The sequence below is a fragment of the Psychromarinibacter sediminicola genome, from assembly GCF_029168335.1.
GTDB lineage: Bacteria > Pseudomonadota > Alphaproteobacteria > Rhodobacterales > Rhodobacteraceae > Psychromarinibacter > Psychromarinibacter sediminicola.
Genome location: NZ_JARGYC010000029.1, coordinates 1 through 51,918 on the forward strand (window position 1 = coordinate 1; position 51,918 = coordinate 51,918).

Below are 51,918 nucleotides of genomic sequence, written 5' to 3' on the forward strand. Positions count from 1 at the left end.
TGCTGGATGTCGCCGCGGAGGAGGACGCGGCGGCGGAGGTGCAGATCCAGGCGCTGGGCCAGCAGCTGAACGCGGCGCTGGCGCGGGCGGCGCAGCAGGAGCGGCTGCGCGCCGAGGCGGAGAAGGCGCGGGCGGATGCCGAGGCGGCTTTGCGCGAGGAGCTGGAGGAGCGGCAGCAGGAGCTGGAGCGCTACCGGTCGGAATTCTTCGGGCAGCTCGTGCAGCTTCTGGAGGGGCGCGAGGGCGTGCGGATCGAGGGCGACCGCTTCGTGTTCTCCTCCGAGGTCTTGTTCGAGGTGGGCGAGGCGGAGCTGTCCGATCCCGGCCGCGACCAGATCGCGCGGGTGGTGTCGATCCTGCGCGACGTGTCGGACCAGATTCCGGAGAATATCGACTGGGTGCTGCGGGTGGACGGGCATACCGACAGCGCGCCGATCCGGGGCGGGCGCTGGGAGGACAACTGGGAGCTCAGCCAGGCGCGGGCGCTGTCGGTGGTGCGGTTCATGATCGACGAGCTAGGCTTCCCGCCCGAGCGGCTGGCGGCGACGGGGTTCGGGCAGTGGCAGCCGATCGCGGAGGGCGACACGCCGGAGGCGCGGGCCCAGAACCGGCGGATCGAGTTGAAGCTGACGGAGAAGTAGGCCGGCGGGCGGGCGCTCGCTGCCCGGTGGGCAGCGTCGCCCCGCCCGCCGTCCCGTGGGGGCGCGGGATGGGCATGCGTTTGCGCGTGGCCGCGAAAGGAAAAGGCCCCGCTGGGGCGGGGCCTTTCGTTAGAGCATCTGTGCCGGGTCAGTCGGCCGTCAGGAGCGGCGGCTTCTTGGACTGCAGCCGCGGCGGCTTGGTCTCTTCGATGCGCAGGTCGATCTCGCCGTCCTTGACACCGACCTTGACCACGCCGCCCTTGGCCAGCTTGCCGAACAGAAGTTCCTCGGCCAGCGGCTTCTTGATGTTCTCCTGGATCACGCGGCCCAGCGGGCGGGCGCCCATCTTGTCGTCGTAGCCCTTCTCGGCCAGCCATTCGGCCGCGGGCTTGGTGAGTTCGATGGTCACGCCGCGATCCATGAGCTGGGCTTCCAGCTGCAGGACGAACTTCTCGACCACCTGCAGGATGACCTCTTTCGGCAGCGCGCCGAAGGAGATGACCGCGTCCAGGCGGTTGCGGAATTCCGGCGTGAACATCCGCTCGATCGCGGCGGTATCCTCGCCCTCGCGCCGGTCGCGGCCGAAGCCGATGGCTTCCTTGGCCTGCTCGGCGGCGCCCGCGTTGGTGGTCATGATCAGCACGACGTTGCGGAAATCCACCGTCCGGCCGTTATGGTCGGTCAGCTTGCCGTGGTCCATCACCTGCAACAGGATGTTGTAGACATCCGGATGCGCCTTCTCGATCTCGTCGAGCAGGAGCACGCAATGCGGGTGCTGGTCGACGCCGTCGGTCAGAAGACCGCCCTGGTCGAAGCCCACGTAGCCCGGGGGCGCGCCGATCAGGCGCGAGACGGCGTGCTTCTCCATGTATTCCGACATGTCGAAGCGCAGAAGCTCGACGCCCAGCGAATCCGCCAGCTGGCGCGCGACCTCGGTCTTGCCGACGCCGGTGGGGCCGGCGAACAGGTAGTTGCCGATCGGCTTTTCCGGCTCGCGCAGGCCGGCGCGGGACAGCTTGATCGCCGAGGACAGCGCCTCGATCGCCGGATCCTGGCCGAAGACCACGCGCTTCAGCGTGCCTTCGAGATCCTTCAGCACCTCGGCATCGTCCTTGGAGACGTTCTTCGGCGGGATGCGGGCGATCTTGGCGACCACGGCCTCGATCTCCTTGGCGCCGATGGTCTTGCGGCGTTTCGAATCCGCGACCAGGTGCTGCGCCGCGCCGGCCTCGTCGATGACGTCGATGGCCTTGTCGGGCAGCTTGCGGTCGTGGATGTAGCGCGCCGAAAGCTCGACCGCCGTCTTGATCGCGTCCGAGGTATACTTGATCTCGTGGTGCTTCTCGAAATAGGGCTTCAGGCCCTTGAGGATCTTCACCGCGTCGTCGACCGTCGGCTCGGTCACGTCGATCTTCTGGAACCGGCGCGACAGCGCGCGGTCCTTCTCGAAGTGCTGGCGGAACTCCTTGTAGGTCGTCGAGCCCATGCAGCGCAGCTTGCCGCCCTGCAGCGCGGGCTTCAGCAGGTTCGAGGCGTCCATCGCGCCGCCCGAGGTGGCGCCGGCACCGATGACGGTGTGAATCTCGTCGATGAACAGGATCGCGTCGGGGTGATCCTCCAGCTCGGCGACGACGGCCTTCAGCCGTTCCTCGAAATCGCCGCGATAGCGGGTGCCCGCGAGCAGCGCGCCCATGTCGAGCGAGTAGATCGTGGCGCCCTTAAGCACGTCGGGCGTGTCGCCCCCGACGATCTTGTGCGCGAGGCCCTCGGCGATGGCGGTCTTGCCGACGCCGGGATCGCCCACCAGGAGCGGGTTGTTCTTGCGCCGGCGGCAGAGCACCTGGATGCAGCGCTCGACCTCCTGGGCGCGGCCGATCAGCGGGTCGACATCGCCCTTCTTCGACTTGGCGTTCAGATCCACGCAGTATTTCGCCAGGGCGCTTTCGCCTTTCTGGTCGTCGTCCTGCGTCTGGGCCTCTTCCTCGACCTCCTGGGCGCCCTGGACGGGGCGCGATTCGCCAAAGGACGGATCCTTCGCCACGCCGTGGGCGATGAAGTTGACCGCGTCGTAGCGGGTCATGTCCTGCTCCTGCAGGAAATAGGCCGCGTTCGATTCGCGCTCGGCGAAGATGGCGACGAGGACGTTGGCGCCGGTGACCTCCGTGCGGCCGGACGACTGCACGTGGATCGCCGCGCGCTGGATCACGCGCTGGAAGGCCGCGGTCGGCACGGCCTCGGACCCGTCGACATCCGTCACAAGGGTCGACAGATCGTCGTCGATGAATTCCACAAGGGTCTTGCGCAGCGCGTCGAGATCGACGCTGCAGGCCTGCATGACCTTGGCGGCGTCGGGTTCGTCGACCAAGGCCAGCAGCAGATGCTCCAGCGTCGCCAGTTCATGGCGGCGGGCATTGGCCAGCGCCAGGGCGGAGTGGATTGCCTGCTCGAGGGTGTTCGAAAATGACGGCACCTGATCGTGCTCCTTCGCTGTGGCGGAGAGGGCCGCGAAGGCCCCGACCCCACCGTGACCTCATACGCTTAAGGTTCGGTTGTCCCTGCTAGCGCTTCAAGGGTTTTCTTCTCACGGCCGGTCACATTTTTTGTTGATCGACCGCTTTCTGGGCAGATGGGCAACGGGTGTTGCCGCTTGGGCATGCGCTGTCCGGCGCCAGTCGCTCGGAGCCGGTGGCTCAGAAGCTGTCCTTGCGTCGGCGGATCTCGGCAAAGACGTCGGCGTCGGAAGCATGCCCCATATTTAGGCCGTCCTTGACCGTCTGCAAGTGGGCTCTGAGGAAGGGGTTCGTCGCCTTTTCCTCGCCGATGGTCGAGGGCACCGTGGGCGCGCCGCGGGCGCGCGTCTCCTCGATCTCGGCGGCGCGGGCCTTGAGGGCGTCGTTGTCGGGTTCGACGGTCAGCGCGAAGCGGGCGTTGTTGGCGGTGTATTCGTGGCCGGAATAGACCCGGGTGTCGTCGGGCAGGGCGAGGAACTTCTGCATGGTCTGCCACATCATCTCGGGCGTGCCCTCGAACACCCGGCCGCAGCCCAGCGCCATCAGGCTGTCGGCAGAGAACACGGCCTTCGCCTCGGGGAAGTGAAAGGCCATGTGGCCCAGCGTGTGGCCGGGGACGTGGAGCGGCACGGTATAGCCGTCGCCCGCGCCGCCGTTCATGCCCTCTTCCAGCGCCATGTCGAGCGGCGGGAGCTTGGCCTCTTCGGCTTTCGGCCCCATCACCTTGCAGCCGTATTTCGCCTTGAGCGCGTCGACGCCGCCGACATGGTCGTGGTGGTGGTGGGTGATCATGATCACGCCGGGGGTCCAGCCGCGCTCGTCCAGCGCGGCGATGATCGGGCCGGCCTCGGGCGCGTCGATGACGCAGACGCCGTCTGGACCTTTGACGAGATACGCATAATTGTCGCTCAGGCAGGGGACGGTGACGATGTCGAGGGGCATGGCGTTTCCTCCGGACGTAGGTCATGCTTTGCCCCGACCCTTGCCGATGATGGACCGGGCCGCAATGCATCTGGACGTTCTGGACCTTCGGAATTTCTACTACCGCACCGGGCTGGGGCGCGCGGCGCAGCGGGCGATCCGCGAGCAGGTGGCGTATCTGTGGCCCGCCGCGAAGAACGAGACGGTGGTGGGGTTCGGCTTTGCCGTGCCGCTGCTCAGGCCGTTCCTGCCGGAGGCCGAGCGGGTGATCGCGCTGATGCCCGGCCAGCAGGGGGTGATGCCCTGGCCCAACGCGCAGCCGAACCTGTCGGTGCTGTGCGAAGAGACGCTGTGGCCGCTGCAGACCGGGCTGGCGGACAAGCTGATCCTGCTGCACGGGCTGGAGACGAGCGAGAACCCGTCGCGGCTCATGGACGAATCCCAGAGGGTGCTGGTGCCGGGGGGCCGGGCGCTGTTCATCGTGCCGAACCGGGCGGGGCTGTGGGCGCGGCGCGACATCACGCCGTTCGGCTTCGGGCGGCCCTATTCGCAGACGCAGCTGGAGACGCAGCTGGAGCGGCACGGCTTCGAGGTGACGCGCCACGCGGCGGCGCTGTTCCAGCCGCCCTCGGACAAGCGGTTCTGGCTGAAGACCGGCGGGTTCTGGGAGCGGACCGGGCGGCGGCTGTCGATGCGGTTCGCCGGCGGAGTGCTGATCGTGGAGGCGACGAAGCGGGTGAAGGCGCCGACCAACGGGCTGAAGGAGCGGGTGCGCAAGCCCCTGCGGGTGCTGGAGGGGCTGACCCAGCCGGAGCCGAAACCGGTGTGAGCGGCGCGGCCGGACGCCGGCCGGGGACCGGGGCGCGCGGCCGGGATCGGCGGGTTTCCGGCTGTTTGCGCAAACATCGCTGCACCGCGGCGACGGATTCGATTGCCCCGGCTTTCACTATTCCTGCAGTTTGTGTTGCGGAAATGCGGCGCATTCGGTCGCACCTTTTTCGGGCCCTTATTTTGAAGGGCCTGATGCCGCCGCGAAACGATCCCAAGAATGTTGCGGGTCGGTAAAGGCTCTGCTAGACCGACGCCGATTTTGGGGGCAGGACCGTCGGTCCTGCTGACAGGGCTGCCTTGGCTCGCGAGACCTCGCGGGGGGGAACCGGGGCCAACAACATCGGAAGGATCGACGTGTCCGAAACAGCTTCGATTTCGACCGGCATCGCGGCGCGATACGCCACGGCCGTCTTTGAACTGGCCAAGGAAGACAACTCCCTTTCCACCCTCGAAAGCGACGTGGACGCGCTGGAGGCCGCGCTGGCCGACAGCGCCGACCTGCGCGACCTGATCCATTCGCCGGTCTACAGCCGCGACGCGCAGGGCCGGGCGATCACCGCGGTCGCCAAGAAGATGGAACTGTCTTCCACGATGACCAACACGCTGGCGCTGATGGCCGGCAAGCGCCGCCTGTTCGTGGTGCCGCAGATGCTGCGCGCCCTGCGCGAGCGCATCGCCGCCGAGAAGGGCGAGGTGACGGCCGACGTCGTCTCGGCCAAGGCGCTGACCAAGACCCAGTCGGAGAAACTGGCCAAGACGCTGGCCGGCTCCGTGGGCAAGGACGTGAAGATCAATGCGACCGTCGACGAAAGCCTCATCGGCGGTCTTGTCGTCAAGGTGGGCTCGAAGATGATCGATACCTCGATCCGGTCGAAGCTTGCGAACCTACAGAATGCAATGAAAGAGGTCGGATAAGATGGCGATCCAAGCTGCGGAAATTTCCGCAATCCTGAAGGACCAGATCAAGAACTTCGGCCAGGAGGCCGAAGTGGCCGAGGTCGGCCGCGTGCTGTCCGTCGGTGACGGGATCGCCCGCGTCTTCGGCCTGGACAACGTGCAGGCCGGCGAGATGGTCGAGTTTCCGGGCGGCATCATGGGGATGGCGCTGAACCTCGAACAGGACAATGTCGGCGTCGTGATCTTCGGCTCGGACCGCGACATCAAGGAAGGCGACACCGTCAAGCGCACCAACGACATCGTGTCGGTCGGCGCGGGCGACGCGCTGCTGGGCCGCGTGGTGGACGCGCTGGGCAACCCGATCGACGGCAAGGGGCCGATCGAGACGAAGGAAACCCGCGTCGCCGACGTGAAGGCCCCGGGCATCATCCCGCGCAAGTCGGTGCACGAGCCGATGGCGACCGGCCTGAAGGCGATCGACGCGATGATCCCGATCGGCCGCGGCCAGCGCGAGCTGATCATCGGCGACCGTCAGACCGGCAAGACCGCCGTGGCGCTCGACACGATCCTGAACCAGAAGACCTATAACGACGCCGCCGGCGACGACGAGTCGAAGAAGCTCTACTGCGTCTATGTCGCCGTGGGCCAGAAGCGCTCGACCGTCGCGCAGCTGGTGAAGCGCCTGGAAGAGACCGGGGCCATCGAATACTCGATCGTTGTGGCCGCCACCGCGTCGGACCCGGCGCCGATGCAGTACCTGGCGCCCTACACCGCCACCGCGATGGCCGAGTTCTACCGCGACAACGGCCGTCACGCGCTGGTGGTCTACGACGACCTGTCGAAACAGGCCGTGGCCTATCGCCAGATGTCGCTGCTGTTGCGCCGCCCGCCGGGGCGCGAAGCCTATCCGGGCGACGTGTTCTACCTGCACTCCCGCCTGCTGGAGCGCTCGGCGAAGCTGAACGAGGACAACGGCGCCGGCTCGCTGACCGCGCTGCCGATCATCGAGACCCAGGGCGGCGACGTGTCGGCCTTCATCCCGACCAACGTGATCTCGATCACCGACGGCCAGATCTTCCTGGAGACCGAGCTGTTCTTCCAGGGCATCCGCCCGGCGGTGAACACCGGCCTGTCGGTGTCGCGGGTGGGCTCGTCGGCGCAGACGAGCGCCATGTCGTCGGTGGCCGGCCCGGTGAAGCTGAGCCTCGCGCAGTACCGCGAGATGGCGGCGTTTGCGCAGTTCGGCTCGGACCTCGACGCCTCGACCCAGCAGCTTCTGAACCGGGGCGCGCGGCTGACCGAGATCATGAAGCAGCCGCAGTATTCGCCGCTGACCAACGCGGAGATCGTCTGTGTCATCTTCGCCGGCACCAACGGCTTTCTCGACAAGCTGCCGCTGGACCGGGTGAAGGCGTTCGAGGACGGGCTGCTGAACCACATGCGGAACAACCGCAAGGACATCCTCGACTGGATCGCGGACGAGGATCCGAAGATCAAGGGCGAGCCGGCGGACAAGCTGAAGGCCGCAATCGAGGAATTCGCCAAAGACTTCGCGTAAGGGGGAAGGCGCATGCCGTCTCTGAAGGACCTGAAGAACCGGATCGACTCCGTCAAGTCGACCCGGAAGATCACCAAGGCCATGCAGATGGTGGCCGCGGCCAAGCTGCGCCGGGCGCAGGATGCCGCGGAAGCCGCGCGTCCCTATGCCGAGCGGTTCAACGCGGTGATGTCGGGGCTGGCGGCCTCGGCCAGGGAAATGGGGCAGGGGCCGAAGCTCCTGCTGGGCACCGGATCGGACCAGGTGCAGCTTCTGGTCGTGATGACGGCCGAGCGGGGGCTGTGCGGCGGCTTCAACTCGTCCATCGTGCGGCTGGTGCGCGGCAAGATCGCCGAGCTGGAAGCAGCCGGGAAGACGGTGAAGATCCTCACCGTCGGCAAGAAGGGCCGCGAACAGCTGAAGCGGGACCACGAGGCCAAGTTCGTCGGGCACGTGGATCTGAGCGAGGTCAAGCGCATCGGCTATGCCGACGCGCAGGGCGTCGCCAAGGACGTGCTGGCCCGCTTCGACGCCGAGGAGTTCGACGTCTGCAAGATCTACTACTCGAAGTTCCATTCGGTGATCAGCCAGGAGCCGACCGAGCTTCAGGTGATCCCGGCGACCTTCGACGAGGACGACGCGCCGCAAAACGCGAGCTTCTACGAGTACGAGCCGAGCGAGGAGGGCATCCTGGCCGAGCTTCTGCCGAAGAGCGTGGCGACGCAGATCTTCGCGGGCCTGCTGGAGAACGGCGCGTCGGAACAGGGCGCGCGGATGACCGCGATGGACAACGCGACGCGCAACGCGGGCGACATGATCGACCGTCTGACGATCCAGTACAACCGCTCGCGCCAGGCCGTGATCACCAACGAGCTGATCGAAATTATCTCTGGGGCGGAGGCGCTGTGATGAATCTGTTCGTCAGTGCAAATGTCAATCTGATCCAAAGCGGTGGTGCAGTTCGTCCGACAAGTACGTCTTCGGTAAGTTTCGACATAGCAAGAGATCGAACCTATGAGAAAACCGATGATCTGGTAGCGGTTTTGCGGAAGTTGGCAGATGCTGTGGAGGCGAAGAAGGGCGAAATTTCCTCTGCCTTTAGCGAACTTGATGAGGGAAAGGGCGACCTCCGTGATAAGCTTCGCGAGCTGGGCATTAGTCCGGACGCATTGGGTCAAAAGGGTGACAATGCGGCGAAGTTGATCGGGTATGCTTTGGCTCTCGTGGCAATGCCAAATGACCCGCTGAGGTAAAATGGCTGACGAAGAACATCCGATTGAGGACATGACGGTCCCGTTGCTGCGCCAAATTCAGGGTCAGCTTGCCCGGATCGAGAGTGACTTGTCCGATGTTAAGGAACGTCTTACTGCGATTGAGCTCCTGAATGCCAATACAAATCAGCGGCTTGATCGTTTCGAAACCCGACTAATGAGAATAGAACGGCGGCTTGAAATCCTCGACGAATGAGCATCTTGGGCCGCATTGGGAACTGGAGATAACCAAATGGCAAACGCGAAAGGCAAAGTGACCCAGGTCATCGGCGCCGTCGTCGACGTGCAGTTCGACGATCACCTGCCCGAAATCCTGAACGCGCTGGAAACCGACAACCACGGCAACCGGCTGGTTCTGGAGGTCGCGCAGCATCTGGGCGAGAACACGGTCCGCTGCATCGCGATGGACGCGACCGAGGGGCTGGTGCGCGGCCAGGAGGTGACCGACATGGACGGGCCGATCACCGTTCCGGTCGGCAACGCCACGCTGGGCCGTATCCTGAACGTCATCGGCGCGCCGGTGGACGAGGGCGCCGAGGTCAAGGCCGAGGAGCGCCGCCCGATCCACCAGCCCGCCCCGCAATTCGAGGAGCAGGCGACCGAGTCGGAGATCCTGGTCACCGGCATCAAGGTGGTGGACCTGCTGGCGCCCTATTCCAAGGGCGGCAAGATCGGCCTGTTCGGCGGCGCCGGGGTGGGCAAGACCGTGCTCATCATGGAGCTGATCAACAACATCGCCAAGGTGCACTCGGGCTTCTCGGTCTTCGCCGGCGTCGGCGAACGGACCCGCGAGGGCAACGACCTGTATCACGAGATGATCGAGTCGGGCGTCATCAAGCCGGACAACCTGCCCGAAAGCCAGGTGGCCCTGGTCTACGGCCAGATGAACGAGCCGCCGGGGGCGCGCGCCCGCGTCGCGCTGACCGGCCTGACGCTGGCCGAGCAGTTCCGCGACCAGTCCGGCACCGACGTTCTGTTCTTCGTCGACAACATCTTCCGCTTCACGCAGGCGGGCTCCGAGGTGTCGGCGCTGCTGGGCCGGATTCCCTCGGCGGTGGGCTATCAGCCGACGCTGGCCACCGACATGGGCCAGATGCAGGAGCGGATTACCTCCACGAAGGCGGGCTCGATCACCTCGATCCAGGCCGTCTACGTGCCCGCGGACGACCTGACCGACCCGGCGCCGGCCACGACCTTCGCCCACCTCGATGCCACCACGGTGCTGAGCCGGGCGATCTCGGAGCTGGGCATCTACCCGGCGGTGGACCCGCTCGACTCCAACTCGCGGATCCTCGACCCGGCGGTCGTGGGCGAGGAGCACTACCAGGTGGCGCGCGACGTGCAGGGGATCCTGCAGCGCTACAAGTCGCTGCAGGACATCATCGCCATTCTCGGGATGGACGAGCTGTCGGAAGAGGACAAGCTGACCGTGGCCCGCGCCCGGAAAATCCAGCGCTTCCTGTCGCAGCCGTTCGATGTGGCCAAGGTGTTCACCGGCTCGGACGGCATCCAGGTGCCGCTGGAGGACACGATCAAGTCGTTCAAGGCGGTGGTCGCCGGCGAATACGACCACCTGCCCGAGGGCGCCTTCTACATGGTCGGCGGCATCGACGACGTGGTCGCCAAGGCCGAGCGCATGGCCGCGGACGCGGCGTAAGGTAGGGCGAGATGGCCGATACGATGCAATTCGACCTTGTCTCGCCGGAGCGGATGCTGGCCTCTTACGAGGCCAGCGCCATCCGCATCCCGGCGATGGAAGGCGACATGACGGCGATGCCCGGCCACATGCCGGTCATCACCACGCTGCGGCCCGGCGTGCTGCATGTCGAGGGCGCCGAAGGCACGCAGGAATTCGTCGTGTCGGGCGGCTTCGCCGAGGTCAACGCCGCCTCGACCTCGGTCCTGGCCGAGCGGGCGATCCCGCGCAGCGAGGTGACGCAGGACTTCATCGAGGAACTGCGCCGCGAGGCGGAGAAGGCGCATGAAGCGGCCGAACCGCACGAGAAGGACGCCACGGCGAAGGCGCTGTCCGACCTGGCGCATCTGGCCGAGGACATGGTCTGAGGCGACTGCGCGCCGCGCGGCAGGAATAGTGAACGGTCCCGGTGGTTTACCGCCGGGGCTTTTTCATGTCCTGTCCGTATTTCCGCCTTAAACAGCGCCTAGCCAGTCCCTGGGGAGTGGACAATGAAACGGCTTCGCAATCACCATATCGGCGTCGATCAGGGCAGCGTCCTGATGTTCTCGGATTTCGAGAACGGCGGGCGCATGTGGTCCGGCGACGGCGCGCGCCAGCGGCGCAAGAAGGTGAAGTTCGCCGAAAGCTACCGTGCGCCGCCGGCGGTCCACGTGTCGATCGCCATGTGGGACACGGACGGCAACACCAACCAGCGCGCGGACATCGCGGCCGAGAAGATCACCGAGACCGGGTTCGAGCTAGTGTTCCGGACCTGGGGCGACAGCCGGGTGGCGCGGGTCCGGGCGGACTGGATGGCGGTGGGCGAGCTGCGGCACGCGGACGATTGGGAGTTGTATTGAGGGGCGCGATGACCCGGCGCGATGGGTGAACCCGCCCGTTGGGCGGAACCACCCATCCTACGGCGAATGGGTGCCGCGCGGGACGCGCCGTTCGGCGGGCCGTCCGGACCAACGCACCGCAAACGGCTTGCCAAGCGCGTCGTGGCGGGGAAGAAGACGCCATGGCGCGCCCGACCGGACCCTATCTGTTCATCCTCGCGACCCTGATGATCGACGCCATCGGGATCGGCATCGTGTTTCCGATCATGCCCGACCTGATGGAGCGCGTCGGCGCGCATGACAGCGCCGAGGGCTCGGTCTGGGCCGGCGTGCTGATGGCGGCCTATGCCGGGGCGCAGTTCGTCTTCGGCCCCATCGTCGGCTCGATCTCGGACGCCTGGGGCCGCAAGCCGGTGTTGCTGGCGGCGCTGGTGTTCCTGGCGCTGGATTACGTGCTGATGGCGCTGGCGGGGACGTTCTGGCTGTTGCTCCTGGGCCGGACGCTGGCGGGGCTGGCGGGCGCCACCTACATCACCGCGACGGCCTATATCTCGGACATCACGCCGCGGGAGCAGCGCGCGGCGCGGTTCGGGATGATCGGGGCGGCGTTCGGCATCGGCTTCGTGCTGGGGCCGGCGCTGGGCGGGATCGTCGCGGCGTGGCACGTGACGGCGCCGTTCTGGCTGGCCGCGGCGATGGCGGCGGTGAACGTGGCCTTCGGCCTGTTCGTGCTGCCCGAGTCGCTGAAGCCCGAGCATCGGCGGCCGTTCGGCGCGCGCGACCTGAACCCCTTCGCCAGCTTTCTGCGCGCCTGGGCGATGCCGGGTATGGCGATCCCGCTGGTCTGCATCGGGCTGTTCGAGTTCGCGAACATGGTCTACCCGACGCTCTGGGCCTTCTGGGGGCGCGAGACCTTCGGCTGGTCGGCGCTGGTGATCGGCCTGTCGCTGTCGGCCTACGGAGTGCTGGTGGCGCTGGTGCAGGCGGTGGCGATGCCGGTGGCTGTGGAACGGCTGCGCGAGCGGCGGCTGGTGCTATGGGGCCTGGCGGTGGCGGTGGTGTCGCTGGTGGGCTTCGGCTTTACCACGGCGGTCTGGGCCGTGGTGCTGTTCCTGCCGCTGGCCTCGCTGTCGGACCTGGTGCCGCCGACGCTGACCGCGCTGGCCGCGAACGCCGCCGACGAGGACCGGCAGGGCATGGTGCAGGGGGTCATCGCCTCGCTCAGCTCGCTGGCCGCGGTGGCGGGGCCGCTGGTCTTCACGCCGGTCTTCTCCGTCTTCGTGGCGCCGGACGCGGCGGTGCGGATGCCCGGCGCGCCGTTCCTCTTGTCGGCGGTGCTGGTGGCCGCGATCCTGCCGCTGGCGTGGCGGCTGGCGCGCGCGGCGCCTCAGAGCGTGGCGTAGGTGCCTTCGTAGATCGGATGCAGCGTCTCGGTCTCGAAGAGCGACGAGACCGAGGTGCCGTTCCAGATGTTCAGGATCGCCTGCGCGAAGATCGGCGCGGTGGGCACGATGCGGATGTTCTGGGCGTTGCGGACGGATTCGGTCGCCTCGATCGTGTCGGTGATCACCAGCGACTTCATCGAGGAATTGGTCACCCGCTCGACCGCGGGGCCGGACAGGACGCCGTGGGTGATATAGGAATGCACCTCGGTCGCGCCTTCGCGGATCAGCAGGTCGGCGGCCTTGCAGAGCGTGCCGGCGGTGTCGCAGATGTCGTCGACGATGATGCAGGTCTTGCCCTCGACATTGCCGATCACCGTCATCTCGGCCACTTCGCCGGGCTTCTCGCGGCGCTTGTCGACGATGGCCAGCGCGCAGCCGATCCGCTTGGCCAGCTCGCGCGCGCGGGCCACGCCGCCCACGTCGGGCGAGACGACGACCACGTCCTGCAGCTTGCCCTGGAACTGGTGCTCGATGTCCAGCGCGAAGATCGGCGAGGCATAGAGGTTGTCGACGGGGATGTCGAAGAAACCCTGGATCTGCGCGGCGTGCAGATCCATGGTCAGCACCCGCTCGATCCCGGCGCCGACGATCATGTTGGCCACCAGCTTGGCCGAGATCGGCGTGCGCGCCTTGGTGCGGCGGTCCTGGCGGGCATAGCCGAAATAGGGGATCACCGCGGTGATGCGCCGCGCCGAGGACCGGCGCAGCGCGTCGGCCATGATCAGCAGTTCCATCAGGTTGTCGTTGGCGGGGTTCGAGGTCGACTGCAGGATGAACATGTCCTCGCCGCGGACGTTCTCGAACACCTCGACGAAGATCTCGCCGTCGTTGAAGCGCTCGACCCTGGCGTCGACGAGTCCGACATTGACCCCCCGGTGCATCGACATCCGTCGCGAGACGGCGGCGGCGAGGGACTTGTTGGCGTTGCCGGACATGAGTTTGGGTTCGTGAAGAGCGGGCATGGCAGGCGGATCTCTGGCTGATGCGGCGGAGTGACGGATTCGTGACGAGGGATTACCACCCTGATAGGGTCTTGCAAACACGATGGACAGGCGGAGGGACCGGATGCCCCAGATCGACTACTTCTTTTCGACGACCTCGCCCTTCGCCTATCTGGCCGGGACGCGGCTGGAGGCGGTGGCGGCGAAACACGGCGCGGCGGTGACCTACAAGCCGTTCGACCTGCGCGCGGCCTTCCCGCGAACCGGGGGCACGCCGCCGGACCAGCGGTTCGAGGGGCGGCAGGTCTACCGACTGCAGGAGATGCAGCGGCAGGCGAAGAAGGCCGGGCTGCCGATCAACCTGAAGCCGGCGCACTGGCCGACCAACGGGGCGCCGTCCTCCTATGCGATCATCGCGGCGCAGGCGGCGGGCGGCGGCGATCTGGGGGCGCTGACGCACGGGCTGCTCCGGGCCTGCTGGGCCGAGGAGACGGACATCGCGGAGGACGGCGTGATCCGCGCCTGCCTGGAGGCGGCGGGGTTCGACCCTGGGCTGGCCGATAGCGGGCTGCTGGCCGGGGCGGAGGCCTATGCGCAGAACCTGGAGGAGGCCGTGACCCGAGGGGTCTTCGGCTCTCCGTTCTACATCACCGAGACGGACGAGCGGTTCTGGGGGCAGGACAGGATCGACGACCTGGACCTGCACCTGTCGGGGGAGCTGTAGGGCTTCGGGCCCCGGTCGGGGATCCTGGATTCCGACGGTCATGACAGGCTGCACGCGGTCGCGTGCGGTCTTTGCGGGCTGCAGTCGGGTGGTGTCCGCAGTATTGACAATATATTTGTCATTATGACATCTACATTGTCATGAGCAAGGCAAAGCAGCTTCACGGGTTTCTCTGGCTGACCCGTCCGCTGATGCAGCGGGTGGAGGACATGGTGCGGCGGGGACTGGAGGGGACCGGGCTGACCGTGCGGATGCGCGCGGTGCTGGAAATCCTCGACGCCCGCGGCGCGCTGTCGGTGCCCGATATCGCGCGGGCGCTGGAAGTGAAGCGGCAATATGTACAGCTCATGGTCAACGACGTGATCGAGGCGGGGCTGGCCGAGAAACGGGACAATCCCCGGCACCGCGCGTCGCCGCTCATCGCGCTGACGGAGGCGGGGGCGGCGCTGATCTCGGAGGTGCTGGCGGCCGAGAGGACGCGGGCCGGCGACCTGGCCGACGATTTCACTGAGGAAGAGCTGGAAACCGCGCTGCGGGTGGCCGAGCGGCTGACCGGCGCGCTCTCGGACGGCGACCGGACCTGACGCGCCGTTCCTATCCCCTCAAATCGAGCGAGGAACCATGCCCCTGCCCCTGCTGATCGTCGTCATCCTTGTCGCTCTGGCAACGGCCGGGGTGCTCGTCGTGCTCGGCATGGTCCTGTGGCCGCGGCGGCGCGCAATGGCCGGACAGCGGACCAACGAGATGGCAGGGCAGACAAGCGAGGCGGCGCGGGCGGCGGACGAGACCGCGAGCTATCGCCGGCGGGATTTCGCGATGTCCGACGGCGGGCGCATCGCGGCGCGGGTCTTCGGCGATGCGGCGGCCGAAACCGTGATCGTGCTGGTGCACGGGATCGGCGTGGCCGGCGACAGGTGGATCGGCGCCGCCGGGAAGCTGGCCGGTGCAGCAGGCGCGCGCGTGGTGCTGATCGACCTGCGGGGGCACGGCGAGTCGAGCGGGCGGCGCTATGACCTCGACCGGATCGGGCAGTACGAAGACGACCTCGCGGAGATCGTCGGCGCGCTGCGGGACGAGCGGCCGGAGGCCCGCATGGTGCTGGCCGGGCATTCCATGGGCGGCGGCATTGCGCTTCGTTTCGCGCTGAAGCGGGACCGGCCGCCTGTCGACGGCTATCTCCTGTTCGCGCCGGTGTTCGGGCCGGGGCCGACCGCGCCGCCGCGCGACGCGCAGGAGGCCGGCGCGCTTCGGATCGACCGGGCGCGGATGACCGGGCTGGTGCTCTTGAACATGGCAGGAATCCGCGCGTTCAACCGCCTGCCCGTGGCCTTTCTGGACCTGCCGCCGGACGACCCCGCCTACAGCTTCACGGCGATGGCTTCCGGGCTGCCGCTGCCGCCGACGACCGCGGTCGACGCGCTGCGCGCGATGGAGGCCCCGCTTCTAGTATTGGTCGGGGCGGAGGATACGGCGGTCGTGCCGGGCGGCTATGCCGAGGTGTTGACGGCGGCGGGGACGGGCCAGGTCGAGGTCGTCCCCGCGCTGGGGCACGACTCGCTACTGGAGAGCGCGGAGGTCCATGCGCGGTCCGCCCGGTGGCTCTCGGCCCTGCCCGTCAGCCCTTGAAGGTGGAGAGGACGGCGTCGACGTCGTCCTCGGTCGTGCACCAGGAACAGACGAGGCGGGCGGAGACGGGTTCGTCGTCGGGACCGTCGAGCGACTGGTCGCCGGGCCAGATGTTGTATTGTGCGCCGGCCGCCTTGGCCTTGCGGTGCAGGGCGCGGGGCAGCGATGGGAACGCCATGTTGGCATCGGCCGGATGCACGAGCGCGGCGCCGTCCAGATACATCAGCTCGTCCGACAGAAGCTGGCCGGCATGGTTGGCGTCGCGCGCCATCTGCAGCCAGAGGTCGTCTTCGAGATAGGCCAGCATCTGCGCCGACAGGTAGCGATGCTTGGAGAACAGGTGGCCGCCGCGCTTGCGCCGAAGCTCGAACTCCCACGCCTTGTCCGGGTCGAAGATCACCACCGCCTCGACCCCCATCAGGCCGTTCTTGGTGCCGCCGAAGGACAGCACGTCGACCCCGGCCCGCCAGGTCATCTCGGCCGGCGTGGCGTTGGTGGCGACGATGGCATTGGCGAAGCGGGCGCCGTCCATGTGGACCGGCAGGCCGAATTCCCGGGCGGTGCGCGCGATCTCCTCGACCTGGGCGACGGTATAGACCGTGCCGGCCTCGGTCACGTTGGTCAGCGTGACCATGCCGCGCTGGACGTTGTGGACGCCGCCGCGCCCGGTGAAGCGGATGGCGTGGCGCAGCGCGTCCGGATCCATCCGGCCATGGGCGCCGTCGACCAGGGTCAGCTTGGCGCCGCCGGTGTAGAATTCGGGCGCGCCGCATTCGTCCTCTTCCACATGCGAGATGCGGTGGCAGAAGATCGCGGTCCACGGATCGGTGAAGGTGGCCAGCGACAGGGCGTTCGCGGTGGACCCGGTGGCGACGAGGTAGACCGCGGCCTCGGGCGCCTCGAACCGGTCGCGGATGCGGTCGCGCACCTCGTCCATGATCGGGTCGGCGCCGTAGGAGGGCATGTAGCCCTCGTTGGCCTTCGCGAGGGCGTCGAGGACCTTGGGGTGCGCGGGCGAGGTGTTGTCGGAGGCGAAGTACATCGGGCGTCCGTCCTGTTCGTGGCCGTGCCAGCGTCAGAGCATATCGCGCGCGGGATGGCAAATGCCGGGCCGCGCCTTTCGGAGAGCGCCCGCCCGCCCGCCCCGCTCTCCGAAAGGCGCGGGGGGCATTTCCGGCGCGCCGGCGCGGATCGGTCGGTGGGGGTCAGACGGGTTCGTCGACGATGTGGTCTTCCCACTCTTCCTCGGGCACCTCGAATTCCGGCACGGTCCAGCCGCGCACCGAGACGCCGGCGGCGTGGACCGTCTCGGGCGTGCCGGAGATCAGCGGGTGCCAGTCGTAAAGCGCCTTGCCCTCGTAGAGCAGGCGGTAGGCGCAGGTCGCCGGCATCCAGTAGGCGTGCTCGGCGATGTTCTTCGGCGTCAGCACCACGCAGTCGGGGACGAAATGCTTGCGAATCTCGTATTGCGCGCAGCGGCAGGTCGAGTCGTCCAGCAGCCGGCAGGCGACGCGGGTGAGGGCGACCTCGTTGGTGTCGGGGTCTTCCAGCTTGTTCAGGCAGCACTTGCCGCAGCCGTCGCAGAGCGCCTCCCATTCGCGGGCGGTCATGTTCTTCAACGGCACGCGCTCCCAGTAGCGGTCGCGCAGGCCCGCGCGGTCGATCGGGTCGCGGTCGGACGAGTCGGTCATGGGATGTCAGCTAGGATCGCGCGGGCCTCCCGGCAATCCCGGGCCATCTGCTCGGTGAGCGCGTCGAGGCCGTCGAACCTGACCTCGGGGCGCAGGAAGTCGACGAGCGCGATGGACAGGTGTTCGCCGTAGAGATCGCCGTCGAAATCGAACAGGAAGGTTTCGAGGTTGGGCACGTTCGTTCCGAACATCGGCCGGACGCCGATGCTGGCGGCGCCGTCATGCGTGCCCTGATGCGGCCCCGTGAGGATATCGGCCTTGACGGCGTAGACCCCGAATTTCGGCGGGTGCAGGCCGGCGATGGACATGTTGGCGGTGGGATAGCCCAGCTCCTTTCCGCGCTTGTCGCCGTGGATCACCTCGCCGTCGACGCGGTGCCAGTGGCCCAGCATGGCGGCGGCGTCGCGGGGGCGGCCCTCGGCCAGCGCGGTGCGGATGTTGGTCGAGGAGACCTCCTTGCCGTCGGTGGCCACGATGTCGGCGACGGTGACGTCGAAGCCGTGCGCGGCGCCGCAGCGTTGCAGGTCCTGCACGGTGCCCTTGCGGCCCTTGCCGAAGCAGAAGTCCCGGCCGACGACGACATGGGACAAGCCGAGCCCGCCGGCGATCACGTCGCGGGCGAAGGCCTCCGGCGTCAGGCCGGCGAGCGTGGCGTCGAAGGGCAGCTGGTAGAGATGGTCGATGCCGAGCTTCTCCAACCGGTGGGACTTGGTCTCGGCGCTCATCAGGCGGAAGGGCGGGGCCGTGGGGGCGAAGTATTCGCGCGGGTGCGGCTCGAAGGTGACGATGCCGAGGGGGGCGTCCGTGCGGACGGCCGCGGCGCGGGCGATGTCGATGACGGCCTGGTGGCCCAGATGGACGCCGTCGAAATTGCCGATGGCGGCGGCGGCGCCCTTGTCGGCGGCGCCCGGCACTGTCCAGTGGGTGAAGGTCTTCATGGTCCCCCGAAGGCGGGCGCGGCCCGGTCGCACTGATCGCAGCGGCCGCCGCCCGTCGTTCGGCCGCCGCGACGCGAGCTATCGCCCAGTGTGGCCGGACAATCAAGCGGGTGGGCGGCTTCGGCGCGGGTGGAGGATGTATAACACGTCGATGACGGCGCCGTCGGTTCGGTAGTAGATAAGGTATTGGTATCTGGGTTCGAGGCAGTAGCGCAGGTTGCCATGGCGGCTTTTCGGTCCGAGATGAGGAAAATCCGACAGCAGATCGAGCGTGTGACGGATCGACCCGATCACACGTCGCGCCGCTTCCGGATTTCGTTCCGCCAGGTAGGCGTCGATGCTGCGGAGGTCGTCCAGCGCACGGACGGACAGGCGGAGGTCAGCCAAGAACCCTCTTGAAGAAGGCGTCGACCTCGGCCTGCGGCGCGGCTGCGAAGGAGTCCTGCATCCGGCGGCGCAGTTCCGTCGCCTGCTCGACAGACAGGTCCGGCTCGGCGCTGTGCCGGGCCGTGAAGGCCTCGACCAGATCGGCCAGTTCGTCCTGGGCACGGGGCGGCAGGACGGACTGCGCTTCATCGATCAGGATGGAAAGGCGCGTGCGCATAGCGTGAAGATAGGCGGCGGCGCGAATGCAGGCAAGGTCAGTCGAACTTGCGGCTGGGCGCCAGGACCAGCGCTTCGCCTTTCAGGACGACCGTATCGCCCACGGCGCAGTGACAATCAAGCGTGACACGGCGGCGGGAATGGTCGATCTCGCGCACCTGGACCTCGGCATAGACCATGTCGCCGGGGCGCACCGGCGACATGAACTTCAGCGTCTGGCCGAGATAGACGGTGCCGTGACCCGGGAGCTGTTCGCCGATCACCGCCGAGATCAGGGCGGCGGTCAGCATGCCGTGGGCGATGCGGCCCTCGAAGATGGTGTCCCGGGCGTAGGCATCGTCCAGATGGACCGGGTTGCGGTCGGTCGAGACCTCGGCGAACAGCGCGATGTCGTGGTCGGTGACCTCTTTGCGCAGGTAGCGGCGCATGCCGATCTCGATATCCTCGATGCAGATCGTGCCGCGTTCCATGTTGTCCAGCATGTCCGGTCTCCGCGCTTTCGTTGCAGTGCAGCATATAGCGCCGAAGCGGACCGATCTCAATCGGAAAAGTAATTTATGTCACGGAGGGTCGCGGAAATTGTAATTTTGTTGCTGCGCCGGTTTTCAGCGCAGGTAGCCGATGCTGTAGGTCGGCGTGAGATTTTCCTTGTCCAGGTAGGCGCTTAGACGGTCGGGATGCGGGTGCTCGCCGTGCAGGGTCTCTTCCGCGGCGAGGCCGCCGGCGACGAACAGGACATCGAGGTTCTCGCCCAGGGCGCCGGCCACGTCGGTGTGAATGCCGTCGCCGATGCAGAGGATGCGGGAGTCGGGGACGGCGGCGCCGAGATGGGCGAGTCGCTGGCGGGCGAGGTCGTAGATCGGCGGGTGCGGCTTGCCGAAATAGAGGCTCTCGCCGCCCATCTCGGTGTAGAGCTGCGCCAGCGCGCCGGCGCACCATTGCCGTTTCGTGCCGACATCCACGATCACGTCGGGGTTCAGGCAGAGAAGCTTCATCCCCCGGTCGCGGGCGAAGGCGAAATCGTCGCGGTAGACGGACGGATCGGCATAGGGGTCTTCTGGACCGGCGCAGACGATGCCCTGGGCCTGTCGCAGCGGCACGCGCTGCACGTCGACCGGGTTCTCGACGATGTGGATCGGCTCGAACACGCTCAGGTCGGATTCGTAGCCGATGAAATGCACCTTCTCGCCCACGGCGCCTTGGAACAGGGCGGCGCGGCCGGCGTCGCCCGAGGTGGCGATCACGTCCCAGCAGTCGCGCGGGGTGCCGATGCGGTCGAGCTGTTTCGCCACCTCGGCGCGGGCGCGGGGCGCGTTGGTGACGAGCACCACCCGGCCGCCGGCCTCGCGGAAGGCGCGCAGCCCGGCGACGGCCTCGGGGAACGGTTCGCGGCCGTTGTGCAGACAGCCCCAGACGTCGCAGAAGACGGCGTCGTAGGACCGGGAGATCTCGGAGAGCGCGTGGATGATGCGGGTCATTGGGGCCCCTGTCGCGACTGGTCGGCCCCGCCTATCGCACGAAGCCGCGCGGGCGGAAAGACCGGGCGGCGGCGCGGATCAGGAGACGTAGCCGACGCCTTCGCTCTCGCGCCAGAGGGCGCGCAGCGCGTCGCCCTGGCCGGCGAAGCGGTCCTCCAGCGGCTTGCAGGCCCAGATGCGGTCGGTCCGGAAATGGCGGAAGCCCGAGCGCAGCTCGCACCAGGCGGCGACCATGACGCATTCGATGTGATAGACGAGCGCGACCGGCCGGATGATTCGGCAGGTCTCGACGCCGTCGCCGTCGCGGTAGAGGATCGACAGCTTGCGCTCCTCGCGCACGGCCTGGCGGAAGACGGTGAGTTCGGTGCAGCCGTTGGCCGGGTCGTCGGGCGGCACGCCCCAGGGCGCGACCTGCAGCCACTCGGCCGGGGCGTTCAGCGCGGCGACCTTGTCGCAGACCCGCCGCGCGGCGCGCTGCAGCCCTGTATCGCCCGAGCGCGCCAGCATCGACAGGCCGACGCGCAGCGCCTCCAGTTCCTCGGCGTCGAAGTTCAGCGGCGGCAGGTCGTAGCCGCGCCGCATCACATAGCCGATCCCGGCCTCGCCCTCGATCGGGGTGCCCATCGCCTGCAGCGCGGCGATGTCGCGGTAGATCGTGCGGGGTGAGACCTCCAATTGGTCCGACAGATCCTCGGCGCGCAGCGGGCGGGGGCTGGCGCGCAGGATCTGGATCACTTCGAACAGGCGGTTGAGGCGTTGCATGGGGTGAGGGGCATGGACGGCTTTGCATGGACGGGGGGTCCGGTCTGCTGACAGCATAGCGGACCCTGCTGACAGCTGTCTGTCAGGAGGCATGCGGTCTTCTTCGGCGAAACGCAAGGAGGGCGCGGCCATGGCCTATTACGATCACGCGACGATGATGGCGTTCCGGCTGGGACGCTGGGACGACCGGGCGACGGGGCCGCGGCAGGTCCGGCGGGTGTGGTGGCCGTCCTGGGCCTGGCCGCTGTTCTGAGCGGGGCGCATCCGAACGGAGCGCTTCCGCGCGAGTCGTTTCGCGATATCGGCGCCGCGACGCGCCGCTCCGGCGTGGGCGCGGGTTGCGGGGTCCGGTCGCCTCCGGCGGGAGTATTTTCGGCCAGAAGAAGGGGTCAGCGGCGCGCGTAGGTCCGGGCGGCGTGCAGGAGGCGGGCGAGGTCGGGGTCGTCGATCTTCAGCTCGGCGAAATGGGCGGCGAGGTTTTCCAGGTAGTCGAGGCTGGAGCCGAGAAAGCCGGTGCCGGTGGCGGCGTATTCGACCTGCTTGTCGAAGGGCAGGTCGGGGACGATCATGTCGGCCCCGCGGTCGGCGGTGAAGGCCAGCACCTCGATCGGGCCCTGGTCGGTCTCGGCCGTCAGGAAGCTTTCGTGGTAGGCGGGCGCGATGCGCTCGCGGCGCCAGAGGATTTCCGTTTCCGTCTCCAGCCGGTCGGCGGCGATGCGAAAGGCAAGGCCGTGGCAGCCGGGGCCGTGCGGGTCGCGGTCGAGCGCGGCCATGACGCCGGGACGGTCGGCGGTGCCGCGGCCGCCCAGCGTGTCGAGCAGGATGAAGCGGCGGGACTGGCCCGGCAGGATGGCGCGGCGCGCCTCTTCGAACCGGATGGCCGGGTTCCACATCAGCGAGCCGTAGGCGAAGACCCAGAGATCGCGGCCCCGGCGGCCCGCGAGGGCGGTCTGGCGGAAGGCCTCGCGCTCCGCGTCGCTGTGGCGCCAGCCCGGGCCGACGCCGTGTTCCGCCACGCGGGCGTCCATCTCTTCCGTGGTGAAATTGCGGAAGAAGGAGGTGTCCGGATCCTCGATCAGGCCGCGCAGGCCGGGGTGGTGGCGGAACGGGTCGTCTGTCATCGCGGTTTGGCCTGCGGGTACGGCCCCCCCCCCCGCCCGCAGGCCATCACCAGGCCATTACAGCGTCAGCGCCGGGATGATCTGTTTCTTGCGGCTCATGATGCCGGGCAGGACGACGGTGTCGCCGGTGACGCTGGCGCCAAAGCTCTTTTCCGCCACGGTCTTCACGGTGTCGTTGGGGACCAGCAGCGTCGCCTCTTCCTTCAGGATGTCGACGATGAACAGCAGCACCTCGTCGACGCCGTCCTCCTGTGCGACCTGCGGCATGGTTTGCATCAGGCTGTCCTTGCGCTTCAGCGGCATCTCGGGGGCCGTGGTTTCCAGCACCGAGACGCGGAATTTCTTGCCGCCGACCTCGTTGATCTTGGAATCCATGCGGATCAGCTCGGCATCCGAGAAGGCGGAGACATCGGACTTGGCGGCGAACATCTCGGCGGCATAGGCGGAGAGGTCGAGGTCCAGCTCGGCGGCCAGCTTGCCGGCGAGCGCCTTGTCCTGTTCCGTCGTGGTGGGCGAGCGGAATTCCAGCGTGTCCGACAGGATGCAGGACAGCATCAGGCCCTTGATCTCGTCGGTCATCATCTTCTCGTGGTCGCCCATCAGGTTGTGCATGATGGTCGCGGTGCAGGCCAAGGGCTTGATGGTGATGTCGATCGGGCCCGAGGTCTGCAGCCCGCCGGTCAGCTTGTGATGGTCGATGATCTGGACGATGTCGGCGTCGTTGACGTTCGCGGGCAGCTCGTCGGGGTTGTTGGTGTCGACGATCACGACGGGCTCGCCGGCGGCGACGCCGTCGATGATCTCGGGCTGGTCGACGCCCCAGCGGTCGAGCACGAACTTCGCCTCGGAGTTGGGCTCGCCCAGAAGCTTGGCCTGCGCGTCCTGGCCGCGATGCTCGCGCATGTACCAGGCCCAGATGAGGGGCGATCCGGTGGAGTCGGTGTCGGGCGATTTGTGGCCGAAGACTTTGATGGTCATGTGCACTGTCCGTTCGTCGGGAGGATTTTCGCGCGCCTTATAGGGCCGCGGTCGGGCAATGTCATGGGGCGTTTGGGCGCAATCGGGGCGGGCCGGCCGTTGCCTGCGCTCTTGCCTTTACGGCCGCGGCGGCGCCAGATGGGCGGATGGGACCGATGCGCGAGACCGATCTGTACCCGCCGGTGAAGGGGTTCCTGGAAGGCCAGGGCTACGAGGTGAAGGGCGAGGTCGCCGAGGCCGATGTGGTGGCCTGCCGCGCGGGCGACCCGCCGGTGATCGTGGAGCTGAAGACCGGGTTCTCGCTGGCGCTGTTGCAGCAGGGCGTGGCGCGGCTGTCGGTGACCGATGCCGTCTATGTCTGCGTGCCGCGCAGGGCGGGCCGCGTCGCGCAGCGGGCGCTGGCGGAGAACGTGCGGCTGTGCCGGCGGCTGGGGCTGGGCGTGCTGACGGTGCGGCTCTCGGACGGGCTGGTGGAGGTTCACTGCGACCCGGGGCCGTACCGGCCGCGCAAGTCCGCCGCGCGCAAGGGGCGGCTGCTGCGCGAGTTCGCGCGGCGCGCGGGCGATCCGGCGCGGGGCGGGGCCATGCGCAGCGGGCTGGTGACGGCCTATCGGCAGGACGCGCTGCGGGTGGCGGCGTTCCTGGCGGCGGCGGGGCCGAGCAAGGGCGCCGTGGTGGCGCGCGAGACCGGGGTGGCGCGGGCGACGCGGATCATGGCCGACGATCACTATGGCTGGTTCGAGCGGGTGTCGCCGGGGATCTACCGGCTGACGCCGACAGGGGCCGACGGGCTGGCCCGCTATGGTGCTGACGACGCCGAGGGCGCAGCCTGCCCGGCCGCGCCGATGCCGGAGCGCTGAGCGCCGGACTACGCTTTTTTCGCCACGGGTGTGCGCCGATCCGCGCGGCCGGAGCGTCGCGTGCGTTGCGGTTTTCCGAAAATCGGGCATGAATGCGGCCGATACCTGAAAAAGCGCCCGGTCAGAGGCGCGGATGAGGCAGTCACGGGCCATGCCCAATCGAATTCACGGAACCTGGCGGGACGACTCGCTGTCCGGAACCGACGATGACGACATCATCGACGGCCGTTCGGGCGAGGACCGCCTGGAGGGCGGCGACGGCGACGATACGCTGCACGGCGACTCGGCGGACGACACGCTGTCCGGCGGGGACGGCAACGACCGTCTCGACGGCGGCTCGCAGGACGATGACCTGATCGGCGGCGACGGCGACGACACGCTGGAGGGGTCGAGCGGCTCGGACCTGCTGTCGGGCGGCGACGGCAACGACTCTCTCGACGGTGGCAGCCAGGACGATTCGCTTTATGGCGGGGCGGGCGACGACACGCTGTTCGGCGACCACGATTCCGATCTGATGGACGGCGGGGCGGGCAACGATCTGATCCTGGCCGGGGAATACGACGGGGGAAGCGATACCATCGTCTTCGGGCCGGAGAGCGGCCACGACACGGTGGACGGGTTCAGCCCGGTCCGCGACGAGATCCATATCGGCGGGGTGCCGCTGGAGGATGTGCTGCTCACGCCGACCGGCGACCCGCAGATCTGGGTTCTGACGCTGGATGGGGTGCCGGATGCCAGCCTGACGCTGGACTTCACCTATTACTGGGATACCGGCGTCAGCCTGTCGGAGCTGCAGGGGCAGGTGGTCAACGACGACGACTACACGCTGCCCGAGGACCCGTATGCGACGCCGGTCTGCCTGACCAGCGGGGCGGTCGTCGACACGCCGGGCGGCCCGCGGCCGGTGGAGGCCTTGCGGGCCGGGGACCTGGTGGCGACCTACGATGCCGGGCCGCAGCCGGTGCGCGTGGTGCTGCGCAACCGGATTCCGGCGGCGGCGATGGCGGCCGACCCGGCGCTGCGCCCGGTGCGGATCGCGGCCGGGGCGTTCGGCGGCGGCCTGCCGGCGCGGGACATGCTGGTGTCGCTGCAGCATGCCTTCCTCGCCTGGGACGGGCGGCCGAACGGCAAGGGCGAGGTGCTGATCCGGGCGCGGCATATCGCCGAGGAAATGGGCCGCGCGGAACTGGTGGCGCGGCCGGCGCGGGCGGTGACCTACTGGCATCTGCTGATGGACCGGCATCACCTGATCCGGGCGGACGGCGTGTGGACCGAGACGGTGTTTACCGGGCCGGAGGCGCTGGCCGCGGACCCGGTGCTGCGGCGGATAGTCGAGGGCCACGGCGTCGGCCGGATGGCGGCGCGGGTGCGGAAACTGTTGCTGCGCAAGCATCTGCGGCGCTATCGGGGGCTCGCGCTGGGCGTGGGGGCGCCCGCCGGGGCAACGTTCGGGCTGGCGCGGGGCGGCGTCGCGGCGTGAGGCGGGGTCGGGGCGCTGCGCGGTCCGGCCGGACGACGCCCGGGGATTATTGCGCGAGCGGCAGGCGGGTGACGGTGTAGCCCGCATCTTCGAGCTGCCGCAGGAGGCCGGATTCGCCGGGCAGGTGCATCGCGCCCACGGCGACGAGTGTGGGGCCGTCCACGGACAGGATGCGGTCGATCCAGGCGGCGTTGCGGGCGGTGACGAAGACCTGCTCGAACCGGTCGATCTGCGACTTCAGGTCTTCGGGCGCCGCGTCGGGATGCGCCGCCATCTGGCGCATGGAGAATTCCCAGATCAGCTGGATCTCCTCGCGGAAATAGGCCTCGGCCAGGGTCACGGCCTGGTCGGCGCTGTCCTGCGCCTGCTGCGCGAGGCCGAGGCGCAGCATGTCGAGCTGTTCCGCCTGGCTGAACGCGGCGAAGAGCGACAGCGCGGTGTCGAGCGGCTCCAGCGCCTCGGCCGCCTTGCCCATCTCGGCGGCGTCCTCGATCACCATGCCGTCCAGCCCGCGGCGGCCTGCCTTGAGATCCTGCAGGTCGCATGCGGTCACGGCGAGGTTGGCCATCGCCATCCAGGGCTTCATCTTGGCGGCGAGAAACCCCGGCACGCCACGCTCGGACAGCGCCGCGCGCAGGCGGTCCCAGTCCGCTTTGCCCAGCAGGTCGGGCAGGGTCGGCCCCTCGGTGATGAAGGCAAGCTCCGGCTGTTCGGCGACCATGCGCTGCAGCCGCGCCTCGTCGCCCTCGCCGAATTCGAGGAAGACATGCTCGGCCGCGTCGAGGACCGGTCTGATCCGGTCGAGCGTGGCGGCGTGGCGCGGGTCGGGCACGTGCATCGTGCCGACGAGGTGGATCATGCGGCCGTCCTTCTCGGCCCGCCAGAGCAGCCCCTCGGAATGCGGGTGGGTTGCGGCCTCGGCCCGCAGCGCGGCGCGTTCGGCCGCCGGCAGGGCGGCGACCAGGTCGGTGCCGTCGCACGCGGCCATGGCCGGGCCGGCGCAGAGCGACAGGAACAGAACGAGACGGCGCAGCATCGGAAGCCTCCTGGTGTCGCGGCAGAGCCTAGGCGGCCCCGGACGCGATGCAAGCGGGATTCGTGGCCTCGTCTTGATCGGCGTCATGGTCGCGTCGTCGCGCCGCGGGTAGAGTCCGCGCCGGGTGCATCGGGTATCCAGGAGGCTGCGATGGAAGATGTGGAACGGCTGCTGAAGGGCACCGTGGAAGAGCTCGACAGGCTGCTCAACGCGAAGAACGTGCTGGGCGCGCCGATCGAGAAGGATGGCGCGACGGTGATCCCGATCGTCAGCTACGGCTTCGGGTTCGGCGCCGGCGGCGGCTCCGGCGGCGAAGGTGCGAAGGCCGGCACCGGCGGCGGCACCGCGGGCGGCGGCGGGATCAAGCCTCTGGGTGCGATCATCATCGACAAGGACGGCGCACGGGTCGAGGCCGTGAAGGGCGCGGTGTCCAGCCTGGCCGAGGTGATCGGCGCCTCGGCCGCGCGGGCCATCGACAAGTGCGCCGGCGGCAAGAGCGGGGAATGATCCTGCAGGGGCTTCTGTGGCTCCTGTTGATCCTGGTGCTGGGTGTCGTGGCCGTGCTGGCGCTGCCGGTGCGGTTGCGCGTCGTCGGCCGGACGCAGCCGGAGCGGTGGGTGCGGGTGGAGCTGGGCCTGCTGGGCGGGCTGGTGCCGCGCTTTGCGGTGTTCGATTCGGTTCGGTCGGGAGGCGGGGAGGCGCCGCCCGACCAGCCGGCGGCGCCGAAGCCGGGCCGACGGCGCAAGCGCGGGACGTCGGGGAAGCGACGCGGCCGGCGAATGATCCGGGCCGCGCCGCGCCTGCTGCAGGATCTGCTGCGGCAGGTGCGGATCGAGCGGCTGGACCTCGACGGCTGCTTCGGGCTCGGCGATCCGGCGGAGACCGGCCAGGTCTTCGGGATGCTGGCGCCGCTGGCCTATGGCGGCGGCTGGATGCTGGGGCCGGGCGCACGGCTGGCGGTGACGCCGGTCTTCGACCGCGCCTGCCTGGAGGGGCGCGGCGACGTGATGGTCGCGGTGGTGCCGCTCGCGCTGGTGCCGCCGGCGATCCGCTTCGCCTGGGCCGTGTTCGGGCCGCGGCGATGAAGGTGGCGCTGGACAGCACGGTCGTCGCGGGCGGCGTGCGGATCGCGGCGATCTGCCGGCGGCACGTCGGCGGCCGCGCGGGACGCGCCGGCCTGGCGGCTGCGGCGGAGAAGACGCCGCTGGCGATCCTGATCGACGCGGGGCAGGGCACGCGGGCCGTCGACATGGCCGGAGACCCGCTGGACTTTGCCGCCGTGGAGGCGTTATGCCCCGGGGCCTGGCGCCGGTTTGAGGACGGGCATTAACGCTCCCGACAGGCCGCCGCTCATTTTGCACGCGATGGTTATTGACAGCCGTTCGGGCTTTCCCTAAATGCGGCGCGTTAGCACTCGACCCAGGTGAGTGCTAACGCTGGGAGACAATGAACCAAGGAGCGTTCAGAAATGGCATTCACCCCGTTGCACGACCGTGTGCTGGTCCGCCGCGTGGAGTCCGAGGACAAGACCAAGGGCGGCCTGATCATCCCCGACAGCGCCAAGGAGAAGCCCGCCGAGGGCGAGGTCGTGGCGGTCGGTGCCGGTGCGAAGGACGATGATGGCGACCGCGTCGCCATGGACGTCAAGGCCGGCGACAAGGTGCTGTTCGGCAAGTGGTCTGGCACCGAGATCACGCTGGACGGCGAAGAGCTGCTGATCATGAAGGAAAGCGACATCCTCGGCATCATCGCCTGAGGCCCGCCTTCCCCCGAGACCGGTGCGCGGAACACGCGCACCCGACGCAACATTCATACGAGGTAAGCAAACATGGCTGCCAAGGACGTACGTTTCGAAACCGACGCCCGCAACCGCATGCTCAAGGGCGTCAACACGCTCGCCGATGCGGTCAAGGTGACCCTGGGCCCGAAAGGCCGCAACGTGGTCATCGAGAAATCCTTCGGCGCGCCCCGCATCACCAAAGACGGTGTGACGGTCGCCAAGGAAATCGAGCTTGAGGACAAGTTCGAGAACATGGGTGCGCAGATGGTCAAGGAAGTGGCCAGCCGCACCAACGACGAGGCCGGCGACGGCACCACCACCGCCACTGTGCTGGCCCAGTCCATCGCGCGCGAAGGCTTCAAGTCGGTCGCGGCGGGCATGAACCCGATGGACCTGAAGCGCGGCATCGACCTGGCCTGCTCGAAGGTCGTCGAGCACATCCGCAACGCCGCCCGCGAAGTCAGCGACTCCGCCGAGGTCGCGCAGGTCGGCACCGTGTCGGCCAACGGCGAGACCGATATCGGCCAGATGATCGCGGACGCGATGCAGAAGGTCGGCAACGACGGCGTCATCACCGTGGAAGAGAACAAGGGCCTGGAGACCGAGACCGAGGTCGTCGAAGGCATGCAGTTCGACCGCGGCTACCTGTCGCCCTACTTCGTGACCAACTCCGAGAAGATGGTCGCCGAGCTGGACGACTGCCTGATCCTGCTGCACGAGAAGAAGCTCTCGTCGCTGCAGCCGCTGGTTCCGCTGCTGGAGCAGGTGATCCAGTCGCAGAAGCCGCTGCTGATCATCGCCGAGGACGTCGAGGGCGAAGCCCTGGCCACCCTCGTCGTGAACAAGCTGCGGGGCGGCCTGAAGATCGCCGCCGTCAAGGCGCCGGGCTTCGGCGATCGCCGCAAGGCCATGCTGCAGGACATCGCGATCCTGACCGGCGGTCAGGTGATCTCGGAAGACCTGGGCATGAAGCTCGAGAATGTCACCATGGACATGCTCGGCACCGCCAAGACCGTGTCGATCACCAAGGACGAAACCACCATCGTCGACGGTCACGGCGAGAAGGAAGAGATCGAGGCCCGCGTCAACCAGATCCGTCAGCAGATCGAAGAGACCACCTCGGACTACGACCGCGAGAAGCTGCAGGAGCGTGTCGCGAAGCTGGCCGGCGGCGTTGCCGTCATCCGCGTCGGCGGCATGACCGAGGTCGAAGTCAAGGAGCGCAAGGACCGTGTGGACGACGCGCTGAACGCGACCCGGGCCGCGGTTCAGGAAGGCATCGTGGTCGGCGGCGGCGTGTCGCTGGTCCAGGGCGCCAAGGCGCTTGACGGTCTGACCGGTGCGAACGCCGACCAGAACGCCGGCATCGCCATCGTGCGCAAGGCGCTGGAATCGCCGCTGCGCCAGATCGCCGAGAACGCCGGTGTCGACGGCTCGGTCGTCGCGGGCAAGATCCGCGAGTCGGACGACCTGAAGTTCGGCTTCAACGCCCAGACCGAAGAGTACGGCGACATGTTCAAGTTCGGCGTCATCGACCCGGCGAAGGTCGTGCGCACCGCGCTGGAAGACGCCGCGTCCGTGGCCGGCCTGCTGATCACCACCGAAGCGATGGTGGCCGACAAGCCGAAGAAGGACGACGGCGCCGGTGCCGGCGGCGGCATGCCCGACATGGGCGGCATGGGCGGCATGATGTAAGCTGCCCTGTCCACAGGACAGACGGGAAGGGGTCGCTTCGGCGGCCCCTTTTCTTGTCTGGCACCGCCCCCCGTCAGTCCGCCTGACGGCGAAGCTGCCAGGCGACGACGCCGGAGAAGTCCTGCGCCTCGGACGCGAAGCGGAAGCTGCCGTGCAGCGTGTCGGCGTCGCGGATCACCAGGCAGATATCGGCCGCCAGCGGCGCGCCGTCCCGGCTGCTCCAGCCGAAGCTGCCCGCCAGCCGCGGCAGATCCTCCGGCCCGCAGCCCTCCGCCGGGGCGACCGGGTCCGGGGTCAGCGCCGCGGCCTCGGTTTCGTCGAGCCCGACGCAGCCGTCCTCCTCCGGGCCGACCACGCGCAGCGGCGCCGCGCCGATATCCGGCAGCGGCTGCAGCACGAGGGCGCCGGCCGTGCCTTCGGGCGCCGGCCGCAGCTCCACACCGGTCGTGCCGCGCGACGTGGCGTCCTGCCGCGTGGCGCCCTGGATCGTCATAAGCGTGTCGCTGGCCGACAGCGTGAAGGCGCCGGCGATCTCTTCGGGCGCGGGCACGCGGTTGCACATGCTGTCCTGCGCCTGTCCCGGCAGGCCGGGCAGCGCCAGCAGGCAGGCCAGCACGGCGCGGCTCGCGCGCGGTCCCGGTCGGGTCATGGCGGTCTCCTTTCGCCTCGGGTGCCGACAGCCTAAGGGCGGGGCGCGCGCCCGATCAACCGGGGCGGGGGTCGGGTTTCCATGACCCGTGTCCGCCGGTTCCGCCGGGCCGGACGTGGCGTCACGCGCGGTCCGCGCTTGATACGGGCCAATGCACGCGGCGGGCACGACAGTTAGCCTGCGCGGCGAATCGCATGGAGGCGCAAGATGAAACGCATTCTCACGACCCTGATCCTGATCTGCCTGTCCGGCGCGGTGGCCGCGCAGGAGGAGGCGGCGGTCTTCGACTTTGGCGGCGACGCCTTCCGCGCGGGGGCGACGGTGGAGTTCGGCACCGACGGTGCGGACGACCTGTTCCTGGCGGGCGAGACGGTGCGCGGGCGGGCCGACATCGCCGGCTCGGCGCATCTGGCGGGCCGGCGGGTCGAGATGACCGGCGCGGTCGGCGGCGACGTCTATGCCGCGGGGATGAACGTGGAGCTTGCCGGCGCGGTGACCGGGGACGCGACGCTGACCGGCTATACCGTCCGTGTCGGCGAGGTCGGCGGCGACCTGCGCGCCACGGGCTCCGACGTCACCGTGCGCGGGCCGGTGGCGGGCTATGCGCTGCTGGCCGGCGACACGGTGCGGATCGAGGGCACGGTCGCGGGCGACGTGAACGTCACGGCGCGGACGCTGGATTTCGGTCCCGAGGCGTCGATCGCGGGAGTGCTGACGCTCTACGAGGAGACACCGGGCGCCATGGAGATCCCCGAGCGCGTGATCCCGGCCGACCGGGTGCAGCGGCGCGAAAAGGAGGCGTGGCAGCGCGATGTCGGCGACATGGCGCCGGTGACCCTTTGGGGCGCGCTGTGGCGCTTCGTCGCCGGGGTGCTGGTGGTCGCGGCGGTGGCCGCCCTGGCCGCGGCCGTCCTGCCCGAGAGCCTCGCGGCGATGCGGCGGCGTATCCTCGACCGGCCGCTGGGCACGCTTTGGCTGGGCTTCCTGCTGCTCTCGGCGCTGATCGGGTCGGCCGTGGTCTTTGCGCTGACGATCGTCGGGATATTCGTCAGCCCGGCGGCGATTTTCCTGGCCGTCGTGGCCGGGTTCGTCGGTTACGTGCTGGGGGCCTATGCCTTCGGCGTGGGCTTGATGCTGCTCGCGGGCCGGCCGGAGCCCGCAACCCTGGGCGCACGCGCGCTGGCCGGCGGGCTCGGGGCGCTGCTGGCCGGGCTGCTGGCGCTGATCCCGTTCCTGGGCTGGTTGTTCGTGCTGGCGCTCACGCTGGCCGGGGTCGGGGCGATGACGGCGCGGCTGTTCCGGCCGCGGTTCTTCGCCGATGCCTGAGCGGCCGTGTCAGCCGGTCGCGCGGTGCCGCCGCGCGGCCAGCCGCTCGCGGTGCAGGGTGTAGAGGCCCGAGGCGACGATCAGCGCCGCGCCGACCCAGGTCCAGCCGTCGGGGAACTGCGAAAACAACAGCCAGCCATAGAAGGTGCCCCACAACAGCATCGTGTACTGCATCGGCGCGATCACCGCGGCCTGCCCGACCTCCAGCGCCTTGATCAGGGTGAACTCGCCCAGACCGGCGAGGATCGCGGTGCCGGCGAGCAGCAGAAGCTCGGTCCCCGTGGCCGGCCATTGCCAGACGAAGGGCAGCGCCAGCGACAGCAGCGCGCTGCCGGTGAGCGCGGTATAGGCCACCGTGGTGATCGTGCGGTCCGAAGCGGCGAGATAGCGCGACACGATCTGGCGCGCCGCGAACAGCGAGGCGGCCAGCACCACGAGCAGGATCGCGGGATGCACGACCCCGGCGCCCGGCCGGATCACGATCAGCGTCCCGGCAAAGCCCAGCGACACCGCGGCCCAGCGGTGAAACCCAACCGGCTCGCGCAGGATCAACGCGCCGAGCACCGTCACCATGAACGGTGCGATGAAGGCCACGGCAACGGCGTCGGCCAGCGGCACGTAGCTGACCCCGAAGATGAAGGCCGCCGCCGACAGCCCCGCCAGCGCCCCGCGCGCCAGCTGCAGCCGGGGATGGGCCGTGCGTAGGATCGACACGCCCTGCGCGGCCAGAAGGCCCAGCACCGCCACCAGAAGGCCGAGCTGGCGGAACCACACCACCTGCAGCGGATGCAGCGTCTGGGTGAGGTATTTCGCCTGCGCGTCGACGGCCGAGAACAGGAAGAACGCAAGCAGCATCAGCGCCAGGCCGCGCAGGTTGCCGGCGCGGACCTCGGCGGAAGACGGCGGAAAGGGTGTGGCGGGCAGTGGAATCGGCGGGCTCCTTGGCGGGACCGGCAAGGCCGGGCACCAGACAAGGGCTACGCGAGGATGGCGGTCGGGTCCAGCCGATCCGCGCGATGCCGGATTCGTGGCTGGTGCCGCCGCCCCGGCGGGCCTATCTCTGCCGCATGCGATTGCTCGTCCTTCTTCTGCTGCTGTCCCTGCCCGTGTCGTCGCGGGCCGATTGCGTCGTGCTGCTGCACGGGCTGGCGCGGACCGAGGCGAGCATGGCGATCATGGCCGAGGCGTTCGAGGCGAACGGCTACCGCGTGGTGAACCGCGGCTATCCGTCGACCGAACGGCGGATCGAGGCGCTGGTGGAGCGCGCGGTGACGCCGGCGGTCCAGGCCTGCGGCGCGCGGCGGGTGCATTTCGTGACGCATTCGATGGGGGGCATCCTGCTGCGCATGTGGCTGTCGCGGAAGCGGCCGGCCGAGATGGGGCGCGTTGTGATGCTGGCGCCGCCGAACCAGGGCTCGCAGCTGGTCGATGCGTTCGGCGATCTGGCACCGTTCGAGTGGATCCACGGGCCGGCGGGGCTGCAGCTGGGCACCGATGCGGAAAGCGTGCCGAACCAGCTGGGCCTGCCGCATTTCGAGCTGGGGATCATCGCGGGCACGCGGTCGCTGAACCCGGTCTATTCCAGCGTGATCGACGGGCCGGACGACGGAAAGGTCTCGGTCGCCTCGACGCGCGTGGTGGGGATGACCGACCACCTGACGCTGCCCGTCACGCATACCTTCATGATGATGAACCCGCTGGTGATCGCCGAGGCGATGGAATTCATCGAGCGGGGCGAATTCCGGCCCGAGATGCGCTTCGGCGAGGCGCTGGACCGGGTGAGCGGGCGGTAGGGGCGGTCAAGATGTGCGCTTCCGCGCGAGCCTGTTTCTGCCCGTGGCGCCGCGACGCGCCGGGGCATCCGGTTGTGCCTGTGGCGGGGGCGGGAGCCTCCGGCGGGGATATTTCGGGCCAGAAGAAGCCTGGGGGTCAGCTTTTCGGCCCCAGGCGGCGGTTAATGTGGCCCATCTTGCGGCCGGGGCGGGCCTCGGCCTTGCCGTAGAGGTGGATGGCGATGGCCGGATCCTTCGCCAGGTCGGGCACGCGCAGGATGTCGTCGCCGATCAGGTTTTCCATCTGGATGTCCGAATGCCGGCTGCCGTCGCCCAGCGGCCAGCCGGCGATGGCGCGGATATGCTGTTCGAACTGGCAGATGGTGCAGCCGTTCTGCGTCCAGTGGCCGGAATTGTGGACGCGCGGCGCGATTTCGTTGACCAGCAGCCCCTCGGGCGTGACGAAGAGCTCGACGCCCAGCGTGCCCACGTAGTCCAGCGCGTTCAGGATGCGGCCGGCGAGCAGGATCGCGTCGGTGCGCTGCGCGGTGGACAGGCGCGCCGGGATCGTCGTGGTGTGCAGGATGCCGGAATCGTGCATGTTCTCGCCGGGGTCGAAGGCGGCGACCTCGCCGGTCAGGCCGCGGGTGGCGATGACGCTGATCTCGGCGGAGAAGTCGACGAAGCCTTCGAGGATCGCCGGGGCGCCGGCCATGTCGGCCAGCGCGCGGTCGGCCTCGTCCGGTGTGCCGAGCCGGGCCTGGCCCTTGCCGTCATAGCCGAAGCGGCGGGTCTTCAGGATCGAGGGCGTTCCGATTTCGGCCAGCGCCGCGGAAAGGTCTGCGGCGGTGTCGACGCCGGCGAAGGGCGCAGTCTGCAGGCCCAGCTCGGCGAGGAAGGTCTTTTCGTGCAGCCGGTCCTGGCTGACCGCCAGTGCGCGGCGCCCCGGTCGGATCGGGCGGTGCGCCTCCAGGAGATCGAGGGCGGCGGTGGGGATGTTCTCGAACTCGTAGGTGATCACGTCGACGGAATGGGCGAAGGCGGTCAGCGCCTTTTCGTCGTCGTAGGGTGCGGTCGTGACGCGGTGGGCGACCTGGCCCGCCGGGGGTTCGGCGCCCGGCTCGTAGATATGGGTCGAAAACCCCAGCCGCGCGGCGGCGACCGAGAGCATCCGGCCCAGCTGGCCGCCGCCGAGGATGCCGATCGTCGCGCCGGGGGTCAGCACCTCTGTCGGGTCAGTCATCTGCCGGCGTCTCCGGGATCGAGGCGGAGAGGGCGGCGCGCCAGGCGTCGAGGCGTTCCGCGACGGCCGGGTCGGAGGTGGCGAGGATCTGCGCGGCCATCAGCCCGGCATTGGCCGCGCCGCCGATGGCCATGGTGGCGACCGGGAAGCCGCGCGGCATCTGCACGATGGAATAGAGCGAATCGACCCCCGACAGCGCCCGGGTCTGCACCGGCACGCCGACGACCGGCACCCGGGTCTTCGAGGCCATCATGCCGGGCAGGTGCGCCGCGCCGCCCGCGCCCGCGACGATCGCCTTCAGCCCGCGCTCGGCGGCGGTCCTGCCGTAGTCCCACAGCCGGTCCGGTGTGCGGTGGGCCGACACGATGCGGGCCTCGTAGGGGATGTCCAACTCGTCCAGGATCTCGGCGGCGGCCTTCATGGTGGGCCAGTCGCTCTGACTGCCCATGATGATGCCCACTTCGATACGCATGCGCTGCTCGTCCCCCGCGGTTCGGAGAGGGCACTATACCGGGCGCGCGAGGCTACGCAATGATGTCGGGAAACAGGCGGTCCTCGATCTGGCGGATCTGGTCCTTGATCGCCAGTTTCTGCCGTTTCAGCCGGCTCAGCCGAAACTGGTCGGCGCGCTGGGTGTCCTGCAGGGCCGAGATCGCGTCGTCGAGGTCGCGATGCTCGCGGCGCAGCACTTCGAGTTCGACCTTGAGGATCTCCTGAAGGTCCATCTGTGCGGAATCGTTCATAACCGATGCCCCGAGTCGGTTGGATGTGGTTCATCGAAAATACAGCGAGTCCGCGGTTTCTCAAAGCGCTACCGGATGCACGCCCCTTGCTGCGGCCGCATTTCGCCCCATATCTTTCCTGAGGTCGCCGAAACGGGGCCGCGTGCTGTGTCGCTTTGAAAGGGCAAGGCCATGACGAAAATGAGCTTGGGCTCGCACCCCTACCTGTTGGGGTTCGAGCAGCTGGAACGGCTGATGGAGCGGACGGCGAAGTCCGAGAACAACGGGTATCCCCCGTTCAACATCGAGCAGACCAGCGCCAATTCCTACCGGATCACGCTTGCGGTGGCAGGGTTCGCCGAGGACGATCTGTCGATCACTGTCGAGGACCGGCAGCTGGTGATCCGCGGCCGTCAGAGCGAAGAAGACGATGGCCGGGTGTTTCTGCACCGTGGCATTGCGGCGCGGCAGTTCCAGCGCAGTTTCGTGCTGGCCGAAGGCGTCGAGGTGAACGGCGCCGCGCTTGAGAACGGTCTGTTGCATGTCGATCTGTCCCGGGCCGAGCCCGAGAAGGTCGTGCAGACCATCGAGATCAACCGCAGCTGACCGGGGGTGGCAACATGAATACGGAATACGAGCTCGAAACCGATACCGAGAGCAAGATCGTCTACGTGCGGCCGGTCGACGTGGCCGACCTGCCCGAGGAAGTGCGCGAGCAAGCCGACGGGCTGGACCAGATCTTTGCCGTCCACAACTCCGAGGGCGAGCGTCTGGCGCTGGTCCGGGACGAGAAGATGGCGTTCGCGCTGGCGCGGCAGAACGACCTTGCGCCCGTGCATGTCCACTGAAGCGTGGAGCCGGGCGCGGACGACCGGGCCCGCCGACTGAATGCCGATAGAATTCGATTGGGTCGACGCCTTCACGGCCGCACCGTTCGGCGGCAACGGCTGTGCGGTGGTGTATGACGACGGCGCGCTGAGCGACGAAAGCTGCATGGCGCTGGTGCGCGAGACGAGCCTGTCGGAATGCACCTTCGTCGGCCCGTCCGACAGCGCCGATGCGGCCGTGCGGTATTTCCTGGCCGACCGCGAGGTTCCCTTCGCCGGGCATCCGACCATCGCGACGGTCGCCTCGATGCTGGAGCGCGGGCGCCTGGCCGAAACGGGCGGCCGCTTGGAAACCGGCGCCGGCGTGATTCCGATCGACGTGGCGGCGCCGCCGAACGGGGGCGGGCCGGTCATCACCATGACCCAGAACGCGCCGGTCTTCGGGCCGCGGCTGGACCCGGGCCTGGTGGCTGCGGTGGGCGGCCTGTCGCCCGACGATTTCCTCGCCCCGCCGCGTATCGTCTCCACCGGCCTGCCGTTCTGCATCGCTGTTCTGAAGGACCGCGCGGCGCTGCGGCGCGTGGCGTTGCAGCCCGAGGGTCTGCGCCGGTTCCAGGCCGAGGCCGACGTGATGGAGCCGTTCTGGGTCACGCTCGGCGGCGAGACCGAGGCGGGCGACACCTTCGCGCGCCTGCTCCTGCCGCCGCCGCTGCCGCCGGAGGATCCGTTCACCGGGTCGGCCACCGGTGCGATGGCGGCGTTCCTGTGGGCCGAGGGCCTGTTCGACGGCCCGCAATTCGTGGCCGAGCAGGGGCACTGGATGGGCCGGCCGGGCCGGGCGCAGGTCGAGGTTCTGGGATCGCCCGACGCGATCGAGGGCGTGCGCGTGGGCGGGCAGGGGCATATCCTGATGCGCGGCTACCTGACCCTGTAGGGCGCGCTCACGGCCAGACGCCGTAGGTCTTTCGCATGTAGTCGAAGCACCGGCGATCCGCGGTGCGCCGGTCCGCGCCGTCCAGCACCGCCTGGTAGAGCGGCGCCTCGGCATGGGCCGACAGCAGGCGCGGCCCCTTGATCCGCGCCGGGGCCCAGATCGGCGTGCCGGCCTTGGCGAGCATCCCCGACAGCCAGATATCGTCGACCGACCACAGGACCGGCGGGATGTCGAAGACGTCGTCGTCGAAGAAGTCGGGCCGCACCATTACCCCGCCGTAGCCCTGGAAGATGTCGCGGTAGCCGGCCGTGCGGATATGCGCGTGGCTCGGCGCCTCGCCCCGGTAGCCGAACAGGGCGGCCAGCGACCAAACCGCGTGTTTGGCCTGATAGGGCAGGTCGAGCGGCTTGTTGGCGCGGATCGCCTGCGGTTGCGGGCGGTCGCGTTGGTCGGAGGTGAACAGCTCGTCGGCGGCCCAGGAGATCGGCGCGATGGCGGCGTCCGGGACGTGGCTGCGCGCCTCGAAGAACGCCATCGTCCAGTCGGGCCGGTAGAGCCGGTCGTCGTCGCAGAACAGGATTTCCACGGGCGTCCCGCGATAGGCCCGCACCGCGTGCAGGACCTTGCTGGCCGGGCCGAAATCCGCCTCGGGCCGCTTGATCGTGATGCCCTCGGGAACGTCGGGCAGGCGGCCGTCGTAATCCGGAAAACGGCGGTAGTGGCGCGGGATATACAGATGAACCTCGTCCGCCGGGCTGTCCTGCCGCAAAAGCGAGCGCAGGGTCGGCCCGATCCTGTCGAACCGCGGCGGAATCGTGGTCAATGTGATGATGCGCATCGGGCCGGAACGGTGGCGGGTGTCCGGGGCCTGTTACCGCTGCATGCAGGCGTTGTCACCCTGCCAGATGCCGAAACGCGCGCGCAGATCGGCGGCGACCGTCCGGTTCAGCTCGGCCCGCGTCATGCCGTGGAGGCGCGCATCCTGAAGCGCGTCGGGCGCCGCATGCGCCTGGGTGTGGGCGCGCATCTCGGCGTAGTGGACGATCTCGATCCCGGCCAGCGCCAGATGCGCCGAGAGCCAGATGTCGTCGACCCATTGCGCGGGCGCGTCCGGCGTCAGCACCGACGGCGACAACCGGTCGGGGCGCAGCATGAGCCCGGCAAAGCCCTGCACGATGCTGTATCCGCTGGGCAGCCCCAGGCGGGCGCTGTCGAAGACACTCGCTGAAATCGCGGCCTCGGGGTGCAGGGCGCGGGCGGCGCGGAAGGCGGGCAGGAGTCCGGGGCCATAGGTGCAATCGTCATCCAGAAGCAGGACGTCCCGATCCGGATACATCTGAAACGCAGTCAGGAACTTCGTCGCCGGGCCCGCGTCGTCGGCTCGGTACAGGGTGACCCCGGCGGGCAAGGCGGGCAGCCGGCCGTCCCAGTCGGGAAAGCGTTCGAAGCTGCGGGGAATCGTCAGGCAGAGCGCCTGCGGGCGCTGCCCCAACAGCGCCTCCAGACGCGGCCCGAGCGCGGCGAACCGCGATGGCACCGAGGTGAGGGCAAGTACTGGCATTCATCCGCGCTACGTGTCGCAGCGGAGTCTCGCACGCCGTAGCGTCAACCGAAAAGGATGAAATTTCCGGTCGGCCAATCCCGGGCGCTTCGATCGTCGCTGTGCCGACAATCCCGCCGCCCGGCGTGGAAACCGGGCAGCGGAAGAACCGGTCAGGCGGCGATCAGGCCCATCGATTCGAGCTTCAGGATCACCTGGTGGGCGCAGTTGTCCACGTCCACATTCTCGGTATCCAGCCGCAGTTCCGGGTTTTCCGGCTCGTCGTAGGGGTCGGAGATGCCGGTGAATTCCTTGATCTTGCCCTCGCGCGCCAGCTTGTAGAGCCCCTTGCGGTCGCGGCGCTCGCATTCCTCCAGCGAGGTGGCGACGTGGATCTCTACGAAGGCGCCGTATTGCTCGATCTCCTCGCGCACTGCGCGGCGCGTCGCGGAATAGGGCGCGATGGGTGCGCAGATCGCGATGCCGCCGTTCTTGGTGATCTCGGACGCGACATAGCCGATGCGGCGGATGTTCAGGTCGCGGTGCTCCTTGGAAAAGCCCAGCTCGGACGACAGGTTCTTTCGCACGATGTCGCCGTCCAGGAGCGTCACCGGCCGGCCGCCCATCTCCATCAGCTTGACCATCAGCGCGTTGGCGATGGTCGACTTGCCCGAGCCGGAGAAGCCGGTGAAGAACACGGTAAAGCCCTGCTGCGCCCGCGGCGGGCGGGTGCGGCGCAGTTCCCTGACGACCTCGGGGAACGAGAACCAGTCGGGGATCTCCAGCCCCTCGGACAGGCGGCGGCGCAGCTCCGTGCCCGAGATGTTCAGCACGGTCACGCCGTCCTCGATCTCGTCGGCGGGCTCGTACTGGGCGCGTTCCTGGACGTAGACCATGTGCTTGAACGGCACCATCTCGATGCCGATCTCGTCCTTGTATTCCTTGAACAGCTCCTGCGCGTCGTAGGGGCCGTAGAAATCCTCGCCCGCGCTGTTCTTGCCCGGGCCGGCGTGGTCGCGGCCGACGATGAAGTGGGTGCAGCCGTGGTTGGCGCGGATCAGCCCGTGCCAGACCGCCTCGCGCGGGCCGGCCATCCGCATCGCCAGGTTCAGAAGCGACATCGTGGTCGTGGAGCCGGGGTACTTGTCCAGCACCGCCTCGTAGCAGCGCACGCGGGTGAAGTGGTCGACGTCGCCCGGCTTGGTCAGGCCGACGATCGGGTGGATCAGCAGGTTGGCCTGCGCCTCCTTGGCGGCGCGGAAGGTCAGCTCCTGGTGGGCGCGGTGCAGCGGGTTGCGCGTCTGGAACGCGACGACGCGGCGCCAGCCCAGCTTGCGGAAGGTCGCGCGCAGCTCGTTCGGCGTGTCGCGGCGGGCGCGGAAGTCGTAATGCACCGGCTGCTGGATGCCGGTGATCGGGCCGCCCAGATAGACGGTGCCGGCATGGTTGTGCAGGTAGTTGACGGCCGGGTGCGCGCTGTCGTCGGCGCCGAACACCTTCTCGGCCTCGCGCGCCTTGTTCGGCACCCATTTGTCGGTGACCGTCATCGTCGCGAGGATCACGCCCTCCTGGTCGCGCAGCGCGATGTCCTGGCCGGTCTCGATCCCCTCGGCGAACTTTTCGGACACGTCCAGCGTGATCGGCATCGGCCACAGCGACCCGTCGGCCAGGCGCATGTTCTCGACGACGCTGTCGTAGTCCTCCTCGCTCAGAAAGCCCTTCAGCGGGTTGAACCCGCCGTTCATCAGAAGCTCCAGGTCGCAGATCTGGCGCGGGGTCAGGTCCCAGCTGGACAGCTCGCCGGCCTCGACCTTCAGTTTCTGAGCGCTTTCGTATGAGACATAGAGCTCCGGAATCGGAGCGAGGTTCTTCAATTGCATTTTGAGCCTACTCGTTCGACTGCGCGCCCCGGACGGGCACTGGGGAGGGATCGCGCGCCCTCTAGACCCGGAACGCGGGAAAGTGCAAGGGACCGGGCGAATTGACGAGCAGGTGCGGCATCTTTTCCGCACTGCAGCATCCGCCTCCGGCGCAATTGCGCCGATCACGGTCCGACCCCGGTCCGTCCGGGACGGGGCCTCAGGCCACCGCGTCCTCTTTCGCCGGGGCCGCCGCCGTTTCCCTCCGCGGCTCCAGCACGATCGGTAGACCGCCCTTCGGCCAGGGGATCGGCACCATCTGCCAGGTCGCCGGCGCGTCCGTGGCCGATTGCATCCGCCGGTGCCGCAGCAGGTGGGCGGTGAACAGCTTCACCTGCACCATCGCGAAATGCATCCCCAGGCACTTGTGCGCGCCGCCGCCGAACGGCGACCAGGCGAACTTGTGGCGCCGGTCCTCGGCCCGGTTGGGCGAGAACCGGTCGGGATCGAAGCTGTCGGGGTCGGTCCAGAGGTCCGGCTGCAGCTGCACGATCCCGGGGCAGACCGAGACATGCGTGCCCTTCGGCAGCGTCACGCCCTGCCATTCGACGTCGCGCACGGTGCGGCGCGGGATGAACGGCACCGGCGGCACCAGACGCAGCGCCTCCTTGAAGGCGCGCTCGGTCACCGGCATCGCGTTCAGCGCCGCGTCGTCCAGCGGCCCCTCGGGCAGCGCGTCGACCTCGGCGATGATGCGCTCCTGCCAATCGGGCCAGGTGGTCAGCGCCCAGGCCATGGTGGCCAGACCGCTGGCGGTGGTGTCATGCGCGGCCATCAGCAGGAAGTTGAAGTGATCGACGATCTCTTCCTCGGTCCAGCGGTCGCCGTCGTCGTCCGTCGCGCGGCACATCTGGCTGAAGAAGTCCTCGCCGCCGCCGTCGCGCCGCTCGGCGATCAGCTCCTTGAAGGTCTGGATCAGGTAGCGCCGGCCGCGGATGCCGTGCCACATCTTGGTCAGCGGCACCGGCTTGCGGACGAGGCCGTAGGTCGCCGCGATCTCGTCCACGAACGCCTTGTTCAGCGCCGGCACCCGCGGATCGTCCGGGTCCATCCCCATGAAGACCGACGCGCCCAGGCGCAGCGTCAGCTCCTTGACGGCGGGGTAGAAGGCGAACCGCTTGCCCACCGGCCATTCCGCCAGAAGCCGCGGCAGCTCGGCGTTCATCCGGGCGACGTATTCCTCCATCGCCTTGCTGCGGAACGCCGCCTGCATGATCCGGCGATGGCGGCGATGCTCGTCGAAGTCGCGCATCAACAGCCCGCCGTCGAACAGGTTGCGCAGCGGCAGCCAGCCCTCCTGGTTCGAGAAGTTGCGGTCCCGGTCGATCAGCACAAACTCCAGCGCGTCGGCGCCGTGCAGCAGCACCCGCCACTGGCCGATCAGCTTGGTCTTGTAGATGTCGCCATGGGCCTCGCGCGCCGCCAGCGTGAAGCCGTAGCAGTCGCGCATGATCTTCAGCGTGTGCCCGAGAAGCGGGTCCGGTCGCGGACCGGGAATATGCGCCAGTTCGGCGGGGCCGTAGTGTGCCATGCTCAATCCTTCGAATCGGCCGGTACTGTGCCGCGATTCGACACGTCTGGCGAGCATTTCCCGGCCCCGACCCGCCGCACGGGCGAGGCCGTGCCCGATCCGCACGCGGGCCGTCGGCCCCCTGCGCCGGGCCGCTTACTCGGCGGCGTCCTGCGGCACCTCGGCGCCGTAGCCCAGCGGCTCGGTCTCGACCTTGCCCTCGTCGACGCCGATCTCGGCCAGGAAACGCTCCGCTTCCAGCGCCGCCATGCAGCCCATGCCGGCCGACGTCACCGCCTGCCGGTAGACGTGGTCGGTCAGGTCGCCCGCGGCGAAGACGCCGGGAATCGAGGTGGCGGTCGAGTCGGGCTTGGTCACCACATAGCCGCCCATATGCGTCTCCAGCTGGTCCTTCACCAGCTCCGAGGCGGGGGCGTGGCCGATGGCGACGAAGAAGCCGGCGCAGGGGATCTCGGTGATCTCGCCGGTCTCGACGTGCTTGACGCGCACGCCTTCGACGCCCAGCGGATTCTCGGCGCCGACGACCTCCTCGACGGTGTGGTTCCACAGCATCTCGACCTTGGGGTTGTCGAACAGCCGCTTCTGCAGGATCTTCTCGGCGCGCAGCTCGTCGCGGCGATGCACCACCGTGACCTTGCTGGCGAAATTGGTCAGGAACAGCGCCTCTTCCACGGCGGTGTTGCCGCCGCCGATGACGACCACTTCCTTGCCGCGATAGAAGAATCCGTCGCAGGTGGCGCAGGCCGAGACGCCGAAGCCCTTGAACTTCTCCTCCGAGGGCAGGCCCAGCCACTTCGCCTGCGCGCCGGTCGCGAGGATCACCGAGTCGGCGGTATAGGTCGTGCCGCCGTCGCCTTGCGCGGTGAACGGCCGCTTCGACAGGTCGATGCTGCTGATATGGTCCGAGATGATTTCGGTCCCGACCGAGCGCGCATGCTCCTCCATCCGCACCATCAGGTCGGGGCCCTGCACCTCGGTGTCGCCGGGCCAGTTCTCGACCTCGGTGGTGATCGTCAGCTGGCCGCCGGGCTGGATGCCCTGGACGAGCACCGGTTCCAGCATCGCGCGGCTGGCATAGACGCCGGCGGTATAGCCGGCCGGGCCGGAGCCGATGATCAGGACCTTGGAGTGTTTGGTGTCGGCCATCGCGGACCTCCTGCATTCTGCGGCGGATTCGGGTTCCACCGGATATAGCTATCGCGGAAAGAGTCCGAAAGGGCTGCGACAGGACGCGCCAGTTTGTCCGGATCCGTTAAGGAAATTGCGCAATTGTGAAAGAATATTGCGCCTTCGGCCGTAGATCGGTAAAGATTGCAAAAAAGCCCGAGGGAGAGGCCATGCCCGGAACCAAGCTCGACCCGATCGACCGCCAGATCCTGGCGGAATTGCAGGCGGACGGCCGGATGACGAATGTCGAACTGGCCAAGCGCGTCGGGATTTCCGCGCCGCCCTGCCTGCGCCGCGTCCGGACGCTGGAAGAGGCGGGCTATATCCGGGGCTATCACGCCCAGGTCGACGCGCGGCTTCTGGGATTCGAGGTGCAGGTCTTCGCCATGGTCGGGCTGCAGAGCCAGGCGGAGGCGGATCTGTCGGCCTTCGAGCAGCGCTGCCGCGATTGGCCCTTGGTGCGCGAGTGCCACATGCTGAACGGCGAGGTCGACTTCGTCCTGAAATGCGTGGCGCCGGATCTGTCGACCTTCCAGACATTCCTGACCGAGGAGCTGACGGCGGCGCAGAACGTGATAAGCGTGAAGACCTCGCTGGTGATCCGCGGCGCGAAGGATCAGCCGGGCGTGCCGTTCGAGGTGCTGGAGGACCGGTTGAGCCAGACGGCCTGACACGCAAGACGGTCCCCGGTGGCCGTGCCGCAAGGGCCTTGGAAGGCCCTTGCCCGCGGTCGGCAGACCGCGGGGCCAAGCCGCTTGCAAGCGGCTTGCGCCTCAGGCCGCGGTCACCGCGTCGTATTCCTCGGCCGACAGGCGCGGCGCGCAGAGCGGGCCGAAATCCGCGACCGTCTCCAGGTGCGGGAAGAAGGACATGAACAGCCGCAGCCCGTCGGGTCCGATCCGCTGCACCAGGTCGGGGCCGGGATGGAAGCTTTCGATCTCGATGCCGTTGGCGCGCAGGATGTGGTGGTCGCGGAACGCCAGGTGGTAGGTGCTGACCGGCGAGGCGGGCGCCACGCGGATCACGCTCATCCCGTCCTCGAAGGCCGGGATCGGCGTCAGCGCCGCGTCGTCCTGCACGATCTCGCGCAGCCGGGCGTTCCGGTGCAGCAGGCGCGCATGCGGCGCCAGCATCAGATCCGGCATCGGGCGCTGCGGGCCGAAGCTGTCCACCGGGATGCGGAACAGCCGCGGCGGCGTCTGGCCCAACTGCTGGCCGGGGACCAGGGTGATCGTGCCGATCCACAGAAGCGGCTGATAGCCCGCGTCGCGCGTCTCGATCCGGGTGCCGGGCATCAGGTCCTCGACGGCGACGGGGCCGTCCTCGGTCGCTATGATCGTCCCGCGCGCCAGGGCGCAGAAGGCGTTCTCGAAGACCGGGTGCGCCGGGGCGCGCTTGATGACCTCGGCCAGCGAGTTGTCGGGCAGCAGCGACAGCGCCTCGAACCGGCGCATCGGGAAATTCGCCTGCGGCGCGGCGCCGGGCCGGCGGGCGGTCCAGGCGCCCTGGCCCGGCTGGGTCACAGAGCGGGCGACGGCAGGTAAGCCGGGGCGATGGGGATACGTCATCAAATCCTTCCTTCTCGAGTCCGGTACGGTCGCCATGCCCCCACCGGTCCGGCCACCGCGGGATGGAACCGCGGCGCGGCGGCCGCGGCGTCTGTGCAGGCCCCGGCCCGTCTGCGGCCCGGGGCGGTTCGTTTCTCTGGGAGTCCCGTCGCGCGGGACGTCCGCCGGATGCCGGCGGCCCGTGGTCTTGCCCGTGGTCTAGGCGTTCGCCGCGCGCATCGACTTGGATGCGCTGCGCTTGGCGATGAACGCCGCGCGCCGGGCGCCGCGCGTCCAGGGCATCTTGATCTCCACCTTGGCGGCTTCCTGCGTCACCGAGGTGATCCAGCGTTTGTCCCGTGCCATCCTGTCGCTCCTTCCATCTGCGCGGCGGCGTCGTTTCCGCATGGGCGGCAATCCGCGTGTGTCGAGACGACTATCGGCACGCAATTGGGCTGCAGAATGACCTGCTGGCGGCTTTTTGGGGCGCGATGCGGACGGGAATGTGACGCCGCCCGGCACCGCGCGTCAGATCCGGATGACCGAGATCAGCCGGCCGTAATCGGCCTCGCGCTGGTGCTGGCTGCGGCGGTAGGAATAGAAGCGCGCGGGGTCGGCATAGGTGCACAGGCCGATCCACTCCACCGTACCCACGCCGGCGGCGCGCAGCCGGTCGGCGCCATAGGCGGGCAGGTCGAAATACTGCCGGTCGCCCTCGCCGGGGGCGAAGTAGCGGCGGTTGTCGGGGTCGTGGGCAAGGAAGGTGTCGACGAATTCCGGCCCGACCTCGTAGGCGTCCTGGCTGATCGTCGGGCCGATGGCCGCCGCGATCCGGCCGCGCCCGGCGCCCAGCCCCTCCATCGCCTCGACCGTCGCCTCCAGCACGCCGTTCAGCGCCCCGCGCCAGCCCGCATGCGCGGCGCCGATCACGCCGCTTTCGGCATCGGCGAAGAGCACCGGCTGGCAATCCGCCGTCAGGACCGACAGCGCCAGCCCCGGCGTCGCGGTCACCATGGCGTCGGCGCGCGGCGGGGCGTCGGCCGTGACCGTGTCGGCCTGCACCACATCCGTCGAATGGACCTGGTTGACCGAGATCAGCGCCTCGGGCGTCACCTGCATCGCCTCGGCCACGCGCGCGCGGTTGATCGCCACCGCCTCCGACTGGTCCGACGAGCCGGGGCCGCAGTTCAGCCCGGCGAATATGCCGGACGAGGCGCCGCCGCGCCGGGTGAAGAACCCGTGCCGCAGCGCCTGGAGCACGGGAGAGGTCAGGATTTCGAGCGTCATGGCTGCAATCCGGCGGGCGGTGCGGTGGTGCTTGAGTGGAAGCCTGTCACCTTGAACAGGCTCCCCATTTCGTCGGGATGGGTCAAGCGGCGATGTGCGGCGACATGCGCGTCAAGCGCCGCACCGTCGAGCCCGCGCGCCAGCGCCTGTGCCCGCTGCGTGATGCCCAGCCGCTCCAGGAACACGCCCTGCGGCGTCATCTCGGTGGCGGTCAGGGGACTCGCGGCCCGCGCCAGCGCCTCGAAGTCCACATGCGCCGTCAGGTCGGCCTCGCCGGGATGCGCCAGCGGATCCTCCGGTTGGTGCCCCCGCACCGCCTGCAACGTGTCTCCCAGCGAGCGCCAGCCGCCGTAGTCGATCACCAGCGCCGCGCCGCCGTGGCCGGCAATCCGCTCCGCCAGCGCCTGCATCACCGGCCCCGCGGCGGCGCAGGTCTCCACGATGTCGCCCGGCGCGGTCTCCTCCAGCCGGTGCTCCAGCTCGGCCAGCGGCGCCGGCGCGCTCAGCCCGAAGATCAGCCGCCCGTCCTCGACCGCCACCTGCCGCTCGCGCCAGCCGTGGGCGTCGCGCTGGAACTGACGGATCGGCAAAGCGTCGAAGAACTCGTTGGCGACCAGGAACAGCGGCGCCTCGGGCAGCGCGTCGGCGCTGTCCCGCCAGCGCAGCTCGTAGCCCTCCAACGTCTCCCGCTGCCGGTCCCGCAACGTGGCCGAGGCCTCCACCAGATGCACTCGCGCCGCGGCGTGGAACCCCGGCACGCTGCGCGTCGCCCGCAGCGCATCGGCCATCAGCGTCCCGCGCCCCGGCCCCAACTCGGCCAGCGTGAACGGCGCCGGCGCCCCCTGATCCATCCAGCTCTGCGCCAGCGACAGGCCGATCAGCTCGCCGAACATCTGGCTGATCTCCGGCGCCGTGATGAAGTCGCCGCCCGTGCCGAACGGGTCGCGCGTGGCGTAATAGCCATGCTCGGGGTCCATCAGGCTTTCCGCCATGAACTCGGCCACGGTCATCGGCCCGGCGGCGGCGATGCGCCGGATCATCCGGTCGGTCAGCGGCGTCATGCCCGCCTGCGCGCCCAGATCAGCAGGATCAGCCCCGCCAGGATCATCGGCGTCGACAGAAGCTGTCCCATCTTCAGCCCCCAGTCGCCCAGCGCGACGACATAGCCCATCGGGTTCGCGGCGGTGATGTATTGCGGGTCCGCCTGCCGGAAGAATTCCACGAAGAACCGCGCGATGCCGTAGCCCGCGATGAAAGTGCCGGTGATCGCCCAGGGCGTCTTCAGCCAGCCGCGCGCCAACGCCAGCCACAGCAGCAGCGCGCCCAGCACCAGCCCCTCCAGCCCCGCCTCGTAGAGCTGCGAGGGATGCCGCGCGCAGGCGCCCTCGACCATCGGGCAGTTCTGCGCCGCGGCGCCTGGAAACACCACGCCCCAGGGCACCGAGGTCGGCAGACCCCACAGCTCGGCGTTGATGAAATTCGCGATCCGGCCCAGCAGCAGCCCCGGCGGCGTGCAGGTGACCAGCATGTCGGCGACGCTCCCCGCCGGCGAGCCGACGCGCCAGGCGAACCCGAAGATCGCCAGCATGACGCCGATGAACCCGCCGTGGAACGACATGCCGCCCTGCCAGATCATCGGGATCTCCAGCGGGTTCTGCAGGTAGTATCCCGGCTGGTAGAAGAGCACGAAGCCCAGCCGCCCGCCCAGGATGATCCCCAGGATGACCCAGGTCATGAAGTCGTCGACCTGGTCCTTGGTCATCGGCGGGGTGCCGTCCCACAAGGCCGGGCGCTTCACCAGCGCGACCGCCATGCGCCAGCCGATGATGATGCCCACGATATAGGCCATCGCGTACCAGCGCAGCGCGAAGGTGAAATCGCCGATGTCGATCGAGAAGATCTCGGGCGAGATGGCGGGGAACTGGATCACGGCCTGCATGGGCTTCCTTGGGCATGGGGGTCCGGCGAAGTCAACCTTGTCCGCCGCGGCGCGGCGGCCCATATAGGGGCGAACGGCAACGGAGCGATGACATGCAGAGCCGCAACAAGGTGTTCGACGATATCGGCCAGCTGATGACCAACGCCATGGGCGTGGCCCAGGGCGCCCGGCAAGAGGCCGAGACCGCGATGAAAAGCTGGGTCGACCGCTGGCTGGCCGACCGCGATTTCGTCACCCGCGAAGAGTTCGACGCCGTCCGCGCCATGGCGCAGAAGGCGCGCGAGGAGAACGAGGCGCTGAAGGCCCGGATCGAGGCGCTGGAGGCCGGCGCCAAGGACTGACCCTGCGGTCCGCCTCGGGCGCCGTCATCCGTCCGACACCCCTCTGTTACCGCATTGTCGCGCGATGCTGTGGCGATTCGCGTGAAGTCCACAACTTATTGCGGATATCCCCGAGATAGTGCTTTACACCGCGAATCACCTGCCCTTACCATATCTCGTAGGGCGCGGGGCAACGACCGCCGCCCCTTGAGCAGGCACCTAGTTCTGGGATGGACTCGCGTCCCCCGGGACGAGACAAAGAGAGGCCGGGGCATGTCACTCGCAGAGCAGTTCCATTCGGAAGATCTCCATCCCATCGATATCGTGGAGCATATCGCCGAGCATCATTCCTGGGAGTTCGACCGCGTCGGCGACGACCAGATCGCGATGGCGGTCGAGGGGCAGTGGCGGACCTATTCGATCACGCTCGCCTGGTCCGGCTTCGACGAGACGCTGCGGCTGATCTGCACCTTCGAGATGGAGCCGCCCGAGGACCGGATGGCCGAGGTCTACGAGGTGCTGAACCGGGCCAACGACCTGTGCTGGACCGGCGCCTTCACCTACTGGGCGGAACAGCGGCTGATGGTCTATCGCTACGGGCTGGTGATGGCCGGCGGGCAGATGGCCAACCCCGAACAGATCGACCGGCTGATCGCCGCCGCCGTCGGCGCGTCCGAGCGGTTCTACCCGGCGTTCCAGCTGGTGGCCTGGGGCGACCAGTCGCCGGAAAGCGCGATGAACGTGGCGATCTCCGAGGCCTACGGCCGCGCCTGAGAACCGGGTTTTCCCGGCAACGATTGCGATCTAGTCTGCGCCCCCGAAGCAAGGGGGCGTTTTCATGTTCGAAGAGATCGCGCGGCGCGGGCTGGTGCTTTTGGGCTGCGGCAAGATGGGCTCGGCGATGCTGGAGGGCTGGCTGACGCAGGGGCTGGAGCCGGGAGCGGTCTGGGTGATCGACCCGAAGCCGTCGGACTGGGTGACGGGCACCGGGGTTCATGTGAACGAGGCGCTGCCGGAGAGCCCGGCGGTGGTCCTGATCGCGGTCAAGCCGCAGATGATGGGCGATGCGCTGCCGGATATCGATCGGTACGGCAATGGGTCGACCCTGTACGTGTCGATCGCGGCGGGGACGACGCTGGGCTTCTTCGAGGACCTCCTGGGCGAGGCCTCGCCCATCGTGCGGGCGATGCCGAATACGCCGGCCGCGGTGGGGCGGGGGATCACGGCCATCGTGGGCAACCCGCGCGTCGCGCCGGCGCAGATGGACATGGCAGAGGGGCTGCTGGACGCCATCGGGCAGGTGGTGCGGCTGGAAGACGAGGGGCAGATGGATGCGGTCACGGCCGTCTCGGGCTCCGGGCCGGCCTATGTCTTCCACCTGATCGAGACGATGGCGGCGGCCGGCGTCGCCGAGGGGCTGCCGGAAGAGCTGGCGATGCGGCTGGCGACGGCGACCGTGGCCGGGGCCGGGGCGCTGGCCGAGACGTCGGGGGAGGACCCGGGGCAGCTGCGGGTGAACGTGACCTCGCCGGGCGGGACCACGGCGGCGGCGCTGGAGGTTCTGATGGAGGAAGAGGCCGGGTTTCCGGGGCTTCTGAAGCGGGCCGTCAAGGCGGCGGCAGAGCGGTCGCGGGAGCTGGCGGGGTGAGTGTCCGAGGTTGGACGGTAGGCTAGGATGCTGTTTTTGTTGTAGATAGCGCTAACAGTGCTCCTGGACGTCCGCGCGCCGGCCGGCTGCTGCGCGCGGCGGTCCGCGGAAGCCGGGGGCGCCATCCGGCACCTTCAAATGCGGTATGGCGTGGAGTGGGGGCAATGAGCGAGATTACGTTCGACGACTTTCTCAAGGTGGATATCCGCGTGGGCGTCGTGACCCGCGCCGAGACGTTTCCGGAAGCGCGGAAACCGGCGCTCAAGCTGTGGGTCGATTACGGCCCGGAGATCGGCGAAAGGAAATCCTCGGCGCAGGTCACGGTGCATTACACGCCGGAGGCGCTGATCGGCCGCCGGGTGCTGGCGGTGGTCAACTTCCCGCCGCGCCAGATCGGCAAGTTCATGTCCGAGGCGCTGGTGCTGGGCGTGCCGGACGACAACGGCGATGTCGTGCTGGTGCGGCCGGACCGCGACGTGCCGGTCGGCGGGCGGCTGCACTGATGGCCGGGGCCGCCGGCCCGTCCCGCCCCCGAGATCCGCTTCGTCCGCCTGACCGAGGGCTGGCGCGGATGGGCGCCCGGCCGCTGGGCGAAGTGGACTATGACGGCAGCCGCTTTCTGAAGGTCCGGCTGGACACGGCGTGACCGAAAGGAGCGCTACCGCGCGCGGTCTTTTCCGAAATCGGCGAGGCGACGCATCGGTCCGGGCGGGGGCGCGGACCCCCGGGGCGGGAGCCTCCGGCGGGGATATTTTCAGTCAGAAGAAGTAACGGTTCGTTAACGCATGCCTGGCAATGTGTGCGTGCGGTACAGGCGGGGACGCCGATGGCCGTGTCAGGAGAAGGCCCCCTGCTTCCCCGTCGCGGGACAGGGGGCTGGACCCTGCCCCCACATGCGCCGGGGAAGGGTCTTCTTCTGACCGAAAATATCCCCGCCGGAGGCATGAAAACTCATGGCATGCCGGTCCGGCCGGGCGCGCCGGCGGTCAGGAGGGCGCGCGGGCGCCGTCGCGGTACATCTTCTCGATCAGGTTGACGTCGACCAGGCCGCGCAGGTCGGTGCCGCCATACATGAAGCCGAACGCCTTGCAGCCGGCGGAGAAGACGACGATCGAGGCGGAACTGCCGTCGTTGAACCCCACCCGGGCGATGATGTGGTGGACGTTGTCGCCGCGCACGGCCGGGTGATCGGCCAGCCGCGCCTCGACGCCGGCCGTGCCGCCGCCGTGCTCGCGGCGTTTCTTGGCCATCAGCGAGAAGTATT

General features: G+C 68.8%; 62 protein-coding genes (1 of these 62 only partly in view). 32 read left to right on the forward strand and 30 right to left on the reverse strand.

Features of this window, described 5'->3' with window-relative positions; translation table 11 throughout:
• The coding region (locus tag P1J78_RS12145; protein ID WP_275567630.1) for an OmpA family protein at positions 1-641 on the forward strand (641 nt) is incomplete at its 5' end.
• A gap of 148 nt (positions 642-789) precedes the next feature.
• On the opposite strand, the gene clpA is transcribed toward P1J78_RS12145, so the two are convergent.
• On the reverse strand, positions 790-3,111 hold the full coding sequence (gene clpA, locus P1J78_RS12150; RefSeq protein WP_275567631.1) for an ATP-dependent Clp protease ATP-binding subunit ClpA: 2,322 nt from the start codon (positions 3,109-3,111) through the stop codon (positions 790-792).
• 220 nt (positions 3,112-3,331) lie between these two features.
• Complete coding sequence (gene gloB / locus P1J78_RS12155; protein ID WP_275567632.1) at positions 3,332-4,093, reverse strand: hydroxyacylglutathione hydrolase; 762 nt, start codon at positions 4,091-4,093, stop codon at positions 3,332-3,334.
• Positions 4,094-4,157: 64 nt separating this feature from the next.
• On the opposite strand from gloB, the gene P1J78_RS12160 reads away from it, so the two are divergent.
• The 10 genes from P1J78_RS12160 to P1J78_RS12205 all read left to right on the forward strand — a co-directional run bounded on the left by P1J78_RS12160 (position 4,158) and on the right by P1J78_RS12205 (position 12,528).
• Positions 4,158-4,901: a methyltransferase domain-containing protein gene (locus P1J78_RS12160; protein WP_275567633.1), complete on the forward strand. Its 744-nt coding sequence runs from the start codon at positions 4,158-4,160 to the stop codon at positions 4,899-4,901.
• A 356-nt stretch (positions 4,902-5,257) separates the two neighbouring features.
• Complete coding sequence (locus P1J78_RS12165) at positions 5,258-5,818, forward strand: F0F1 ATP synthase subunit delta (RefSeq protein ID WP_275567634.1); 561 nt, start codon at positions 5,258-5,260, stop codon at positions 5,816-5,818.
• A 1-nt stretch (position 5,819) separates the two neighbouring features.
• Positions 5,820-7,358 (forward strand): F0F1 ATP synthase subunit alpha, encoded by a 1,539-nt coding sequence (atpA, locus tag P1J78_RS12170; protein ID WP_275567635.1) that lies wholly within the window; start codon positions 5,820-5,822, stop codon positions 7,356-7,358.
• A gap of 12 nt (positions 7,359-7,370) precedes the next feature.
• The gene (locus P1J78_RS12175) at positions 7,371-8,246 is read left to right on the forward strand and encodes a F0F1 ATP synthase subunit gamma (RefSeq protein ID WP_275567636.1); all 876 of its coding nucleotides are present in this window, start codon (positions 7,371-7,373) and stop codon (positions 8,244-8,246) included.
• Positions 8,246-8,590 (forward strand): hypothetical protein, encoded by a 345-nt coding sequence (locus P1J78_RS12180; RefSeq protein WP_275567637.1) that lies wholly within the window; start codon positions 8,246-8,248, stop codon positions 8,588-8,590. The genes P1J78_RS12175 and P1J78_RS12180 overlap by 1 nt, the downstream gene beginning before the upstream one ends.
• A 1-nt stretch (position 8,591) precedes the next feature.
• Positions 8,592-8,804 carry a hypothetical protein gene (locus P1J78_RS12185; protein ID WP_275567638.1) on the forward strand — a complete coding sequence of 71 codons (213 nt, stop codon included), beginning with the start codon at positions 8,592-8,594 and terminating at the stop codon, positions 8,802-8,804.
• Between the two features lie 36 nt (positions 8,805-8,840).
• Positions 8,841-10,265: a F0F1 ATP synthase subunit beta gene (gene atpD / locus P1J78_RS12190; RefSeq protein ID WP_275567639.1), complete on the forward strand. Its 1,425-nt coding sequence runs from the start codon at positions 8,841-8,843 to the stop codon at positions 10,263-10,265.
• A gap of 11 nt (positions 10,266-10,276) precedes the next feature.
• The gene (locus P1J78_RS12195) at positions 10,277-10,672 is read left to right on the forward strand and encodes a F0F1 ATP synthase subunit epsilon (protein ID WP_275567640.1); all 396 of its coding nucleotides are present in this window, start codon (positions 10,277-10,279) and stop codon (positions 10,670-10,672) included.
• A gap of 123 nt (positions 10,673-10,795) precedes the next feature.
• Complete coding sequence (locus P1J78_RS12200) at positions 10,796-11,146, forward strand: H-type lectin domain-containing protein (protein ID WP_275567641.1); 351 nt, start codon at positions 10,796-10,798, stop codon at positions 11,144-11,146.
• Between the two features lie 161 nt (positions 11,147-11,307).
• Positions 11,308-12,528 carry an MFS transporter gene (locus tag P1J78_RS12205; protein WP_275567642.1) on the forward strand — a complete coding sequence of 407 codons (1,221 nt, stop codon included), beginning with the start codon at positions 11,308-11,310 and terminating at the stop codon, positions 12,526-12,528.
• Here P1J78_RS12205 and P1J78_RS12210 read toward each other — a convergent pair.
• Positions 12,513-13,532, reverse strand: coding sequence for a ribose-phosphate pyrophosphokinase (locus P1J78_RS12210; protein WP_275567643.1), 1,020 nt, complete (start codon positions 13,530-13,532; stop codon positions 12,513-12,515). The two genes, P1J78_RS12205 and P1J78_RS12210, sit on opposite strands and share 16 nt — an antisense overlap.
• Before the next feature lie 103 nt (positions 13,533-13,635).
• Between P1J78_RS12210 and P1J78_RS12215 the strand changes: the two genes are divergently transcribed.
• The 3 genes from P1J78_RS12215 (at position 13,636) to P1J78_RS12225 (ending at position 15,861) form a co-directional block, all read left to right on the forward strand.
• Positions 13,636-14,235 (forward strand): 2-hydroxychromene-2-carboxylate isomerase, encoded by a 600-nt coding sequence (locus P1J78_RS12215; RefSeq protein ID WP_275567694.1) that lies wholly within the window; start codon positions 13,636-13,638, stop codon positions 14,233-14,235.
• Positions 14,236-14,375: 140 nt separating this feature from the next.
• Complete coding sequence (locus P1J78_RS12220) at positions 14,376-14,819, forward strand: MarR family winged helix-turn-helix transcriptional regulator (protein WP_275567644.1); 444 nt, start codon at positions 14,376-14,378, stop codon at positions 14,817-14,819.
• A 37-nt stretch (positions 14,820-14,856) separates the two neighbouring features.
• Positions 14,857-15,861, forward strand: coding sequence for an alpha/beta fold hydrolase (locus tag P1J78_RS12225; protein ID WP_275567645.1), 1,005 nt, complete (start codon positions 14,857-14,859; stop codon positions 15,859-15,861).
• On the opposite strand, the gene P1J78_RS12230 is transcribed toward P1J78_RS12225, so the two are convergent.
• The 8 genes from P1J78_RS12230 to P1J78_RS12265 all read right to left on the reverse strand — a co-directional run bounded on the left by P1J78_RS12230 (position 15,851) and on the right by P1J78_RS12265 (position 21,333).
• A complete protein-coding gene (locus tag P1J78_RS12230; protein ID WP_275567646.1) occupies positions 15,851-16,903 on the reverse strand; it encodes a threonine aldolase family protein in 1,053 nt (350 codons plus the stop codon). The two genes, P1J78_RS12225 and P1J78_RS12230, sit on opposite strands and share 11 nt — an antisense overlap.
• Before the next feature lie 163 nt (positions 16,904-17,066).
• On the reverse strand, positions 17,067-17,552 hold the full coding sequence (locus P1J78_RS12235; protein ID WP_275567647.1) for a YcgN family cysteine cluster protein: 486 nt from the start codon (positions 17,550-17,552) through the stop codon (positions 17,067-17,069).
• Entirely contained in the window at positions 17,549-18,490 is a 942-nt protein-coding gene (locus P1J78_RS12240) for a bifunctional riboflavin kinase/FAD synthetase (protein WP_275567648.1), read from the reverse strand. The genes P1J78_RS12235 and P1J78_RS12240 overlap by 4 nt, the downstream gene beginning before the upstream one ends.
• A 102-nt stretch (positions 18,491-18,592) precedes the next feature.
• The gene (locus tag P1J78_RS12245; RefSeq protein ID WP_275567649.1) at positions 18,593-18,877 is read right to left on the reverse strand and encodes a type II toxin-antitoxin system RelE/ParE family toxin; all 285 of its coding nucleotides are present in this window, start codon (positions 18,875-18,877) and stop codon (positions 18,593-18,595) included.
• The gene (locus tag P1J78_RS12250; RefSeq protein ID WP_275567650.1) at positions 18,870-19,094 is read right to left on the reverse strand and encodes a restriction endonuclease subunit S domain-containing protein; all 225 of its coding nucleotides are present in this window, start codon (positions 19,092-19,094) and stop codon (positions 18,870-18,872) included. The genes P1J78_RS12245 and P1J78_RS12250 overlap by 8 nt, the downstream gene beginning before the upstream one ends.
• Positions 19,095-19,131: 37 nt before the next feature.
• Positions 19,132-19,575 carry a MaoC family dehydratase gene (locus P1J78_RS12255; protein WP_275567651.1) on the reverse strand — a complete coding sequence of 148 codons (444 nt, stop codon included), beginning with the start codon at positions 19,573-19,575 and terminating at the stop codon, positions 19,132-19,134.
• Between the two features lie 123 nt (positions 19,576-19,698).
• The gene (locus tag P1J78_RS12260; protein ID WP_275567652.1) at positions 19,699-20,571 is read right to left on the reverse strand and encodes a TIGR01459 family HAD-type hydrolase; all 873 of its coding nucleotides are present in this window, start codon (positions 20,569-20,571) and stop codon (positions 19,699-19,701) included.
• A gap of 78 nt (positions 20,572-20,649) precedes the next feature.
• Positions 20,650-21,333, reverse strand: a complete 684-nt coding sequence (locus tag P1J78_RS12265) for a helix-turn-helix transcriptional regulator (protein ID WP_275567653.1) — start codon at positions 21,331-21,333, stop codon at positions 20,650-20,652.
• Positions 21,334-21,463: 130 nt separating this feature from the next.
• Here P1J78_RS12265 and P1J78_RS12270 point away from each other — a divergent pair, with 130 nt between their 5' ends.
• On the forward strand, positions 21,464-21,586 hold the full coding sequence (locus tag P1J78_RS12270; RefSeq protein WP_275567654.1) for a hypothetical protein: 123 nt from the start codon (positions 21,464-21,466) through the stop codon (positions 21,584-21,586).
• A gap of 136 nt (positions 21,587-21,722) precedes the next feature.
• Here P1J78_RS12270 and P1J78_RS12275 read toward each other — a convergent pair whose 3' ends face one another.
• Together P1J78_RS12275 and P1J78_RS12280 are read right to left on the reverse strand one after the other, a co-directional pair.
• The gene (locus P1J78_RS12275; protein WP_275567655.1) at positions 21,723-22,454 is read right to left on the reverse strand and encodes a gamma-glutamylcyclotransferase; all 732 of its coding nucleotides are present in this window, start codon (positions 22,452-22,454) and stop codon (positions 21,723-21,725) included.
• A 57-nt stretch (positions 22,455-22,511) separates the two neighbouring features.
• Positions 22,512-23,432: a manganese-dependent inorganic pyrophosphatase gene (locus tag P1J78_RS12280; protein ID WP_275567656.1), complete on the reverse strand. Its 921-nt coding sequence runs from the start codon at positions 23,430-23,432 to the stop codon at positions 22,512-22,514.
• Between the two features lie 146 nt (positions 23,433-23,578).
• Between P1J78_RS12280 and P1J78_RS12285 the strand changes: the two genes are divergently transcribed.
• Positions 23,579-24,292: a DUF2161 domain-containing phosphodiesterase gene (locus P1J78_RS12285; protein ID WP_275567657.1), complete on the forward strand. Its 714-nt coding sequence runs from the start codon at positions 23,579-23,581 to the stop codon at positions 24,290-24,292.
• A 151-nt stretch (positions 24,293-24,443) separates the two neighbouring features.
• Positions 24,444-25,772, forward strand: coding sequence for a Hint domain-containing protein (locus tag P1J78_RS12290; RefSeq protein ID WP_275567658.1), 1,329 nt, complete (start codon positions 24,444-24,446; stop codon positions 25,770-25,772).
• 46 nt (positions 25,773-25,818) lie between these two features.
• Here P1J78_RS12290 and P1J78_RS12295 read toward each other — a convergent pair whose 3' ends face one another.
• Complete coding sequence (locus tag P1J78_RS12295; RefSeq protein WP_275567659.1) at positions 25,819-26,808, reverse strand: TraB/GumN family protein; 990 nt, start codon at positions 26,806-26,808, stop codon at positions 25,819-25,821.
• Between the two features lie 150 nt (positions 26,809-26,958).
• Between P1J78_RS12295 and P1J78_RS12300 the strand changes: the two genes are divergently transcribed.
• The 5 genes from P1J78_RS12300 (at position 26,959) to groL (ending at position 30,283) form a co-directional block, all read left to right on the forward strand.
• The gene (locus P1J78_RS12300; protein ID WP_275567660.1) at positions 26,959-27,315 is read left to right on the forward strand and encodes a spore germination protein GerW family protein; all 357 of its coding nucleotides are present in this window, start codon (positions 26,959-26,961) and stop codon (positions 27,313-27,315) included.
• Positions 27,312-27,893, forward strand: coding sequence for a DUF2953 domain-containing protein (locus tag P1J78_RS12305; RefSeq protein ID WP_275567661.1), 582 nt, complete (start codon positions 27,312-27,314; stop codon positions 27,891-27,893). The genes P1J78_RS12300 and P1J78_RS12305 overlap by 4 nt, the downstream gene beginning before the upstream one ends.
• Positions 27,890-28,138 carry a hypothetical protein gene (locus P1J78_RS12310; RefSeq protein WP_275567662.1) on the forward strand — a complete coding sequence of 83 codons (249 nt, stop codon included), beginning with the start codon at positions 27,890-27,892 and terminating at the stop codon, positions 28,136-28,138. The genes P1J78_RS12305 and P1J78_RS12310 overlap by 4 nt, the downstream gene beginning before the upstream one ends.
• A gap of 138 nt (positions 28,139-28,276) precedes the next feature.
• Entirely contained in the window at positions 28,277-28,564 is a 288-nt protein-coding gene (gene groES, locus P1J78_RS12315) for a co-chaperone GroES (RefSeq protein ID WP_275567663.1), read from the forward strand.
• Between the two features lie 72 nt (positions 28,565-28,636).
• A complete protein-coding gene (groL, locus tag P1J78_RS12320) occupies positions 28,637-30,283 on the forward strand; it encodes a chaperonin GroEL (RefSeq protein WP_275567664.1) in 1,647 nt (548 codons plus the stop codon).
• 73 nt (positions 30,284-30,356) lie between these two features.
• On the opposite strand, the gene P1J78_RS12325 is transcribed toward groL, so the two are convergent.
• Positions 30,357-30,932, reverse strand: a complete 576-nt coding sequence (locus P1J78_RS12325; RefSeq protein WP_275567665.1) for a hypothetical protein — start codon at positions 30,930-30,932, stop codon at positions 30,357-30,359.
• Positions 30,933-31,139: 207 nt separating this feature from the next.
• On the opposite strand from P1J78_RS12325, the gene P1J78_RS12330 reads away from it, so the two are divergent.
• Positions 31,140-32,258, forward strand: coding sequence for a DUF8173 domain-containing protein (locus tag P1J78_RS12330; protein ID WP_275567666.1), 1,119 nt, complete (start codon positions 31,140-31,142; stop codon positions 32,256-32,258).
• A 9-nt stretch (positions 32,259-32,267) separates the two neighbouring features.
• Here the strand turns inward: P1J78_RS12330 and P1J78_RS12335 are convergent, their stop codons facing one another.
• Entirely contained in the window at positions 32,268-33,215 is a 948-nt protein-coding gene (locus tag P1J78_RS12335; RefSeq protein ID WP_374213262.1) for a DMT family transporter, read from the reverse strand.
• Between the two features lie 110 nt (positions 33,216-33,325).
• Between P1J78_RS12335 and P1J78_RS12340 the strand changes: the two genes are divergently transcribed.
• Positions 33,326-34,051 carry an alpha/beta hydrolase gene (locus tag P1J78_RS12340; protein ID WP_275567667.1) on the forward strand — a complete coding sequence of 242 codons (726 nt, stop codon included), beginning with the start codon at positions 33,326-33,328 and terminating at the stop codon, positions 34,049-34,051.
• Between the two features lie 136 nt (positions 34,052-34,187).
• Here P1J78_RS12340 and P1J78_RS12345 read toward each other — a convergent pair whose 3' ends face one another.
• From P1J78_RS12345 to P1J78_RS12355, 3 genes are read right to left on the reverse strand one after another with little or no spacing between them, the layout of a single operon-like run.
• Positions 34,188-35,273 carry a 5-(carboxyamino)imidazole ribonucleotide synthase gene (locus P1J78_RS12345; protein WP_275567668.1) on the reverse strand — a complete coding sequence of 362 codons (1,086 nt, stop codon included), beginning with the start codon at positions 35,271-35,273 and terminating at the stop codon, positions 34,188-34,190.
• Positions 35,266-35,745 carry a 5-(carboxyamino)imidazole ribonucleotide mutase gene (purE, locus tag P1J78_RS12350; RefSeq protein WP_275567669.1) on the reverse strand — a complete coding sequence of 160 codons (480 nt, stop codon included), beginning with the start codon at positions 35,743-35,745 and terminating at the stop codon, positions 35,266-35,268. Before purE ends, P1J78_RS12345 begins: the two co-directional genes overlap by 8 nt.
• Positions 35,746-35,797: 52 nt before the next feature.
• A complete protein-coding gene (locus P1J78_RS12355) occupies positions 35,798-36,016 on the reverse strand; it encodes a YdcH family protein (protein WP_275567670.1) in 219 nt (72 codons plus the stop codon).
• A gap of 171 nt (positions 36,017-36,187) precedes the next feature.
• Here P1J78_RS12355 and P1J78_RS12360 point away from each other — a divergent pair, with 171 nt between their 5' ends.
• Genes P1J78_RS12360 through P1J78_RS12370 form a run of 3 tightly spaced genes read left to right on the forward strand, consistent with a single transcriptional unit; the run spans position 36,188 to position 37,756 of the window.
• Entirely contained in the window at positions 36,188-36,601 is a 414-nt protein-coding gene (locus P1J78_RS12360) for an Hsp20 family protein (protein WP_275567671.1), read from the forward strand.
• Positions 36,602-36,615: 14 nt separating this feature from the next.
• Positions 36,616-36,843, forward strand: a complete 228-nt coding sequence (locus P1J78_RS12365) for a DUF1150 family protein (RefSeq protein WP_275567672.1) — start codon at positions 36,616-36,618, stop codon at positions 36,841-36,843.
• Positions 36,844-36,883: 40 nt separating this feature from the next.
• A complete protein-coding gene (locus P1J78_RS12370) occupies positions 36,884-37,756 on the forward strand; it encodes a PhzF family protein (protein ID WP_275567673.1) in 873 nt (290 codons plus the stop codon).
• Positions 37,757-37,763: 7 nt separating this feature from the next.
• Here the strand turns inward: P1J78_RS12370 and P1J78_RS12375 are convergent, their stop codons facing one another.
• The 5 genes from P1J78_RS12375 to trxB all read right to left on the reverse strand — a co-directional run bounded on the left by P1J78_RS12375 (position 37,764) and on the right by trxB (position 43,892).
• A complete protein-coding gene (locus tag P1J78_RS12375) occupies positions 37,764-38,594 on the reverse strand; it encodes a glycosyltransferase family A protein (protein ID WP_275567674.1) in 831 nt (276 codons plus the stop codon).
• Positions 38,595-38,627: 33 nt separating this feature from the next.
• The gene (locus P1J78_RS12380) at positions 38,628-39,317 is read right to left on the reverse strand and encodes a hypothetical protein (protein WP_275567675.1); all 690 of its coding nucleotides are present in this window, start codon (positions 39,315-39,317) and stop codon (positions 38,628-38,630) included.
• 152 nt (positions 39,318-39,469) lie between these two features.
• A complete protein-coding gene (locus P1J78_RS12385) occupies positions 39,470-41,176 on the reverse strand; it encodes a bifunctional sulfate adenylyltransferase/adenylylsulfate kinase (protein ID WP_275567676.1) in 1,707 nt (568 codons plus the stop codon).
• Positions 41,177-41,375: 199 nt separating this feature from the next.
• The gene (locus P1J78_RS12390; RefSeq protein WP_275567677.1) at positions 41,376-42,746 is read right to left on the reverse strand and encodes a cytochrome P450; all 1,371 of its coding nucleotides are present in this window, start codon (positions 42,744-42,746) and stop codon (positions 41,376-41,378) included.
• A gap of 135 nt (positions 42,747-42,881) precedes the next feature.
• On the reverse strand, positions 42,882-43,892 hold the full coding sequence (gene trxB / locus P1J78_RS12395; protein ID WP_275567678.1) for a thioredoxin-disulfide reductase: 1,011 nt from the start codon (positions 43,890-43,892) through the stop codon (positions 42,882-42,884).
• A 191-nt stretch (positions 43,893-44,083) separates the two neighbouring features.
• On the opposite strand from trxB, the gene P1J78_RS12400 reads away from it, so the two are divergent.
• Positions 44,084-44,584 carry an Lrp/AsnC family transcriptional regulator gene (locus P1J78_RS12400; protein WP_275567679.1) on the forward strand — a complete coding sequence of 167 codons (501 nt, stop codon included), beginning with the start codon at positions 44,084-44,086 and terminating at the stop codon, positions 44,582-44,584.
• A gap of 102 nt (positions 44,585-44,686) precedes the next feature.
• Here P1J78_RS12400 and P1J78_RS12405 read toward each other — a convergent pair whose 3' ends face one another.
• The 5 genes from P1J78_RS12405 to lgt all read right to left on the reverse strand — a co-directional run bounded on the left by P1J78_RS12405 (position 44,687) and on the right by lgt (position 48,686).
• Positions 44,687-45,481, reverse strand: a complete 795-nt coding sequence (locus P1J78_RS12405) for a Hint domain-containing protein (protein ID WP_275567680.1) — start codon at positions 45,479-45,481, stop codon at positions 44,687-44,689.
• Between the two features lie 198 nt (positions 45,482-45,679).
• The gene (locus tag P1J78_RS12410; RefSeq protein ID WP_275567681.1) at positions 45,680-45,826 is read right to left on the reverse strand and encodes a hypothetical protein; all 147 of its coding nucleotides are present in this window, start codon (positions 45,824-45,826) and stop codon (positions 45,680-45,682) included.
• 162 nt (positions 45,827-45,988) lie between these two features.
• Positions 45,989-46,747: a peptidoglycan editing factor PgeF gene (gene pgeF / locus P1J78_RS12415; RefSeq protein ID WP_275567682.1), complete on the reverse strand. Its 759-nt coding sequence runs from the start codon at positions 46,745-46,747 to the stop codon at positions 45,989-45,991.
• A complete protein-coding gene (locus P1J78_RS12420; protein ID WP_275567683.1) occupies positions 46,744-47,808 on the reverse strand; it encodes a class I SAM-dependent methyltransferase in 1,065 nt (354 codons plus the stop codon). Before P1J78_RS12420 ends, pgeF begins: the two co-directional genes overlap by 4 nt.
• On the reverse strand, positions 47,805-48,686 hold the full coding sequence (lgt, locus tag P1J78_RS12425) for a prolipoprotein diacylglyceryl transferase (RefSeq protein WP_275567684.1): 882 nt from the start codon (positions 48,684-48,686) through the stop codon (positions 47,805-47,807). Before lgt ends, P1J78_RS12420 begins: the two co-directional genes overlap by 4 nt.
• Positions 48,687-48,778: 92 nt before the next feature.
• On the opposite strand from lgt, the gene P1J78_RS12430 reads away from it, so the two are divergent.
• From P1J78_RS12430 to P1J78_RS12445, 4 genes are all read left to right on the forward strand, one after another.
• Complete coding sequence (locus tag P1J78_RS12430) at positions 48,779-49,027, forward strand: accessory factor UbiK family protein (RefSeq protein ID WP_275567685.1); 249 nt, start codon at positions 48,779-48,781, stop codon at positions 49,025-49,027.
• Positions 49,028-49,279: 252 nt separating this feature from the next.
• Positions 49,280-49,780 (forward strand): type III secretion system chaperone family protein, encoded by a 501-nt coding sequence (locus tag P1J78_RS12435; RefSeq protein WP_275567686.1) that lies wholly within the window; start codon positions 49,280-49,282, stop codon positions 49,778-49,780.
• A 64-nt stretch (positions 49,781-49,844) separates the two neighbouring features.
• Positions 49,845-50,654 (forward strand): pyrroline-5-carboxylate reductase, encoded by an 810-nt coding sequence (gene proC, locus P1J78_RS12440; RefSeq protein ID WP_275567687.1) that lies wholly within the window; start codon positions 49,845-49,847, stop codon positions 50,652-50,654.
• A gap of 164 nt (positions 50,655-50,818) precedes the next feature.
• Entirely contained in the window at positions 50,819-51,157 is a 339-nt protein-coding gene (locus P1J78_RS12445) for a tRNA-binding protein (protein WP_275567688.1), read from the forward strand.
• Positions 51,158-51,640: 483 nt separating this feature from the next.
• Here P1J78_RS12445 and P1J78_RS12450 read toward each other — a convergent pair whose 3' ends face one another.
• Positions 51,641-51,918, reverse strand: partial view of a hypothetical protein gene (locus tag P1J78_RS12450; RefSeq protein ID WP_275567689.1) — the end only. The gene runs 289 nt beyond the window's last position; only the last 278 of its 567 coding nucleotides appear in the window; the start codon falls outside the window, past its right edge — the gene reads right to left on this strand; the stop codon is at positions 51,641-51,643.

What these genes read in the sequence shown, in the direction of transcription:
- P1J78_RS12210 (WP_275567643.1), bottom strand. Translation starts at nt 13,532, where the DNA reads ATGCCCGCTCTTCACGAACCCAAACTCATGTCCGGCAACGCCAACAAG.
- proC (WP_275567687.1), top strand. Translation starts at nt 49,845, where the DNA reads ATGTTCGAAGAGATCGCGCGGCGCGGGCTGGTGCTTTTGGGCTGCGGC.
- P1J78_RS12200 (WP_275567641.1), top strand. Translation starts at nt 10,796, where the DNA reads ATGAAACGGCTTCGCAATCACCATATCGGCGTCGATCAGGGCAGCGTC.
- gloB (WP_275567632.1), bottom strand. Translation starts at nt 4,093, where the DNA reads ATGCCCCTCGACATCGTCACCGTCCCCTGCCTGAGCGACAATTATGCG.
- P1J78_RS12260 (WP_275567652.1), bottom strand. Translation starts at nt 20,571, where the DNA reads ATGACCCGCATCATCCACGCGCTCTCCGAGATCTCCCGGTCCTACGAC.
- P1J78_RS12380 (WP_275567675.1), bottom strand. Translation starts at nt 39,317, where the DNA reads ATGCCAGTACTTGCCCTCACCTCGGTGCCATCGCGGTTCGCCGCGCTC.
- P1J78_RS12410 (WP_275567681.1), bottom strand. Translation starts at nt 45,826, where the DNA reads ATGGCACGGGACAAACGCTGGATCACCTCGGTGACGCAGGAAGCCGCC.
- P1J78_RS12405 (WP_275567680.1), bottom strand. Translation starts at nt 45,481, where the DNA reads ATGACGTATCCCCATCGCCCCGGCTTACCTGCCGTCGCCCGCTCTGTG.
- P1J78_RS12265 (WP_275567653.1), bottom strand. Translation starts at nt 21,333, where the DNA reads ATGCAACGCCTCAACCGCCTGTTCGAAGTGATCCAGATCCTGCGCGCC.
- P1J78_RS12240 (WP_275567648.1), bottom strand. Translation starts at nt 18,490, where the DNA reads ATGAAGACCTTCACCCACTGGACAGTGCCGGGCGCCGCCGACAAGGGC.
- P1J78_RS12295 (WP_275567659.1), bottom strand. Translation starts at nt 26,808, where the DNA reads ATGCTGCGCCGTCTCGTTCTGTTCCTGTCGCTCTGCGCCGGCCCGGCC.
- P1J78_RS12385 (WP_275567676.1), bottom strand. Translation starts at nt 41,176, where the DNA reads ATGCAATTGAAGAACCTCGCTCCGATTCCGGAGCTCTATGTCTCATAC.
- P1J78_RS12275 (WP_275567655.1), bottom strand. Translation starts at nt 22,454, where the DNA reads ATGACAGACGACCCGTTCCGCCACCACCCCGGCCTGCGCGGCCTGATC.
- P1J78_RS12180 (WP_275567637.1), top strand. Translation starts at nt 8,246, where the DNA reads ATGAATCTGTTCGTCAGTGCAAATGTCAATCTGATCCAAAGCGGTGGT.
- P1J78_RS12375 (WP_275567674.1), bottom strand. Translation starts at nt 38,594, where the DNA reads ATGCGCATCATCACATTGACCACGATTCCGCCGCGGTTCGACAGGATC.
- P1J78_RS12225 (WP_275567645.1), top strand. Translation starts at nt 14,857, where the DNA reads ATGCCCCTGCCCCTGCTGATCGTCGTCATCCTTGTCGCTCTGGCAACG.
- P1J78_RS12305 (WP_275567661.1), top strand. Translation starts at nt 27,312, where the DNA reads ATGATCCTGCAGGGGCTTCTGTGGCTCCTGTTGATCCTGGTGCTGGGT.
- P1J78_RS12345 (WP_275567668.1), bottom strand. Translation starts at nt 35,273, where the DNA reads ATGACTGACCCGACAGAGGTGCTGACCCCCGGCGCGACGATCGGCATC.
- P1J78_RS12370 (WP_275567673.1), top strand. Translation starts at nt 36,884, where the DNA reads ATGCCGATAGAATTCGATTGGGTCGACGCCTTCACGGCCGCACCGTTC.
- P1J78_RS12280 (WP_275567656.1), bottom strand. Translation starts at nt 23,432, where the DNA reads ATGACCATCAAAGTCTTCGGCCACAAATCGCCCGACACCGACTCCACC.
- atpA (WP_275567635.1), top strand. Translation starts at nt 5,820, where the DNA reads ATGGCGATCCAAGCTGCGGAAATTTCCGCAATCCTGAAGGACCAGATC.
- P1J78_RS12340 (WP_275567667.1), top strand. Translation starts at nt 33,326, where the DNA reads ATGCGATTGCTCGTCCTTCTTCTGCTGCTGTCCCTGCCCGTGTCGTCG.
- P1J78_RS12220 (WP_275567644.1), top strand. Translation starts at nt 14,376, where the DNA reads ATGAGCAAGGCAAAGCAGCTTCACGGGTTTCTCTGGCTGACCCGTCCG.
- P1J78_RS12300 (WP_275567660.1), top strand. Translation starts at nt 26,959, where the DNA reads ATGGAAGATGTGGAACGGCTGCTGAAGGGCACCGTGGAAGAGCTCGAC.
- P1J78_RS12205 (WP_275567642.1), top strand. Translation starts at nt 11,308, where the DNA reads ATGGCGCGCCCGACCGGACCCTATCTGTTCATCCTCGCGACCCTGATG.
- trxB (WP_275567678.1), bottom strand. Translation starts at nt 43,892, where the DNA reads ATGGCCGACACCAAACACTCCAAGGTCCTGATCATCGGCTCCGGCCCG.
- P1J78_RS12235 (WP_275567647.1), bottom strand. Translation starts at nt 17,552, where the DNA reads ATGACCGACTCGTCCGACCGCGACCCGATCGACCGCGCGGGCCTGCGC.
- P1J78_RS12270 (WP_275567654.1), top strand. Translation starts at nt 21,464, where the DNA reads ATGGCCTATTACGATCACGCGACGATGATGGCGTTCCGGCTGGGACGC.
- groL (WP_275567664.1), top strand. Translation starts at nt 28,637, where the DNA reads ATGGCTGCCAAGGACGTACGTTTCGAAACCGACGCCCGCAACCGCATG.
- atpD (WP_275567639.1), top strand. Translation starts at nt 8,841, where the DNA reads ATGGCAAACGCGAAAGGCAAAGTGACCCAGGTCATCGGCGCCGTCGTC.
- P1J78_RS12400 (WP_275567679.1), top strand. Translation starts at nt 44,084, where the DNA reads ATGCCCGGAACCAAGCTCGACCCGATCGACCGCCAGATCCTGGCGGAA.
- P1J78_RS12445 (WP_275567688.1), top strand. Translation starts at nt 50,819, where the DNA reads ATGAGCGAGATTACGTTCGACGACTTTCTCAAGGTGGATATCCGCGTG.
- P1J78_RS12330 (WP_275567666.1), top strand. Translation starts at nt 31,140, where the DNA reads ATGAAACGCATTCTCACGACCCTGATCCTGATCTGCCTGTCCGGCGCG.
- P1J78_RS12430 (WP_275567685.1), top strand. Translation starts at nt 48,779, where the DNA reads ATGCAGAGCCGCAACAAGGTGTTCGACGATATCGGCCAGCTGATGACC.
- purE (WP_275567669.1), bottom strand. Translation starts at nt 35,745, where the DNA reads ATGCGTATCGAAGTGGGCATCATCATGGGCAGTCAGAGCGACTGGCCC.
- groES (WP_275567663.1), top strand. Translation starts at nt 28,277, where the DNA reads ATGGCATTCACCCCGTTGCACGACCGTGTGCTGGTCCGCCGCGTGGAG.
- P1J78_RS12255 (WP_275567651.1), bottom strand. Translation starts at nt 19,575, where the DNA reads ATGCTGGACAACATGGAACGCGGCACGATCTGCATCGAGGATATCGAG.
- P1J78_RS12420 (WP_275567683.1), bottom strand. Translation starts at nt 47,808, where the DNA reads ATGACGCCGCTGACCGACCGGATGATCCGGCGCATCGCCGCCGCCGGG.
- P1J78_RS12360 (WP_275567671.1), top strand. Translation starts at nt 36,188, where the DNA reads ATGACGAAAATGAGCTTGGGCTCGCACCCCTACCTGTTGGGGTTCGAG.
- P1J78_RS12160 (WP_275567633.1), top strand. Translation starts at nt 4,158, where the DNA reads ATGCATCTGGACGTTCTGGACCTTCGGAATTTCTACTACCGCACCGGG.
- P1J78_RS12365 (WP_275567672.1), top strand. Translation starts at nt 36,616, where the DNA reads ATGAATACGGAATACGAGCTCGAAACCGATACCGAGAGCAAGATCGTC.
- P1J78_RS12230 (WP_275567646.1), bottom strand. Translation starts at nt 16,903, where the DNA reads ATGTACTTCGCCTCCGACAACACCTCGCCCGCGCACCCCAAGGTCCTC.
- pgeF (WP_275567682.1), bottom strand. Translation starts at nt 46,747, where the DNA reads ATGACGCTCGAAATCCTGACCTCTCCCGTGCTCCAGGCGCTGCGGCAC.
- P1J78_RS12435 (WP_275567686.1), top strand. Translation starts at nt 49,280, where the DNA reads ATGTCACTCGCAGAGCAGTTCCATTCGGAAGATCTCCATCCCATCGAT.
- P1J78_RS12310 (WP_275567662.1), top strand. Translation starts at nt 27,890, where the DNA reads ATGAAGGTGGCGCTGGACAGCACGGTCGTCGCGGGCGGCGTGCGGATC.
- P1J78_RS12175 (WP_275567636.1), top strand. Translation starts at nt 7,371, where the DNA reads ATGCCGTCTCTGAAGGACCTGAAGAACCGGATCGACTCCGTCAAGTCG.
- P1J78_RS12355 (WP_275567670.1), bottom strand. Translation starts at nt 36,016, where the DNA reads ATGAACGATTCCGCACAGATGGACCTTCAGGAGATCCTCAAGGTCGAA.
- P1J78_RS12290 (WP_275567658.1), top strand. Translation starts at nt 24,444, where the DNA reads ATGCCCAATCGAATTCACGGAACCTGGCGGGACGACTCGCTGTCCGGA.
- P1J78_RS12325 (WP_275567665.1), bottom strand. Translation starts at nt 30,932, where the DNA reads ATGACCCGACCGGGACCGCGCGCGAGCCGCGCCGTGCTGGCCTGCCTG.
- P1J78_RS12285 (WP_275567657.1), top strand. Translation starts at nt 23,579, where the DNA reads ATGGGACCGATGCGCGAGACCGATCTGTACCCGCCGGTGAAGGGGTTC.
- P1J78_RS12390 (WP_275567677.1), bottom strand. Translation starts at nt 42,746, where the DNA reads ATGGCACACTACGGCCCCGCCGAACTGGCGCATATTCCCGGTCCGCGA.
- P1J78_RS12195 (WP_275567640.1), top strand. Translation starts at nt 10,277, where the DNA reads ATGGCCGATACGATGCAATTCGACCTTGTCTCGCCGGAGCGGATGCTG.
- P1J78_RS12250 (WP_275567650.1), bottom strand. Translation starts at nt 19,094, where the DNA reads ATGCGCACGCGCCTTTCCATCCTGATCGATGAAGCGCAGTCCGTCCTG.
- P1J78_RS12215 (WP_275567694.1), top strand. Translation starts at nt 13,636, where the DNA reads ATGCCCCAGATCGACTACTTCTTTTCGACGACCTCGCCCTTCGCCTAT.
- lgt (WP_275567684.1), bottom strand. Translation starts at nt 48,686, where the DNA reads ATGCAGGCCGTGATCCAGTTCCCCGCCATCTCGCCCGAGATCTTCTCG.
- P1J78_RS12185 (WP_275567638.1), top strand. Translation starts at nt 8,592, where the DNA reads ATGGCTGACGAAGAACATCCGATTGAGGACATGACGGTCCCGTTGCTG.